39 protein-coding genes (2 of these 39 running past the window's edge) are annotated in these 57,671 nt (G+C 44.2%); 25 read left to right on the top strand and 14 right to left on the bottom strand.

Features of this window, described 5'->3' with window-relative positions:
* From ACRD7A_RS06190 to ACRD7A_RS06170, 5 genes are all read left to right on the top strand, one after another.
* Window positions 1-1,867: the 3' portion of a DUF3858 domain-containing protein gene (locus tag ACRD7A_RS06190; protein WP_430810267.1), read on the top strand. The gene continues 281 nt to the left of window position 1, outside the view; 1,867 of the gene's 2,148 nt are visible here — the last part of the coding sequence; its start codon lies beyond the left edge, outside the window; its stop codon occupies window positions 1,865-1,867.
* Between the two features lie 174 nt (window positions 1,868-2,041).
* A complete protein-coding gene (locus ACRD7A_RS06185) occupies window positions 2,042-4,843 on the top strand; it encodes a T9SS type A sorting domain-containing protein (RefSeq protein WP_430810266.1) in 2,802 nt (933 codons plus the stop codon).
* 347 nt (window positions 4,844-5,190) lie between these two features.
* Window positions 5,191-5,691 carry a hypothetical protein gene (locus ACRD7A_RS06180; protein WP_430810265.1) on the top strand — a complete coding sequence of 167 codons (501 nt, stop codon included), beginning with the start codon at window positions 5,191-5,193 and terminating at the stop codon, window positions 5,689-5,691.
* A gap of 103 nt (window positions 5,692-5,794) precedes the next feature.
* The gene (locus ACRD7A_RS06175) at window positions 5,795-6,277 is read left to right on the top strand and encodes an outer membrane beta-barrel protein (RefSeq protein ID WP_430810264.1); all 483 of its coding nucleotides are present in this window, start codon (window positions 5,795-5,797) and stop codon (window positions 6,275-6,277) included.
* Between the two features lie 275 nt (window positions 6,278-6,552).
* Window positions 6,553-8,856, top strand: a complete 2,304-nt coding sequence (locus ACRD7A_RS06170) for a beta-N-acetylhexosaminidase (RefSeq protein WP_430810263.1) — start codon at window positions 6,553-6,555, stop codon at window positions 8,854-8,856.
* A 107-nt stretch (window positions 8,857-8,963) separates the two neighbouring features.
* On the opposite strand, the gene ACRD7A_RS06165 is transcribed toward ACRD7A_RS06170, so the two are convergent.
* A complete protein-coding gene (locus ACRD7A_RS06165; RefSeq protein ID WP_430810262.1) occupies window positions 8,964-14,345 on the bottom strand; it encodes an InlB B-repeat-containing protein in 5,382 nt (1,793 codons plus the stop codon).
* 250 nt (window positions 14,346-14,595) lie between these two features.
* Window positions 14,596-15,285 carry a sigma factor-like helix-turn-helix DNA-binding protein gene (locus ACRD7A_RS06160; protein ID WP_430810261.1) on the bottom strand — a complete coding sequence of 230 codons (690 nt, stop codon included), beginning with the start codon at window positions 15,283-15,285 and terminating at the stop codon, window positions 14,596-14,598.
* A gap of 248 nt (window positions 15,286-15,533) precedes the next feature.
* Here ACRD7A_RS06160 and asnA point away from each other — a divergent pair, with 248 nt between their 5' ends.
* Window positions 15,534-16,571, top strand: coding sequence for an aspartate--ammonia ligase (gene asnA, locus ACRD7A_RS06155; protein ID WP_430810260.1), 1,038 nt, complete (start codon window positions 15,534-15,536; stop codon window positions 16,569-16,571).
* 84 nt (window positions 16,572-16,655) lie between these two features.
* Here asnA and ACRD7A_RS06150 read toward each other — a convergent pair whose 3' ends face one another.
* On the bottom strand, window positions 16,656-17,126 hold the full coding sequence (locus tag ACRD7A_RS06150) for a hypothetical protein (protein WP_430810259.1): 471 nt from the start codon (window positions 17,124-17,126) through the stop codon (window positions 16,656-16,658).
* A gap of 89 nt (window positions 17,127-17,215) precedes the next feature.
* On the opposite strand from ACRD7A_RS06150, the gene ACRD7A_RS06145 reads away from it, so the two are divergent.
* Window positions 17,216-17,815 carry a hypothetical protein gene (locus ACRD7A_RS06145; RefSeq protein ID WP_430810258.1) on the top strand — a complete coding sequence of 200 codons (600 nt, stop codon included), beginning with the start codon at window positions 17,216-17,218 and terminating at the stop codon, window positions 17,813-17,815.
* A gap of 25 nt (window positions 17,816-17,840) precedes the next feature.
* Here the strand turns inward: ACRD7A_RS06145 and ACRD7A_RS06140 are convergent, their stop codons facing one another.
* Together ACRD7A_RS06140 and ACRD7A_RS06135 are read right to left on the bottom strand one after the other, a co-directional pair.
* Window positions 17,841-20,687 carry a triple tyrosine motif-containing protein gene (locus ACRD7A_RS06140; RefSeq protein WP_430810257.1) on the bottom strand — a complete coding sequence of 949 codons (2,847 nt, stop codon included), beginning with the start codon at window positions 20,685-20,687 and terminating at the stop codon, window positions 17,841-17,843.
* Between the two features lie 354 nt (window positions 20,688-21,041).
* Window positions 21,042-22,331, bottom strand: coding sequence for a T9SS type A sorting domain-containing protein (locus ACRD7A_RS06135; RefSeq protein WP_430810256.1), 1,290 nt, complete (start codon window positions 22,329-22,331; stop codon window positions 21,042-21,044).
* A 386-nt stretch (window positions 22,332-22,717) separates the two neighbouring features.
* Between ACRD7A_RS06135 and ACRD7A_RS06130 the strand changes: the two genes are divergently transcribed.
* Window positions 22,718-23,455 (top strand): GLPGLI family protein, encoded by a 738-nt coding sequence (locus ACRD7A_RS06130; protein ID WP_430810255.1) that lies wholly within the window; start codon window positions 22,718-22,720, stop codon window positions 23,453-23,455.
* A 132-nt stretch (window positions 23,456-23,587) separates the two neighbouring features.
* On the opposite strand, the gene ACRD7A_RS06125 is transcribed toward ACRD7A_RS06130, so the two are convergent.
* The 4 genes from ACRD7A_RS06125 to ACRD7A_RS06110 all read right to left on the bottom strand — a co-directional run bounded on the left by ACRD7A_RS06125 (window position 23,588) and on the right by ACRD7A_RS06110 (window position 31,270).
* Window positions 23,588-25,732 carry an efflux RND transporter periplasmic adaptor subunit gene (locus tag ACRD7A_RS06125; protein WP_430810254.1) on the bottom strand — a complete coding sequence of 715 codons (2,145 nt, stop codon included), beginning with the start codon at window positions 25,730-25,732 and terminating at the stop codon, window positions 23,588-23,590.
* Window positions 25,733-25,759: 27 nt separating this feature from the next.
* Complete coding sequence (locus tag ACRD7A_RS06120) at window positions 25,760-26,986, bottom strand: TolC family protein (RefSeq protein ID WP_430810253.1); 1,227 nt, start codon at window positions 26,984-26,986, stop codon at window positions 25,760-25,762.
* 12 nt (window positions 26,987-26,998) lie between these two features.
* On the bottom strand, window positions 26,999-30,796 hold the full coding sequence (locus tag ACRD7A_RS06115; protein WP_430810252.1) for an efflux RND transporter permease subunit: 3,798 nt from the start codon (window positions 30,794-30,796) through the stop codon (window positions 26,999-27,001).
* 93 nt (window positions 30,797-30,889) lie between these two features.
* Complete coding sequence (locus tag ACRD7A_RS06110; protein WP_430810251.1) at window positions 30,890-31,270, bottom strand: HYC_CC_PP family protein; 381 nt, start codon at window positions 31,268-31,270, stop codon at window positions 30,890-30,892.
* 182 nt (window positions 31,271-31,452) lie between these two features.
* Between ACRD7A_RS06110 and porE the strand changes: the two genes are divergently transcribed.
* Window positions 31,453-33,423, top strand: coding sequence for a PorE family type IX secretion system protein (gene porE / locus ACRD7A_RS06105; RefSeq protein ID WP_430810250.1), 1,971 nt, complete (start codon window positions 31,453-31,455; stop codon window positions 33,421-33,423).
* A gap of 134 nt (window positions 33,424-33,557) precedes the next feature.
* Here porE and ACRD7A_RS06100 read toward each other — a convergent pair whose 3' ends face one another.
* Window positions 33,558-33,998 carry a VTT domain-containing protein gene (locus tag ACRD7A_RS06100; protein ID WP_430810249.1) on the bottom strand — a complete coding sequence of 147 codons (441 nt, stop codon included), beginning with the start codon at window positions 33,996-33,998 and terminating at the stop codon, window positions 33,558-33,560.
* 119 nt (window positions 33,999-34,117) lie between these two features.
* Window positions 34,118-35,083 carry a bile acid:sodium symporter family protein gene (locus tag ACRD7A_RS06095; protein WP_430810248.1) on the bottom strand — a complete coding sequence of 322 codons (966 nt, stop codon included), beginning with the start codon at window positions 35,081-35,083 and terminating at the stop codon, window positions 34,118-34,120.
* Between the two features lie 185 nt (window positions 35,084-35,268).
* On the opposite strand from ACRD7A_RS06095, the gene ACRD7A_RS06090 reads away from it, so the two are divergent.
* From ACRD7A_RS06090 to ACRD7A_RS06045, 10 genes are all read left to right on the top strand, one after another.
* Window positions 35,269-36,438 (top strand): AIR synthase related protein, encoded by a 1,170-nt coding sequence (locus tag ACRD7A_RS06090; protein WP_430810247.1) that lies wholly within the window; start codon window positions 35,269-35,271, stop codon window positions 36,436-36,438.
* A 78-nt stretch (window positions 36,439-36,516) separates the two neighbouring features.
* Window positions 36,517-37,602: a peptide chain release factor 1 gene (prfA, locus tag ACRD7A_RS06085; RefSeq protein WP_430810246.1), complete on the top strand. Its 1,086-nt coding sequence runs from the start codon at window positions 36,517-36,519 to the stop codon at window positions 37,600-37,602.
* A gap of 76 nt (window positions 37,603-37,678) precedes the next feature.
* On the top strand, window positions 37,679-38,506 hold the full coding sequence (gene pyrF, locus ACRD7A_RS06080; protein WP_430810245.1) for an orotidine-5'-phosphate decarboxylase: 828 nt from the start codon (window positions 37,679-37,681) through the stop codon (window positions 38,504-38,506).
* 132 nt (window positions 38,507-38,638) lie between these two features.
* Entirely contained in the window at window positions 38,639-39,910 is a 1,272-nt protein-coding gene (locus ACRD7A_RS06075; RefSeq protein WP_430810244.1) for a DUF2851 family protein, read from the top strand.
* Window positions 39,898-40,953, top strand: a complete 1,056-nt coding sequence (locus ACRD7A_RS06070) for a potassium channel family protein (protein ID WP_430810243.1) — start codon at window positions 39,898-39,900, stop codon at window positions 40,951-40,953. The genes ACRD7A_RS06075 and ACRD7A_RS06070 overlap by 13 nt, the downstream gene beginning before the upstream one ends.
* Window positions 40,954-41,179: 226 nt before the next feature.
* Window positions 41,180-41,767 (top strand): hypothetical protein, encoded by a 588-nt coding sequence (locus tag ACRD7A_RS06065; protein ID WP_430810242.1) that lies wholly within the window; start codon window positions 41,180-41,182, stop codon window positions 41,765-41,767.
* A 148-nt stretch (window positions 41,768-41,915) separates the two neighbouring features.
* Window positions 41,916-42,185: a 30S ribosomal protein S15 gene (rpsO, locus tag ACRD7A_RS06060; protein ID WP_430810241.1), complete on the top strand. Its 270-nt coding sequence runs from the start codon at window positions 41,916-41,918 to the stop codon at window positions 42,183-42,185.
* Window positions 42,186-42,399: 214 nt separating this feature from the next.
* Window positions 42,400-44,547 carry a polyribonucleotide nucleotidyltransferase gene (gene pnp, locus ACRD7A_RS06055; protein WP_430810240.1) on the top strand — a complete coding sequence of 716 codons (2,148 nt, stop codon included), beginning with the start codon at window positions 42,400-42,402 and terminating at the stop codon, window positions 44,545-44,547.
* A gap of 109 nt (window positions 44,548-44,656) precedes the next feature.
* Window positions 44,657-45,136, top strand: coding sequence for a hypothetical protein (locus tag ACRD7A_RS06050; RefSeq protein ID WP_430810239.1), 480 nt, complete (start codon window positions 44,657-44,659; stop codon window positions 45,134-45,136).
* Between the two features lie 286 nt (window positions 45,137-45,422).
* Window positions 45,423-47,147 carry a tetratricopeptide repeat protein gene (locus ACRD7A_RS06045; protein ID WP_430810238.1) on the top strand — a complete coding sequence of 575 codons (1,725 nt, stop codon included), beginning with the start codon at window positions 45,423-45,425 and terminating at the stop codon, window positions 47,145-47,147.
* Window positions 47,148-47,226: 79 nt separating this feature from the next.
* Here ACRD7A_RS06045 and ACRD7A_RS06040 read toward each other — a convergent pair whose 3' ends face one another.
* Window positions 47,227-47,754 (bottom strand): RNA methyltransferase, encoded by a 528-nt coding sequence (locus ACRD7A_RS06040; protein ID WP_430810237.1) that lies wholly within the window; start codon window positions 47,752-47,754, stop codon window positions 47,227-47,229.
* 97 nt (window positions 47,755-47,851) lie between these two features.
* On the opposite strand from ACRD7A_RS06040, the gene sucC reads away from it, so the two are divergent.
* The gene (gene sucC, locus ACRD7A_RS06035; RefSeq protein ID WP_430810236.1) at window positions 47,852-49,042 is read left to right on the top strand and encodes an ADP-forming succinate--CoA ligase subunit beta; all 1,191 of its coding nucleotides are present in this window, start codon (window positions 47,852-47,854) and stop codon (window positions 49,040-49,042) included.
* 69 nt (window positions 49,043-49,111) lie between these two features.
* Here sucC and ACRD7A_RS06030 read toward each other — a convergent pair whose 3' ends face one another.
* Together ACRD7A_RS06030 and ACRD7A_RS06025 are read right to left on the bottom strand one after the other, a co-directional pair.
* Window positions 49,112-50,374 carry an arginine deiminase gene (locus tag ACRD7A_RS06030; protein WP_430810235.1) on the bottom strand — a complete coding sequence of 421 codons (1,263 nt, stop codon included), beginning with the start codon at window positions 50,372-50,374 and terminating at the stop codon, window positions 49,112-49,114.
* A 151-nt stretch (window positions 50,375-50,525) separates the two neighbouring features.
* Entirely contained in the window at window positions 50,526-51,743 is a 1,218-nt protein-coding gene (locus ACRD7A_RS06025; RefSeq protein ID WP_430810234.1) for an NAD(P)/FAD-dependent oxidoreductase, read from the bottom strand.
* 103 nt (window positions 51,744-51,846) lie between these two features.
* On the opposite strand from ACRD7A_RS06025, the gene ACRD7A_RS06020 reads away from it, so the two are divergent.
* The 5 genes from ACRD7A_RS06020 to ACRD7A_RS06000 form a co-directional block, all read left to right on the top strand.
* On the top strand, window positions 51,847-52,599 hold the full coding sequence (locus ACRD7A_RS06020; RefSeq protein ID WP_430810233.1) for a DUF2490 domain-containing protein: 753 nt from the start codon (window positions 51,847-51,849) through the stop codon (window positions 52,597-52,599).
* Window positions 52,600-52,644: 45 nt separating this feature from the next.
* Window positions 52,645-53,919 (top strand): cytochrome b N-terminal domain-containing protein, encoded by a 1,275-nt coding sequence (locus ACRD7A_RS06015; protein ID WP_430810232.1) that lies wholly within the window; start codon window positions 52,645-52,647, stop codon window positions 53,917-53,919.
* 16 nt (window positions 53,920-53,935) lie between these two features.
* Window positions 53,936-54,409 (top strand): QcrA and Rieske domain-containing protein, encoded by a 474-nt coding sequence (locus ACRD7A_RS06010; RefSeq protein WP_430810231.1) that lies wholly within the window; start codon window positions 53,936-53,938, stop codon window positions 54,407-54,409.
* Window positions 54,409-56,721 (top strand): cytochrome c3 family protein, encoded by a 2,313-nt coding sequence (locus ACRD7A_RS06005; RefSeq protein WP_430810230.1) that lies wholly within the window; start codon window positions 54,409-54,411, stop codon window positions 56,719-56,721. The genes ACRD7A_RS06010 and ACRD7A_RS06005 overlap by 1 nt, the downstream gene beginning before the upstream one ends.
* Window positions 56,722-56,935: 214 nt before the next feature.
* Window positions 56,936-57,671, top strand: partial view of a M16 family metallopeptidase gene (locus ACRD7A_RS06000; protein ID WP_430810229.1) — the 5' end (the start) only. 2,078 nt of this gene lie beyond the right edge of the window; 736 of the gene's 2,814 nt are visible here — the first part of the coding sequence; the start codon lies at window positions 56,936-56,938; its stop codon lies off the right edge, out of view.

Genomic DNA, 57,671 nt, shown 5'->3' with positions numbered 1-57,671 from the left:
AGAAATCAGTTTCCCTTCTGAGCGACGCGCCTTATCGGTTTATACGGGCTTTAAACTTGTAAAGCCGGACGGTCGTGAAATCATTATTGACCAATCGACGGCTGTTGAAATGGAAATGAACAAGGGTGGCTCAACCCGGGCCTATAAAAAACTGGCCATACCCAACCTTGAAGTAGGCGATATTCTTGATTATTACATTTGTGAGGAGGAAACTCTTCCGCTTAACTCCAACATGTACTATTTCCGCCCCGTACAATACGACCTGCCACAAGAATACCCTGTAGTTGAACAGCGCCTTGAGTTTAAAGCCCAACGCCGCTGTTTTATCTCAATGAATGCAGTTAACGGAGCACCCCAGTTGCAAAAACAGGTGGATGAGGAAACAGATGAGATCACCTACTACCTGGTTGATAAAAATCGAGAAGGCGTTAAAGCCACCAGATGGTTTTATCCTTACCGCGAATTACCTACTATCAAATTCAGGGCAGCTTATGCATCAGGCAAGGCAGTAAGGCAAAACGATGTTTTCTTAGGCGAACCAGGAGAAGTGAAAAGTCAAGTATCTGAAAAGGAACTTTTAGACTTCCTTAGCTACATCTTCATCAACGTATCAACTGACATCTCTAAGATGAGCAAGTATGTTAAGAAAAATGTGGATAAAAAGGCAAGCGGCATGGATAAGGCAAAAGCAGCCTTCTACTATCGCCGTAACGAGGAGCTTAACTGGGACGAAGTAAGAACCATTGCTGATAAAGATACATGGAATCAAAACCTGGCGATGTACAAAGACAATGCATTTCAGAGCTTCGATCGTTTTGCTACGTTTCTTGATGCTCAAGACATACCCCATGATATTGTAATTGCAGTACCAAGAGACATTGCATCAATTGATGACTTATTGTTGGAACAGGAACTGAAATTTTTATTCCGCATTAAAGAAAATGGTGAATATCTATACCTGTCGCCTGTCGATAATTATCGTATCCCTGGAGATTTTGATGCTGATTTGATGGGAACAGAAGCCTACATACTGGATGGCAATGCACTCTCAAAGGATTGGAAATTGGAGAAAATTTCCTTACCGGTAATAAGTAAGGATGATAATAAGGAAGTCAACACCTTAGATGTTACCCTAAGTGAAGATCTTAAGTCGGCCTCCATTAGTATGCACAGCACCTTAAACGGTTACCAAAAGAACTATGCGCAACATACACTTCTAGACATATACGATTATAAAGAAGAAGAAAGTTCGAAGTTTAAAATGCAACAGAATTTTGAGGGTACTCTTTGGTTGAAAAAGAAATTACTAGGGCTTCGTGAATCCTATCTTAAAACGAAGGAACAGTACCGCAATAAAACACTGAAATCAATCACTGACAATAGTTTCGATTTGAAAATTGATACTGTATCGAACTTTAAACTTATCCAGAGTGGCCGCTTTGATACCCTGCCTGAGATGAAATATCAATATACATTTCAAACCTCAGAATTGGTGAAAAAAGCCGGACGCAATTATATGGTAGAGATTGGAAAGTTGATTCAAAAGCAAACGAAAATCGAAAAAGAAGAATTAGACCGACAACAAGGCATCTACCAATACAGCCCTCGCGCCTATTCCTACACCATTCGGGTTACTATCCCCAAAGGCTATACTGTGCAAGGTATCGATCAGTTAAACACCAATATTGAGAACGCACAAGGGGGCTTTGTTAGCACTGCCAAGAAAGAAGGAGATCAACTCATTGTTACCTCCAATAAATATTACAATCATATTTACGACAATGCTGAAACATGGCCTAGCTATGTTGAATTCTTGAATGCTGCGGCAAATTTCAGCGAACGCAAAGTATTATTAAAAAAGCTGTAATCGATACTGATTACTCATTAATAAAAAGCAAATAATGTATAATATGTGCGGCTGCCGAATGATCGGTGGCCGTTTTTTTATCTGTTTTGAACGCTGTTTGTGAAAAGATTTTTTGACCGGTGTAACATTTATGCTGACAAAAGAGTATAAATCTTACACTCAAACACGTTAGTTATGAAATTATTTTACCCTAAAATGGCCAATAAGCTATGGGCATCTTGTTTCCTCTTAAGCATTATGCTTATGCCCCTTAAGGGACTATCACAAGACAACAAGGGAAAGTGTAACGATTGCTTCAATACAGAGATAGTTGAGTTAATCGAGGAGGATTTATGCCTGCACATCGAATTAAAGGTATCGGCACAGCAATGCGGACAGGCCCTCTCCCACTTGACCGTTGAAGCACCCTGCGGCACTGTTGCAGAAGCAACAAATTCTGAAAACTGGGCAATGAGCCTCAATAGTGCGGACCCCACCACCGGCATTTATGGGCTAAAGGTGGATGATATCCCTAACTTTGGCGAGGATGGGAAAGCCGATTCGTTTATTCTCAACTATACGATATGCAGCGATGATAAAGATTGTATGGAAGAGATAAAAAACAATTATTTTACTGTGGCCTACAAAACAGGTACATGCATCTTTACCGACAGCATTCTGATTGATTCACAAGCACTGGATGCTACCATCGAAGTGCATCCCATCACTTGCTATGGCGAGGATAATGGAAGCATTGATGTATCGGTTAGAGGCGGCATACCCCCCTATAGCTTCCTATGGAACAATGGCTTTACTACAGAGGATATCGCTAACTTACCCGCAGGCGAATATGAAGTGTACATCAGTGATGCCAATGGAGAAAACCTCACTTTGAGTGCTGCACTTACAGAGCCGGAAAGCATTAAAGTCAATTCTACAATCACAAATTCCAACTGTGGCTTTTCAGACGGAGCCATTCATATCGAAGTAACAGGTGGACTGCCGCCGTATAAATACAGCTGGAATACGGGACACACCACCGCCACTGTTGATAAGCTGAAGGGTGGCCTATACACCGTGACCGTTGAGGATGCACTGGCTTGTGCAAAAAGCTACGCATTCCGCGTTAAGGAAGAATCGGATCTCTCCATCAACATTGATAACGCAGTTTTGGAATGCCATGAGGAAGGTCAGGGAACCCTTACAGCCACTGTCAGTGGCGGCCTTGCTCCTTACACTTATCTTTGGAATAATGGTGATACAACAGCCACTGCAAACGACCTAAGCAGCGGCGGACACACGATAACCGTTACCGACGCCAATGGATGCGCTCAGTCCGAAAGGGCATATGTCACACTCAAAAAGCTGAATATCACTGCCGCAGTTAATAACCCATTATGCCATGGCGATAGTACGGGATCCATCAGTATCGAAATTAATAACGGAACACCGCCCTACGATATTCAATGGATTACCGGTGATACCACAAGCACTGTTACCAATCTGCCCCCCAACTACTATCCGGTAACCGTTACCGACAGCGTGGGCTGCTCCAACAAAAAGTATATCAGAATCAGTGAGCCCGAAGCGATTACACTGAATGCCGCTGTAAGACGCCAAAGCTGCGAATCAGAGGATTCTACAATGCTAATAATCATTAACGCCAATGGGGGAACACCTCCTTATGACATTTACTATAAGGGTGAGCTGCTGCCCGATGATCAACTGACTACTGATAAAGAAGGCGACTATGAGTTTACTGTAATCGATGCCAATGAATGTAGTATTACCCAAAATGTTACGATTGAGCGTCCCGATGCAGTTTTAAAAGCGAACATTGATATTGTTCAGCCCAACTGCGAGCAGCCGTACGGTTCTGTAACAATAACACCCTCTGAAGGCAATGAACCATATGTGGCCATTTGGTCCGATGGCTATACAGGTTTGGTGCGAAATAACCTTGAGCCGGGCGAGTATACTGTTAGTATTGAAGATGCAATTGCTTGTAACCTCACACAAACAGTTCAAATTGATTCCGTAAGGCAAGCATCGGTCAAAATAACGCCCCCAATTAATGCACCGCTATGTAATTCAACAGATAATGTACTGCAAGCCATTACAGAACATGCTGAAAGCTATCAATGGACTATCCAAACCGCTAACAATTGGCTGGTTCAAAATCAAACAGACAACCAGCTCTTGTATTCATCAGGCGAAGGAAATGCATCCATAAGCCTGGAGGTAACCAGTATAGATGGCTGTACTGCAAGTGATACTATTATTTTAAGCTGTACAAACGAGGACTCATCAGGTGAAGACGGCACGGAAGGTGAAACTCCAGATACTTCCACCTGTGAAAATAACTGCTTAGACATCATAGGAATAAACATGGAATTGACTAATGACGACTGCTATGTGTACACTGCAGAGGTAATTACCAATGGCAATTGTCAATACGATTTATCTCACTTAACAATCAGTATCGACGAGGGCTTTGTCAGCGAAGTAAGCAACTCCCAAAACTGGCCGGAGGAATTGAACTCAAGCGATCCAACCACCGGCCTTTATGGGTTTAAGATTGATAACATCGAAGGATTTGGCAAATATCCTGAATCATTTAGCTTGCAGTTTAAGCTGTGTACGCAAGCAAAACCTGCGCCCCAATCCTTTTTGGTAGCCTATAAAGCTGCCCAGTGCATCATGTTCGACACATTGAATATTAATGTTCAGCCAAAACTCGCTTCAAAGAGTTACCCCAACCCGTTTGTTGAACAAACAACCATTGAATTCACACCGGCGGAAGATGACTATGCTGTACTAAATATTTATGGTGCTAACGGTAAACTGCTGCAGTGCTTATACGAAGGTCCTGTTAGTGCCCAAACAAAATATACTTTCAAATTCAGGAGCCCGGTTGCCGGAAGCAACATCTACTTTTATCAACTAAAGTGCGGTAAACAATCTGCCAGTGGCAAGCTGATACAAACAGCATATTAAAAATAAAATTATCACCCCCTGAAAAGCGGTACTGTTGCCAGTACCGCTTTTTTTTGTTACTCATCCATCTCCCCTAATTACAATTTAGCGTTAATAATTTTATTTATTATCTAGTACAGACGAAACAAAAGCTATGGCTTCTCGTAATACTATCATAATTATTATAACAGCTAAGTACACGTTCTATTTTTAAATGAATATCTGACCCAACATTTTTCTTGCATAAGCGCAGCAGCTCACTTTTCGGTCACAAAATAGCCACCAAGGATAAGAGGCTATTAATCAATAATTTACCCGCAACTACTGCATGCTAATTACATATTATAAGACAACTAAAAGACAGACAAATGAAACACCTATTGAAAACAACACTAGTACTAAGCATTTTTTTAAGCCTGCTCAGTTGCAGCAAAGACGATGAAAGCCCCAGCTCAAATTCTTTAAAGGCAGATGGGGTACATTTCTCTATCAATGAGGCGAACATAATGGGTATATCAGCAGGCGATGGCGGTCATACTGTCATTAACTTGAGTGGCGGCAATGCCAGTGGGGTTCAAAACCTGGCGATCGATATAGATGCCTATACGCGAGAAACCATCCCAGGCAGTTATTCCTATCCCACCATGGAAGGCGACAAAGCACTCAACGACTGGCTCACTAACTACATGTACACCGATAGTGACATAACCAATATAACCACATCGAACCTCAAAAGCGGCCAGGTTACGATTACTCATAATGGAGGGAATAATTACACGCTCGACATGAACCTGACAATGGTGGATGGCGCAACATTCACCGGTATCTACACGGGCGATTTTTCAGTCATGTTCAGTGTAAATAACTAAAAACAGTGAGAACCAGAATACTGTAAAATGATTTAATTATCTATATTTGGAAAGATTATAAATAAACCTCAACAAAATTGATTATCATGAAAAGAATTTAGTATTGTTTGTTGCCTTGCTCCTTTCTTGCAACCTGTTTGCACAATCGTTCGATTCTTCAAAAATAAGAGCTGGTGCCGGATTGGTATATGCAACTGAGATTGGTAACATTGGTATCAACCTTAACGGTGTTTATGCTTTTACCGACCAATGGGAAGGAGCCTTTGGCTACAGCCACATTTTCAAAAAAGATTATGTAACATTTAACATCTTTGATTTCGATGCCCACTATGTATTCCATCAGCAGGATGAAAAAATGAACTTTTATGGCATTGGCGGTTTAAACATTACTTCTGTAAAGCTTGATATACCAGACAACCCTTTTGGAATTGGCGGCTCAGCTTCTGACTCCAATGTTGGTTTAAACCTGGGGGTTGGTATGAACTATAAGCTAAGCGAGCAATTAAACTTAGCTCCGGAAGCACGCTTTACTATTATTGACGACACCTATTTCCGAATTGGAGCAAGTGTTCAATACCTCTTTTAAAAAAGAGAAAAGCATTGATAAAAACAAAACGACTACTTGTTATTGGGTAGTCGTTTTTTTTGGCTGTCATTTTCTCTCCATATTTTAGCCATTCGGCAACGATAATTGAACAATTATCCCCCTTGCCGATCAAAGAAATCCAGCTGATTTACGCTATTTTAGCTACCTACAAACAAATACAATTGTGAAGCGAGCCATATGACGTTCTTTCTCATGCTGAGAATTGACATAAATAGCGAGTTCCATGTGGCAATTGAAAAACAAATGTTAGACACATGAAAAAGTTGAAAACAATTTTACCGTACATCATTATCCTATTACTAACTGCCTGTCAGGCCAAACAGCCTGGTAATGTATCCATTATTCCGGAGCCCTTACAGGTGGTTATGCATGACACAGGAGCCTTTAATTTTAACGCTTCAACGCCGGTGATTATCGAAGACTCGAGTATGCTGCCGGCCATCTCCCTACTTGGCGAGGTCTGCCAAATGGATTTCCAAACCACTTGGAAAGCACAGAATGCAGCGGCGCAACCGGCTTTTATTTTTGCTTACGACAATCAGCTGGATTCCTTGAGCAACGAAGGCTATGTGCTAAATATTACCGATGAAGCAGTCAGCATTAAAGCTGCCGGCCCACAAGGCTTATTCTATGCAGTGGAAACCATCAGACAGTTATTACCGGCTGACATAACAAGCACGTACAATAACCTTACGCTACCGGCAGGCACCATCACCGACCGCCCCCGCTTCGAGTGGCGAGGCATGCACCTGGATGTGTCGCGCCATTTTATGCCTAAGGAGTTTATAAAAAAATACATCGACTATCTGGCCATGCACAAGTTAAACGTGTTTCACTGGCACCTGGTTGATGGCATTGGCTGGCGCATCGAAATCAAATCGCATCCTGAACTGACGGATATTGGTGCCTGGCGCAAAGTAAAGCCCCACCTAATGCCCTGGCAAGAGTTTGAAGTGTGGCGCGAAGGCGATAAAGAAGAAAAGTATGGAGGCTTTTACACGCAGGAGGAAGTGCGTGAGATAGTGGCCTATGCCGCCGAACGCTTCATTACAGTGGTGCCCGAAATAGAATTGCCCGGCCACTCCGAGGTGGTGTTTCAATGTTACCCCCACTTAACCTGTAAAGATGCCCGCGGCCGTTATGTTAAAGGAAGTGGCGTGTATTGCGCCAGCAACCCTTCGGCCTATAAGCTGCTTGAAGATGTAATAGATGAGATCATCGGCCTCTTCCCTTCTGAATACATACACATTGGAGGCGACGAAGTGAATAAAACCAACTGGAACAATTGCCCTGATTGCCAGAAGCTGATGCGACGCAAAGGCTATGATGCCTTTGAGCTGCAGAGTCATTTTATCAACCATTTTGACACTTACCTGAAAAATAAAGGGCGTCGCTTAATCGGCTGGCACGAAATTATGGAAGGAGAGCTCTCACCAACAGCCACCGTGATGTATTGGGGAGCCGAATCGGGGGCAGCCGACTGTTTAAAAGAAGGACACCCAACGGTTTTAACCACCGGCTCGCATCTGTATTTCGACCACTACCAAAGCCTCAGCCCACAAGAACCCAAAGCCTTTGGAGGCTATGCGCCACTAAAGAAAGTGTATGATTACGAACCCGTTCCTGACGGAGTAGAGCAAAAATACATTGACCAGCTACTGGGTGTTCAAGCCAATATCTGGACCGAATACATGCCCAACGAAAAGCATGTGGAATACATGTTGTTTCCGCGCATTGCTGCCCTGTCGGAAATTGCCTGGCAGGCACCCAACACAAAAAACTGGCTGCACTTCAGACAAAAAATGAACCAGATGCTGAAGCATTACGAGGCCATGGACATTAACTATGCCTACAGTGCCTTGCGCCCCAGTGTTCAGATTGAATTGCTACGGGAACAAAAGCAGTTAAAAGTGAGCCTAACCACTGAGTTAGATGCTGATATCTATTACACAACCGATGGCTCTGAACCCAATCCTGAAAATGCCACTTTATACGAGCAGCCCTTTCTGCTTAACGAGTCGGCTACCATTAAAACCATTGCCACAAAAGATGGACAGGTAACCGGTAAAACAGAAGTAAAGGAAGCGATTCTTCATAAAGCAGCCGGCGCTACCGTCACCCTGCACTCAGCTCCCGAAGACAAATACGCTTCGAGCGGTGCAGCAACCCTTACCGATACGCAATTCGGAGGCGATAAGTGGGGCAATGGCAAATGGCTTGGCATATTGAATAAAGATTTTGAGGCCGACATTGAACTAAGTGAAGTACAAGCAATCAGCTCGCTTAAATTAAGCTGCATTGAAGAAAATGGGGCCGGTATATTTTACCCTGCCTCCGTTGAAGTATTCGTGTCGGACAACGGTAAAGATTATCAACCGGTGGGTGTGTGGGAAAACTCAGTACGTTATCAGCCACCATGGTCGTCAACCGTTAATAATACGCATATTCCGGTGAATTTTGAACCCGTAAAAACACAGTTTATCAAGGTAAAAGCTAAGTACCCGAAGCTAAAAGAAATGGGCGTATTCCTGTTTATCGATGAAATTGTAGTGGAATAAAGACACGGAGCTGTCAGGAATAGTTAAAAGTAAAGGAAGGTGCCTCACGGATGAGACACCTTCCTTCTTTTTAAGGGCTTAGGTTAAATTTTATTCAGTCATTACGACTATTTCACTAAAAGACGGATATGCTCATCGCCCAAACGCACAATGTAGAGCCCCGGTTTTAAATCGGCAATACTAATGACCTCCGCACCGCCAAGCGCTACTACTTGCTTCACAAGCTGACCCGATACATTGTAGAATACCACCAGTGTATTGGCTTCTGCTTCTATATTAACACTTCCCGAAGCCGGATTAGGATATAATTTACTTGTCTCCTCTAGCTCGCTGACAGATGTAGACAGCTCCCATTTCGCAAACAACACCCTATCGCCCGTGCTGCCCTGTGGAATGGTGGTCACCTCTTCCCCTGTAAAATCAGCATTATTGTACCAACCTTTAAAAACATAGCCATCGCGGGTAGCCGGCTGTAGGCTCAGCGGTTCATCTTCAATGGTATAATTCATCACACTCCCATCTGCATTAACACCGCCATTGAGGTGGTAGGTAATGCCGTAGCTTATCAGCTCCCATTTTGCATAGAGGGAGTAATGACCTGTACTTCCCTGCGGAATAGTTGTTACCTGCTCACCTGTGAATTCAGCATTACCGAACCAACCTTTAAAAGCATAGCCATCGCGCGTAGCTGGCTGTAAACTAATAGACCCATCAACAATGGTATACATTATTGGATTACCCTCAGCATTTACCCCGCCGTTTGGTTGATAAATGATGATATAAGCGATGGGCTCCCACTTAGCAAACAGCTCCATATCGCCAGTGCTGCCTTGAGAAATGGTGGTAATCACTTCGCTGGTGAAATCAGGATTGGCATACCAACCCATAAATTCATAAGCCGCACGTGCTGCAGGAGGCAACACCGTCCACGTTGCATCTTCAACCGTATAAGTAAGCGGATTACCCATAGAGTTGGTACCACCATTTAGCTGGTAAGTGATGCTGTAGGTAATAAGCTCCCATTTTGCATAAAGTGAGAAATCACCAGTCCTCCCCTGCGGAATAGTTGTCACCTGCTCATATCTGAATTCAGCATTACAGTACCAACCTTTAAAGACATAGCCTGCGCGCGTAGCTGGCAGTAGGCTTAACGTTTCATCTTCAATGGTGTAGCTCATCACATTCTCATCAGCATTAACACCGCCATTGAGGTGATAGGTAATGTCATAGCTTATAAGCTCCCATTTTGCATAGAGTGAGTAATCGCCAGTACTTCCCTGCGGAATAGTTGTCACCTGCTCACCTGTGAATTCAGCATTATTATACCAACCTTTAAAGGCATAACCTGCGCGGGTAGCTGGCTGTAGGCTCAGCGTTTCATCTTCAATGGTGTAGTTCATCATATTCCCATCTGCATTAACACCGCCATTGAGCTGGTAGGTAATGCCGTAGCTTATCAGCTCCCATTTTGCATAGAGTGCATAATGACCTGTACTTCCCTGCGGAATAGTTGTTACCTGCTCACCTGTGAATTCAGCATTACTGAACCAACCTCTGAAGGCATAGCCTGCGCGCGTAGCCGGCTGTAGGCTTAACGTTTCATCTTCAATGGTGTAGCTCATCGCATTCCCATCAGCATTAACACCGCCGTTGAGGTGATAGGTAATGTCATAGCTTATAAGCTCCCATTTTGCATAGAGTGAGTAATCGCCAGTACTTCCCTGCGGAATAGTTGCCACCTGCTCACCTGTGAATTCAGCATTATTATACCAACCTTTAAAGACATAACCTGCGCGGGTAGCTGGCTGTAGGCTCATCGTTTTATCTTCAATGGTGTAGCTAGCCACATTCCCTTCTGCATTAACACCACCGTTTAACTGGTAGGTGATGGTGTATTCCACAGGCATCAGGTTTAAGGCAAAGCTTGCCTCCGTGGCCGATACAGCAAATGTTTTTTCCATAGCGGGATAACCGTTAGCGCTTATGGTGGCACGATAGTCTCCGGCATGTAATTCCAACTGTACTTTGCCCTGCTCATCCGTTGTAAATTGGCCAACCGATGGAATATTGAGCTGAACACCGGCCAAAGGTTGCTGCCGGCCTCCATCGACCTGGATGGATACGGGTATTAAACCAGGCAACTGGTAGCGCAGACGTGGTGACCTGATGCCATTATCATCGGTCCACATTACCCACACATCCTTAAAATCCCAGCCAATAAATTTAGCTTGCTGTGCAAAGTCTGCTGCTGCCAATGCCGTTCCATAGGTATTATTTACCCCTCCAACTCCTTCTTTACGATAAGAACTAACTATGTCGTTGGGGTCAGACATATATCCTACCAATCCTCCAGTTTCATCAGTATTAATTCCGGTTACATCAACCAATGCGTAGCAATTGATAATTGCTGAATAATAATAATGATTGCCAATGCATCCTCCTATGTTCTCTTTTCCCTTAACTTTTCCAAATACAAAACTGTTTTCTAGATTACCTCTGTTCGTTCCTACCAGACCTCCAACTCCATTTACTCCATTCACCTGTGCAAAAGCAGCAGCTTTTTGAATCTTATCTTGATTAAGACCAGCCACACCTCCAACATAGATATTCCCCGTAACAGATACCTCAACCCGCACCTGCTCAGTATCATTTGAACTACCGGTAGCAGGATAACTGGTTAGGTCTTTCCCCCAAACACCTCCCACATAATTTCTGCCCTGTACACTGCCAGAACACTCTATATTTGTCAGTTTGGAATCATATTTACACCCTGCCAGCATGCCCACATTATTATACCCTTTTAAATCTCCATTCAGCAAGGCTATATTGTAAATCTGACTCCTGTGGATGTTCGCAAACAATCCAATATCAGACTCTTCAGACCTGTTGATATACAGGTTCCTTATGGCATTACCATTACCAGCTAGTGTGCCGCTAAAATAATTGATAGTGGGATGCAAATTAGCTGATCCTATCGGCTTAAAACCAAGCGGGAATTGATAAGTACTCATGTCGATATCCTGAGTAAGAACAAAATGCTTATCCCACAGCAAGGGATCATAAGCCAAACGCAACAGCTGAGTTAACTCCCCAAGCTGATAAGGGGCCTCCGGCGTTCCCTGTCCGCTGCCTAAGGGATATATCTCTGGCTCAAACACGGCATTAATGGTAGCGCCACCGCTTTCAAGGGTATAAATAAACGGGTTTTGGTTCGATAGCTTTACTCCATCTTGTTCCCAATGGCTAAAAGCATAAGCGCCCGTGGCCCAAAGTTCCACTTTTGTGCCTGCTTTATAATGGCCGGCGCCGATTAGCTCCACTTCTTTACAGTTGGGAATAATCGTTAACCTTTCAAGGCCCGTTTGCCAGAGAAAAGCAGGGTACATCTGTTGCCCACTTGTACTATTTCGCGCTACAAAAGTCCATGTTTGTTGAAAATCCCACCCCGGAAATGAAGTTGCCAAAGCAAAGGCGTCTTCCGCCAGTGGCTGACCAATGCCATTATTCAGAGCGCACTCAAGATAATATGAGTGGTGTATTGCAGCGCCGTAAGGATTACTTCCCACCAAAGCTCCTGCCTTACCAGTTCCTGTAACAGCCCCGCTTGCATATGTCATCCCCACCTGTTGTAAGTAATTTTTTCCAATTAATCCTCCCACACAATCATATCCAATAACTTCGCCATGCGCATAGGCATTATCTATCTCACCCCCATTAGAACCTATAAGGCCTCCTACTGAATTCTTACCATTTACCTGCACATCGGCATATGAGTTCTTTAAAAAGGAATTAGAACCTTTTTGCACTCCAATAAGTCCACCCAATTCATCCTCCCCCGTAACAATTCCTGTAGCATAGCAGTTAAGCACAAGCGTATTCACTGCCTCACCCACTAAAGCACCTGTTTGAGATTGACCATTAACAGTAGCATTCTCAAGTCCAATATTCCGGATAAGCGATGCATCAACCTTACCAAATAATCCAATTTTAGAAAAATCAGGTCGGTTCACTATCAGGTTACTGATTGTTTTAAAGTTCCCGTTTACCTGTCCTTTAAATACCTTTCTTGAGAAAAATAGCACCCCATTTCCAATGGGTAAAAATCCTTTACTAAAAGTTAAAGGCGTCATATCAATATCAGCCGTTAACTCATAGTGACAGCCTTTTTCCCAATCAGCCATATTATAGGATAACAGCAGCAGGTGGGTATAATCATCTATTTGAAAAGGGTTACCGGATGTGCCATCGCCACCGCCATAGCTGTACATGGCCTCTCCAAAAACGGCTTTTACCGGCATGGGCTCATGGCCAAATGTAAAACGATAGGTAGGCTCGGTAGATAGCACCTCTCCCTTACACTCCCAGTGCAAAAAAGGGTAGGCGCCTGCAGCCGACAAGGTCACCTGATCGCCCAGGCCATAGTGCCCATCACCTGTTACTTCCACTTCGGCCTGGTTAGCTACTATTGACAGCTCGTGCTTACCCAGCTGCCAGTTGAAATACGGCAAGGTTTGCCCCGGAGCTAATTCATCCAAGACCGCCATGCCCCAAACACCAGTAAAATCCCAGCCCTCAAATTGTTGCTGATCGGCCATCTGTTCGGGCGATAACCCGGTAGCTCCTTCATCTACCCCTTCTCCAACAAAATAGGAATCAATTATTGTAGCCCTACTTAAATCTGAACCAAAACCAACACTTGGTGTGGTTGAGTAGCAATGTTTTATCTGGCCGTTATAATCCGCCAAACCAACAAATCCACCAACCTTATCATTAGGGCCATAAACGTCGCCTTGCGTAAAACAGTTCTGCACCAAAGCCCAACTTGTTATGCGACCTGAAAAACCACCTATAGCAAACTCGCCTGTAACCTCAACTTTTGCATAACACCACTCCACGCAAGCATTAAGTGTACTACCTAATAAGCCGCCCACATAGTTCTTGCCTGTAACCTTGCCACTAGCACTGCACTGCTTCAGTTTTGTCATTTCTGTATACATACCAAAAGAACCAGCCAAAGCTCCCACGTATTCTCCACCTGATATATCAACGGATTCTAAAACAAGTCCTTTCAGAGTCGCATCAGATACTTGCGAAAATAAGCCCACATACGGTTCATCTGGTCTATTAATATACAGGTTACTGATGGTATGGCCATTGCCCATAAACCGGCCTTCAAACCAATCAATTGGTTGAAAGCCCTTAGCCCCATTCCAGGTCTTTGTTTCGGCAGCATCAATATTGGCTAGCAGTGTGTAGCTTTGTTTCCTCTGCTTTGCTGAGGTCTCTTCGGACAGCCACCTGAGGTGGGCCAGTTTTTCGATGTGCCAGGGATTTTCCGTGCTACCATCACCTATAGTGGGCTTCACGGCCTGGGTTTCTGTGGTGCTTTGAGCATCAATCGTAGAATGTGTAAAAAAGATACTTAGCAATACCAGCATACCGCATTTTGCTAAGCTTCGACCTTTTCTCTTCAGGTGTGATGTTTTCATAATTTGAATCAATTAAGGTTGATGAAGTACATTGACACTTGTAATAAAAAAGGGAAAACAGTAGGAGCTCTCCGTGTTGGGTGTTGAGTGAGTCAATGCCTGTGGCCACGAAAGTATTGAGGCTGCTCAGAAACAGCAAAAACAAGATGGGGACAAAATGGGGTCAATTGATCAAGGGAACACTGCTACCAACATTAAAGGCACAGCTGCTCGAGGTAAAACGAGAAAAGCAGTAAGTTGATCTGCTGGCTTAGTCAATAATACTTATCAGGTAATGATAGAGGTTGGTTTCCACTGGCAGGCTTAACTTTTTGCGGATGCGTTTACGCTGCTTATAGGCCGATGCCAGTGTAATGTTAAGTTGTTCGGCTATTTCTTTAGTGGATAGGCCATTTGTAAGCAGGGAACAAAACAAGAGGTCGCCCTGTGTAAATGGTATCTGAAGGCGACAAGCCGCTTTTACCAGGCGCTGATCAATTAAGGCCTGAATCTTCGATTGACTCACCTGCCGCTTTAGTCGCAGCACTTCGCACTTTAGCAGATCAGCCGTTTGTCGGTACCGAAGGGCTTTAATAGGCTCATCAGCGGCCTCATTCAACCGGATAAAACACTCAATTAACTGCAAATCACCCACTCGCACCCGTTGCGTCTTAACCAGGGTGGGTATGAGCTCGCCATCCGCACAAACATTCACACGCTCTAAAAACTGCCCATTGGTTAAATGTTCCTCTGTAATTTCTTCGGGAAGGTGGCTGGCAAACTCTTCGGGCACAAGGTCGTTAAGGTGCCGCCCCACCAATTGAGTGGATGAAGCAAACTTAAGCAGTTGGGCACCATAGCCATTACACACCAGAATAACCCCTTGCAAGGACAGCAGAAAATGACCAGTAGTATTGGAGGCAGATTTTTCAATGGAATGCATTAATTCAGTAAGCTTCATATTCACATAGTAGATTCAGATTTTAAGGCATGCCGAAAATACTAAAAAATCGTTCATTTCTTAACAATTAATTGGCCGCTTACACTTCAGAGCTTGAAGAAGCATCTCCCTAAAATAATATAGATGAAATTTTAATTTAATACTCAATCGAGGTTAATTCATGACATTTTATATTTTTATCGCTTATTTTTGTTTCATATTGAAACTTGTTATTATATTTGCGCTATCAATCAACAAATATTAATACAATGGCGAAACTATTTATACCTAAAGATTACGATCCGCTGCTGGATTTGAAACAAACCGAGCACGCTATTAAAACCATCAAAGATCATTTTCAGGCCGCTTTATCGGCTGAGTTAAGGCTGCGCCGCGTAACAGCTCCCCTATTTGTTATGAAAGGTACCGGCATTAACGATGACCTTAACGGCACTGAACGCCCCGTAGCCTTTCCGGTAAAAGAATTTAACGATCAGCAGGCCGAGGTGGTACATTCGCTGGCCAAATGGAAGCGCCTGATGCTGGCCGATTATGAAATTGAAAAGGGCTTTGGCCTATACACCGATATGAATGCCATCCGCCCCGATGAGGAGCTGGATAATATCCATTCGTTGTATGTAGATCAGTGGGATTGGGAACGACACATTGCCAAGGAAGAATACAACCTTGATTACCTAAAACATATAGTAACGAAAATTTACGAAGTGATGAAGCGAACCGAGTTCGTGGTGTATGAACGCTATCCTGCCATACGCCCCATACTACCCGATGCCATCACATTTATCCATGCCCAGGATCTGCTTGACCAGTACCCTGATTTATCATCCAAAGAACGTGAAGATGCCGCCGCAAAAAAGCACGGCGCTATTTTCATCATCGGTATTGGCAGCACACTATCCAACGGCGAAAAACACGATGGCCGCGCACCCGACTATGACGATTGGAGTACGCCAACGGTGAATGGGTATCGAGGCTTAAACGGCGACATCATTGTTTGGAACCCGGTGCTGGAACAATCTTTTGAGCTTTCGTCCATGGGTATCAGGGTGAGTCCGCAAGTATTGGAGCAACAGCTGGAACAGGAAGGATGCCCCGAGCGGAGGACGCTTGATTTTCATAAACGACTGCTTGAAGGTGAGTTACCCCTATCCATTGGTGGTGGCATAGGTCAGTCGCGACTGTGTATGTTCTTCCTGCGCAAGGCACACATCGGAGAGATACAGTCGAGCATTTGGCCGCAGGACATGCGCAAAGAGTGCAAGGCCAACAAAATTATACTGGTATAAACGATTCTTTAGTCCAAAATCAGCCAAGCCGGATGGATTCCATCGCAAGAAAATACTTGTGATTGCAAACCGATCCGGCTTTGTTTATTCCTTCTTACTTATTAGCCCAAGACGCTCCGACATCACGCTCAACTGCCCTTCCTCATCACTGCCCTCTTTCAGCGCCATCAGGTCGCAAACCTTCCTTCCCTGCTCATCGTAAAGACGAATCACATTGTTTTTCTGAACAATATCGAGCACCCGATTACCACGACTGTAATTGCGATATAATTTATCGGAATGAAACACTTGCAAATACATTCCGGTCCTCAATTTTTGCCATCGCCCGTTGACAAATAATCCGAAAAGCTTATCGCCCGAACGCACCCGTTTTAAATCAAAATCGATGTGCGTACACGAACGGGTAAAACTTATAAAAGTCCCTAAAGGTATAAGAACACCCCCTACCCAAGCACCCTGAGCAAGGGAAATTAAACCCGCCAGCAACAAAACCAAACCGGAAAATGAGGCCACCGGGCCAAAGCTCTTTCCCAGACAATGCATCTGTGTCTTCATATACTTGATGTTCTGATTTTATATTCACCCAAACGGTCAATCGTCCGGCGTAAGTCATTATTTTTGCTCCTATAAATATATTTCATCGCATGCACACATTCGACTACCACAACCAGGAACACCTGGCGCTGCTGTTGCTACTGATCATCATTATCATCCTTATGCTTTTTATAATTAAGTACAAGGTAAATAATTATTGGCAGGAGCGCAAAGTACGCAAGCGCTTTGAGCGGGGCAACAAACTGGAACTACAAGCCCGTAACTTCCTAAAGAGCAAAGGCTACACCATAGTTGATTATCAGGGCAACTACGAACACCATTATATTGAAAATGGCGAACGGCACACAGCAAGTATTCAACCCGACTACATTGTTAAAAAAAATGGCCGGAAATATATTGTGGAAGTAAAAAGCGGTTTTCAGGCCATTAGCGCCCGCAATAAAAACACACGACGTCAACTACTTGAATATGATTACGTGGTGGAGAACGATGGCGTTTTTCTGCTGGACATGGAGAACCATCAAATGAAACTGGTTCAGTTTAAATCCAAGATGGAAAGACGCTCGGGCCGACTGCTTAAAGCGATTATTATAACTGCCCTTGTAGGTATGGCCATTCCCTACTGGCAGATTAAAGTGGGGATAGCGCTAATCCTACTCATCGTATTTTTTATGGAGAGGAGGTTATAACATAGAAATCGGGTATAAACATCAGCTATCGACTCATTAACCAATCAGTTAGATTGACTGATGAGTCTAAACCCAGCCGTTTCCGCACCCGATACCGTGCATTCTCAACACCCCTAACAGACATATTGAGTAGTTGTGCTATTTCCTTGCTGCTCAAATTCATCTTTAGATAAGCACATATTTTCAGGTCATGAGGCGTGAGCGCAGCAAATTCTTCCTTTAATTTCTTGATATAATTATTATGCGCTAAATCAAAGCGCAATTCAAAATCATCCCAATCATCATTAGAAATCTCACGTTCAATAAAACCCAGCAAATCGCATAGTTTTTGCTCAAGCTGCTTGGTGGCGTCTTCTTTAATGGCGATGATGCGAGCCTGTAAATCAACCAGCTTTTCATTTTTACAAATCGTTTTCATAGCAATGGCTGCCAGCTCTTTGTTTTTACTTTGGAGTTCATTTCTTAATTTTTCCTCCTGATAGGCCGCCTGCTCTATTTTTCGAATACGTTCTTGCTTTTCAATATAGCGCTGTTTCTCAACCCTGGCTCGTCTGTCTCTTACCTTCATTACCATGTAAAAGATGGATATAAAAAGCACAGTATATCCCGCATAGGCATAAATAGTTCGGTGCCAGGGAGGCAATATGCTAAAACGGCAGATGATGTCGTCCGTTTCGGCGCCATAAATATTAATGGCCTTCAAACGAAACACGTAATCACCTTCTTTTAGGTTTGTATACTCCTTGTATCTGATATCCTCCCATTCAGACCAGTCGCTGTCATACCCTTGCAGGTAATACTTAAATCGGATGTTTTTAGTATTTTCATAATAACCGGCAGAGAAACTAAAGGTCAGACTATTGTTTTTAACTTCCTTATACAAGAGTTGTATATCCTGCCCCATAAGGGTATCGCACAGAAATTCAATATTATCGTCGTACAGTACATTTTCACCACTCCCATTTTTCACCGAACGCAATAAACATTTGAAATTGGCCGGCTTATTTACTTCTAATGCCGCATCATAAACAATAACACCATCTTTAGTGCCAATGTAAACCTTTTGCTTATCTGAGAAGTAGATGTTTTCAAATCCCGGAATATAATATTCATTTAACTTGTTAAAGGGATTGCTTGTCACCGTTTGGCTACCATCGGGGTGCTTTTCAATAACACCTGATTTATTGCCCGATACAAACCATACATTTCCCTTAGGATCCTCTTTTACCAAACGCCCTTGCTCATACCCTATCCAATCAGTCAGTTCTTTATTCATTATCATTGAATCGGCTGATGCATCGTAGTGATAGAAACCCACCAGCGTGCCAAACACCAAGGCTTGATTAAGCTTAAAAACGGTGTTAAACATGTGCGACGGCAATCCTTTTGAATGGTCATAAAACGACCGCTGTGCAATCGCATTCAATGAACTATTCAGCACCAACCTGTATATTCCACGATAGCCATGAGCGACCCATATTTCGCCATTATCAGCTATTTCCACTACTCTGCTTGATTCATTAAACCCTTTGATCCTGTTAACGAAGCGCAGTTGCTCACCTTCCTTTTTAAGCAACACAAGCCCTTGATACGTGCCTCCGATAAAATAACCCGGATGTTGTGGCAAAGCCTTAATCAGCCAGCAACCTTCGCCGCCATAAATCGAAATAAGCTCCCCATTAAGCAGTTGCGAAAATCCTTTGGCATGCGCCAATACAACAATATCCTCCCATTTGCTCAGGCTCCAGTTAATGTCAATACTGCCCTTAACTCTCTTAAATGACTGATCGGATCCTGACACCAGCGATTGCTTTAACAGCCCTTCGTGGGTGGCATAATACCTATAGCCTTCATGTTCTAAAATTGAATAAACACCTATTGGCTCCTCGGTATTGGGCTTTATTTGGCACAAAGGTGTTGATAGCTCAACCATATCAATCCCTGTTTTGTGGGTTACCCACAGGTTATTGTGGATATCGGTATATAAACCCCGAATCGCATTGTTTTGCAGACCTTCCGCTTTGGTTAATTGTGTTTCAACGGAACCTTTATTATTCAGAATGTAAACACCGGCTTTATGGGTACCGATAACAAAATCGCCATTTTTACGCACATGACCTGTGGATAAGCCAATGCTTTTAAAATCAATTTGTGGTTCTGTGTGGAATGGCTGTAAATTATGATTGGCCAATAAAAATAAGCCACCGGCAAGTGTAGCTACTAAGAGATCATTTTCATTTATTGGCAGGATAAACCTAAGCTCTTCATTACTTAAGGGCGTTGATCCTGACAGCCTTTCAAAACCGTTATTAGTTTTACGGTGTAAACCAAATTCATCGTGCATCAACACCTGATCTCTGACCTTAAAAAGGCCTTTGATCTTATGGCCCGTTTTTATTACAGTAATATCATCGCCACTATACTTATAGATAGCCCGCCATGTGTGAAAATACACTTCATTATTATGCAACACAATATTCCACACATCATTGAAGTCACGGTATTCTACCGGCACTAAATCAAGCAGCGAACGAAAGACCAGTCCATTATCCTTCTGATAATCAACGTATCCAAAATCGCCCTGTGCACCGGCATATATTCGGTTGTTTTTGGTAATGGCCAGTGACTTGATATTGGAATGATTTGATACTGCTGTAACAATGTTCCAGTCACTACCATCAAACTCCAGAATACCGTACTCATTGGCAAAGTACAGCAGTCCTCTGTTATCCTGAATAATACCATAATTGACAGTGGATACCTTCAAATCCTTCTCAGAATAATTAGTGATAAATGGGATTCCACCAGTGAAGGTTTGCGCTGACAACATCAAGTTTCCGAATACCAATACCAAGGAGATGATTCCTTTCATACGATATGAACGATTTACAGGTTAAGTGATGCGTTTCGTTTTCAAAGGCTAATCTACTTAAAGCCTATTATGTTTTCGCTTTTGCATTAAATATATAAAAATATAACAGAAGCCCATAAGTATTATACTCATGAACTTCTGTTATAAACACAATGCGGCATGATAAATCCGGGCGATTGCCTATATATCAATCAATATACAGCCACACCACCAATGAGAAACTAAAAGGGATGGCTCATTCATGACTTTTCAATCTTATGAATTCGCCTTCCCCCTTGTTGCTAAAAGTATTTCACCAGCCCAGACGATTGGACGGTTTGCATGAGATGGTGAAACATAAACTAAATCAGCAAATTACTTTTTAATAATTTTAATGGTTTGATTAGCGGCTTTAATAAAGTACACGCCTTTGTTTAGCTCTGCCACAGAGATGGAGCCTCCTGTAACAGGTACACTCTTGAGTAAACTCCCTGTTACACTATACAACTCAACCAATGTAGAGTCAGCAAGCCCCTCTATATGAAGCACATCTTCAACGGGATTTGGAAAAGCTCTCAGCTTGCTTTGCTGATGGCCATCAATAGCGGTGGCTGTTGACTTATAGAAATAGATATTGTCAATATAAAAAGTACCCAAGTTAAACGGCTCACCGCCGGTAAGCTGTGAGTCAAATTTTAATTGATCAACAGCGGCCAAGCTAAAGGCAGGGTTGGCATCTGTAAAATGACTCAAAGGGATATCAATACTCATCCATGTTTCGAGCGCTAATGTTCCAAAATTATAAGCCGCTTCCTGTCCTACTGAGGTATTTATCGGCGATACTCTTAACAAAGTTCCATCCGGTGTCCATACATCAAGGTGCAGGTAGTCCATACCTGATACATCCATAGCATCAAAGGTATTGCCCTGATAGGTTAACCCCTCATATTTAATGGTTTGATTACCATCAATATCAACAAACGACATGGCAGTTGCTTGTCCCCATCCCGGGTTATAGTTAGGATTACCCGGTGCTGCATACGCATCGCTGTAAATCGCCTTCACATTAGCCTGATCGTATGTAGGATTAGCTGCCGCCACTGATGGCGCGTTTAATGGACCGGCAACAACACCATCGGGCACCTGAATATTATCAATAAAAATCTCATTATCTGTACTTCTCGTATCAAAATCAGGAATAATAACCAATTTATTGAAGGTTTTACCAATCTCACTTGAGAAATCAAATGTTAGCTCCACCCATTTACTAGCAGAATTTTCAGGATAAGTAAGCCGTATTTCTTTTGCACTTCCCCCTTCAATCTTAAAGGCAACATCATAAGAACTTGCCTTGTAAACCATCATTTTTACTATAGCATTGTTGGCATCAATGGTAAACTCCCCGTTGTCAGAAGTAAAGAAAAGTGCCCATGCATTTCCGCTTTGTTTTGCAGTAAATTTGGCAACAGTAGCCGATGTATTAATACCGGAAGCATCCGGATTCGTAACAAATTCAAGCGCGGGATTATCTCCATTTTCGGTTACTACCCAATTCCAATCGGCACCAATTCCGTCAGGTTCGAAATCGATAGTGTGTGTACTCTGAGCCGACGCCATTGAGGCAGCGAACATTGAAATTACAAAAAAAGTGTAAAGCTTGTTCATGTCTTGTAGTTTTAGGATTAAACTGATTTTATTAGTGACTTAATTGTCGGCATCAAAACTACAGATGGTGTTCGGCAATGGGTAAAAAAGAAGTACTTCATCACCTACTTGCCACCTCACTTTAACTACGTTGACTTAATGTAAAGAGCTCATTAAATGGACAATACACAACAACGGCCATAATTAACATATATAAATAAAACCTGACTACAACTAAACGAACTTGACATACGCAAGCCACTAATAATAAATACCCTTGAAATCAGTAATTTATTTTTTCTCCTTTTTAGCGTAACATTTTTACTTCATTGCGTATTAATTACAGAAAGCCAACCTTCCTAAAGAAGCATTACTTTTATGTTACATGAATAACTCTTTTCGCACTAATGAAGTCACTATTTACATCGCTCATCATCCTTCTGCCCCTGCTCCTGAATGCCCAACACAAAGAGCTGAAAATCTGCTATGACTACATCAATCATGCAAAGCCCAATACCTACGACATGGAGCTGATTGCCAACAACAAGCAGGTATTAAGCTATACCATCCGCTTGACCAAAAGTGGCTCTGCACGCAATATCCGCTACAAAGCCACTACGGATTCAACCCTGCTATTTAAGGATTACAACAAAGGCACAATGGTTTATGATGAAAGCCTTGGGCGTGATATTTACATCATTGAAGAAGGCCTTGACCTTTTTAACTGGCACACAACCGAGGAGTGCGACACCCTACTGGATTACCCCTGCAAAACAGCCTTTGCCGAGTTCAGGGGGCGCGAATACAAAGCCTACTACACCACTGATCTGCCCTTTACGGCAGCCCCCTGGAAATTCCATGGCCTGCCCGGCGTCATCCTTAAGGTTGCTTCAGTAGATGATGTGCTGCTCTATCAGGCCAAATCCCTTGAGATATACGAAACAGAGAAAGCCTTGTACAATCCTTTTGAGCATAATGAAGCTGGCAGCTATAATGCCTTTTGTAAAGACTATAAGGCCTACCGCAAAGAGGTAATTAAAATTCGCAACAAAAGAGCCAAACAGCAAAATCGCCCCGCTCCAAAAAACAACAAAGCACCACGGGTGGAGGTAATCATTCCCGAAAACCGCTTTATCCTTAATTAAGGATAAAGGACAGGCTGAATTATATTTAGCCGCATAAAACCTAATAATACCAGGCACGCTTTGAGCTTATCTATAACAATTAAGCTTTGCGTACCTGGCGTTAATCTCAATTTTTAACAGCTATATTTTTTTCTAAAAGCGCTCGTACTGACAGCAACTGTGCAGGTTGTCGTACACCTCATCATCGGCTTTGTGGTGCTCTGTATCGTGCCCCACGGCTGCAATGGCTTTTTCAACCGCATCCACTGTGGCTTGGCCACCATAGTTCAGGTGAAGCATTTTAGTAGCCTTGTCCCATTTGGCTGACGTCACGCCCTCTACTGAAATTGCTGCCCCTTCAATGCGCTCCTGACACATGCCACAGTTACCCGCCACCTTAAACATGGCGTGCTTGGCCGCTTTCGATTGGTTGGTTGATGACTTTATAACAGCCTGCTGATCCAGCCGTTCATATTGACAACAGCCAGGCAAGTTATCATACACCTCATCAGCAGCCTTATGATTCTCTGTATCGTGCCCCACAGCTGCAATGGCTTTTTCAACCGCATCCACTGTGGCTTGGCCACCATAGTTCAGGTGCAGCATTTTAGTAGCCTTATCCCATTTGGCTGATGTCACGCCTTCAACCGACAGGGCGGCCTTTTCAATACGCTCCTGACACATGCCACAGTTACCCGCTACTTTCACCATGGCATGCTTAGCTTCTTTCGATGGGCTGGTGGATGACTTGACTACTGCTTGCTGATCCAACCGCTCGTACAGGCAACAACTGTGTAAGGATTCATAAACGGCATCATCAGCTTTATATTTTTCAGTATCGTGACCCACCTGCGCAATGGCCTTTTGAATGGCATCCACATCGGTATGTTCTGAGTCAAATACTACTTCCACCTGCTGGGCATCGGCCGACCACTGGGCACTTACCACGCCAAACAAAGACAGGGCTGCATTTTCGATCCGTTCCTTACACATATCGCAATTACCGGCTACCTTAAAACTGGCCGTCTGCTTATTTTGGGTATCCGGCGCATTCATCATGCTCTTCAAGCCCATGAGCTGCGCCGATGCATCAATTTTAAACACACCGTTGGTAGCAATTTCCTCGCCTACCGCTAAGCCCTCTTTAACGACATAAAACTCACCGGCATCAGGTCCAAGGATAATTTCCCTGAACAAAAAGGTAGGGGTTTCGCGCTCCTTAACCTTGGTGTAAACCACCGCGCGCTTACCGGTCCATAGCACTGCTGATTTGGGTATTACCATCATATCCTCATCAGACAGGCGCGTTTCTAAAACCGCATTGGCAAACATCTCCGGCTTTAACTGCAAACGGCTATTATCCACCTCAACGCGCACTTTAGCCACGCGTGTTGTTGCATCAATCATTGGATCCACATAGCTCACTTTAGCCGTAAACGTTTCTCCCGGCAACGCTTCGAGGGTAAACCTTACCTTATCCCCTTTATTTACCCATGGCAAATCAGATTCATAGGCATCAAACAGTGCCCATACGCGTCTGAGGTCCACCACCTGAAATAAGGGTACGCCTTCTTTCACATAGTCGCCCAACGCAACATTACGCGCCATCACCGTGCCTGATATGGGTGATAAAATGTCGAAATAGACCTGCGGCTCGCCACTTTTTTCGATGGTGGCAATTTGCGCTTCGGTTAAATCCCAGGAGCGCAGTTTAGCTTTCGAGGCCTGGTATAAGGAAGGATTACTTTCCTTCACATAAAAAGCCTCAATCAATTCCCGCTGGGCGCTAACCAGATCGGGTGAATAGATGGTGGCCAGCTTCTGTCCTTTTCGCACATTCTGCCCTGTAAAATTGATGTCGAGCTTTTCAATACGCCCGCCAAAACGAGCCGTTAATTCAGCAATACGGCGCTCATCCACGCTTATCTTTCCTTGCAAATAGGTTTCCTTCACCGGCTTCCCTTTTTTCACAACGCTGGTTTGCACCTCGGCCAGTTTAGCCGCCGCTTCGGTCATCACCACTTCATTGGGGTCGGCGCCTTCTGCCGCCTCCATACCTTCCAGAGGAATCAGGTCCATGGCGCAAATAGGACACAAACCCGGTTCATTCTGTTTAATTTGTGGGTGCATAGAGCAGGTCCATACCGTTTCTTTTTCGTGCTGATGCGCCTCATGAGCATCGCCCTGAGTGCTGCTGTTTCCTGATGGTGCGATGGCCCATCCTACCAACAAACCGATAAGCAGGGTTATGAGTACCGGCTTGTAATTATCTTTTATATATTGAATGATTGTATTCATCTTATCCATTATTTAACTATTAACAAACTATTTACCCATCAGATAGCTGATAAAGGCGATGGCCGCCTGCTTATCTGTTTTTGCCTTTTCCAACTCCAGCTGATACTGCAATAAACGACGCTCAATCCGCAGTATTTCTTCAAAATTTTTATTGGCATAGGCATACTCTGTCTCCAACAGCTTCATGGCCTTTTGAGCCAAGCCTAGCTGAACCTGAAATAGCTCAATCCGCCGGCGCGCATCGCTGTAATCTTTCCAGGTATTTTCAAAGATAACCTCCAGGGCATTGATCTTATCAACCCGCTCAAAGTCTTTGGCTTTTTCGAGATATAGCACCTCTTGCACCATGCTCTTGTATTTTTTTCGATACAAAGGAATGCTGATGCCCACTTTAGGAAAAGCAATGGCATCTTTGCCAGACATGTTATTGGCCCCTTTACCGATGGATACATAATCAATACCCAAACTAAAAGACGGTGCTCCCTCCTTTTTAGCAATCTGCTTTCTTAGCACCAGGGATTCTATTTGCCGGTCAATACTTAACAGCTGATGGTTATTGGTCTTGATTGAATCAAACGCCGCTGTTTTATTCAAATAAAAGTCGGTTGTCCACAAGCTATCGGGCCATGTGAGGGTAATGGGTTCCTGCACATTCAGCAGTTTATTAAACGCCAACTCAAGCACTGTTTGCTTATCGCGCAAATCAGCCAGTTGATTCTCCAAATCATTTATTTCCATCTCAATACGATACTGATCCACCGCCGACACCTTTCCGGCCTCTACTTTAACAGTCGCCAGTTTTTTAAATGTGTTGAGAATATCAATGTTTTCCAAAGTGATGGCCACTGCCTTATTGTTAAAATACAGGTTGTACCAACTGGCTTTGACCTCATTAAACAGTTTGGACCGCTTATCATTAAACATGCCATATTGAGCCATGGCCTGTTTAAATGTGGCTGTTTCTTTGGCTTTTAAGGTGCCAAACCATGGAAACATTTGAGTAGCCGAAATCTTAAATTCCTGCGGACCGTTGCGCGTTTCCACCGGCTGAATAAAATAGCCGAAAGCCAACTGTGGATCGGGTAAAGCCCCAACCTGAGGCGCTTTTTCAAGTGCTGACAGGTAGTTGTTAAAAGCGGCCCTTAGCCCCGGGTTATTCTCCGCTGCAATGGTGAGGTACTTATTCAGCTCCTCCTGCCCTGCAGCCAACACCGGTAACAACATCGTCAGAATATATATTATTGTTCGTTTCATCACCTAAGTTGTTTATTGTTTTAACTTACGTTTAATTATCGTCTCCTGCCACAAACTATAGAGAACGGGCACCACAAACATGGTCATCACAGCAATGGTCATTCCCCCAAATACCGGTATAGCCATAGGCACCATGATATCAGACCCTTTTCCGGTTGATGTTAAAACCGGTAACAGCGCAATAATGGTGGTGGCAGTTGTCATTACGGCCGGACGCACCCGTTTGCTCCCTGCTTCAATCACCAGCGCACGCACCTGGCCCACCGTTTGTGGATTGCGTTTATCCTGCAATTGTTTGATGTAGGTGCTGATGAGCACGCCATCGTCGGTTGCTACGCCAAACAAGGCAATAAAGCCCACCCAAACGGCCACACTGAGGTTGATATTACTCACCTGGAAAAGGGTTCGCAAGTTCATGCCGGCCAAAGTACCATCCATAAACCAGGGCTGAGCATAAAGCCACAGCATGATAAATCCACCTGAAAAGGCCACCAGTATCCCGGTAAAGATCAGACTAGTAGAGATAACCGAACGGAACTGAAAATATAAAATCAGGAAAATAATGATGAGTGATATCGGAATAACAATCATCAGGCGCTTGGTGGCCCGTATCTGATTTTCGTAGTTACCCGTAAACTTATAGCTCACGCCCGGAGGCAACACCAGTTTTCCTTCGTCCAACTGCTTATTGAGATAAGCCTGTGCTTTTTCCACCACATCGACCTCAGCATAGTCCGCCTGCTTATCAAAAATAACGTAGCCAACCAGGAAGGTATCTTCACTCTTAATCATTTGCGAACCGCGCTTGTACTGAATCTCCACCAACTGGCCCAAAGGCACTTGTGCCCCTGTCGGCGTCGGAATCAGAATCTTCTTCAAATCTTCAGGGTTATCCCTGAACTCGCGTGCATAGCGCAAACGTACTGGATAGCGCTCGCGGCCTTCCACGGTAGTGGTGAGCGGCATACCCCCTATGGCACTACCAATAACCGCCTGCAGGCTCTGCACATCCAGTCCATAGCGGGCAATGGCATCGCGGTCGATGTCCAACTCGAGGTAGGGCTTACCCACCACACGATCGGCAAATACCGACATAGCATTAACACCTTCCACATGTTTCAGCTCTTGCTCCAGCTTAAAGCCAGCCTGCTCAATACTTTCCAAATCGGGTCCATACACTTTCAAGCCCATTGGCGCTCGCATACCGGTTTGCAGCATGACCAAACGCGTTGAAATAGGCTGGAGCTTGGGGGCCGATGTTAAGCCCGGAATCGAACTCTTCTCCAGTATTTCGTCCCAGATATCATCAGGCGATTGAATCTCCTTACGCCACTGCCGGAAATATTCCCCGTTTTTATCTTCTACCAACAAGTTTTTGTCAATCAATCGGAACCCGTCCTTTTTAGGATGATACACACTTCCGTCTTTCAGTTTATAGGCACCATCGCGATTTACCTCGAAACGCATACGGTGTCCTTTATCGTTAAGGATGTATTCGGGCTTGTAATTAATGACGTTCTCATACATGGAAACCGGTGCCGGGTCCAATGCCGAATTCACACGCCCCCATTTACCCACCACCGACTCGACTTCGGGGATGGCATTCACCCGTTTATCGAGGATACGAATCACTTCCAAGTTCTCTTCAATACCAGAATGTGGCATGGTAGTCGGCATTAACAAGAATGAACCTTCATCGAGCGAAGGCATAAACTCCTTGCCGATACCCGGCAGTTTTTTATGCAGATAAGCATAGGTATCACTATTTTTTACGAACTGTGGCATAAAACCAAAAAGCTTGTCGAAACCCTGCCAGCTGGTAATACCGAACAGCACTACCAAAGCTGGAAAAAACAGAAACTGCCATTTGTGGCTGAGGCACCAACTCAAAATCCGTTGATAAAAAACGACCACCAGCGATAGACCACCCAACACTACAGTCACCACTGCAATAACGAATAAGAAATTAGCCAACAAGGAATTCTGCGCCCCCAGCGGCATCCAGGCCTTTGTTAGGAAAAAGACCACCACCACAATGGTAATCGCCACATTAATAAAGTTAACCCATTGCTTCTTTGCCTCGGGCCACTGGTGAGCCACAAGCCCATTGATACCAAATGCCGTAATCGCTAAGGCGATATAATTACCACTTGCTACTGACAGAACGATACCTGCCACAACAAGAATGATATTCCTTAGTCGCTGGTAGCGGCGTTTGTCAATTTTTATGGAAAACACCAGATGCGACAAGGTCGGAATAATGATTAAACCTATCAGCAAGGCCGACATCATGGTAAAGGTCTTGGTGAATGCCAAGGGCTTGAATAATTTACCTTCGGCCGCTTCCATGGCAAATACCGGCAAGAAACTGATGATGGTGGTTGACAAGGCAGTGACAACCGCTCCTGCCACCTCGGTAGTGGCGGTGTAAACCACCTGAAGCAGTTCTTTACCCCTTGCTCCTTTATTCTCGGGGAGCTCTATGTGCCGGATGATATTTTCAACAAACACCACGCCCACATCCACCATCACCCCAATGGCAATGGCAATACCCGAAAGGGCCACTATATTGGCATCAACGCCAAACTGCCGCATGGTAATGAATGTGATGAGCACCCCAATGGGCAATAGACTTGATATCAGGAAAGAGGCGCGCAGGTTAAACACCAAGACAATCACCACCAAAATACTGATTAGCAATTCAAGTGAAATAGCCTCTTCCAAAGTACCTAAGGTTTCTTTAATCAGTCCGGTACGGTCATAAAAGGGTACGATGGTCACCTTCGACACCGTGCCATCTGCCAATGTTTTGGTGGGCAAACCGGGGGCAATCTCTGCAATCTTAGCCTTCATATTCTCAATGGCCTTTAAAGGGTTGGTGCCATAGCGGGCCACCACAACGCCTCCAACCGCTTCGGCACCTCCTTTATCAAGTCCTCCCCTGCGAGCGGCCGGACCAAATGTAACTTTGGCCACATCTTTGATGCGAATCGGCACATTGTCCTTAACTGTCACCACACTTTTTTCTATATCCTCCAGGTTCTTTATGTAACCCAAAGCCCTTACCAGATATTCCACACGGTTAAACTCAATGGTACGTGCACCAATATCGAGGTTACTGTTTTTAATCGCCTTCATTATCTGTGCCACCGTTACACCATGGGCCTTCATGGCGTTCGGGTTAATATCTATCTGGTATTCTTTTACAAAACCCCCTATAGAAGCCACTTCAGCCACTCCCTCTGCCGCTGTTAAGGCATAGCGTATCTGAAAATCCTGTATGCTGCGTAACTCATGCGGATCCCAACCACCTGTTGGGTTTCCATCCCTATCACGTCCTTCCAGGGTGTACCAATAAATTTGCCCCAGAGCAGTCGCATCGGGTCCCAGTGCCGGGCTCACATCAGATGGTAGCGTACCGGCCGGCAGCGAGTTGAGCTTCTCCAGGATACGCGTGCGGCTCCAGTAGAACTCTATATCTTCGTCAAAAATGACATAGATGCTGGACAGACCAAAGATGGAGTTACTACGAATAGTTTTCACACCCGGAATTCCCAATAAGGATGTTGTTAGCGGATACGATATCTGATCTTCAATATCCTGAGGTGAGCGACCAGGCCACTCCGTATACACGATCTGCTGATTCTCGCCAATATCCGGTATGGCATCAACAGGCACCGGGTCGCTTGGTAACACACCCGTATCCCACCCAAATGGCGAATTAATAATGCCCCAACTGATAAATATTATAAGTACCAGAAAGGTGACTAATTTGTTTTCGAGAAAAAAACGAATCAATGAATTAATCATTCTTTAATATAATTAGATAATACATGCTTTTCATTCACATACCTAAACAGACTTGTAATAATAAGTCCATGAGTACATTATGTCAAGCAATATCTAACAAAGAAATGATTGCAATAAAGAAAGGCGCTCACTCACCGTAACCGGCGGCGACAAGGTGTCCTGAAACGACTTCTTTATTGGAAGGGTGAAAGTAAAATCAAAAGCTGCCTCGTAATAAATGAGGGCAATAAATAAATCCAATTCTACAGCAGGTGCCACGTCTGTAGTTGCCGGACTGGTAAAGTCCTCTTCCACTTCATAATGAATATTCTTGTTTTCACAACAGCCACATCCATCGTCGCAGCACGTATCCATCTCTACATATAAACTGGTCGACACGTGCTTACCCCCGCAATAATGCATAGAAAAAGTGACACCCGTGGTAGATACCAGCAGGAGCATTGTTAGGATAATATGTAAGAATCTTCTTTGCATCGCTAACAAAGAAACGATTTGCCGGCCAAATAGTTTTTACTTAGTAAAGGTGTTAACATGATTTTAACAGATCCCTGCGATAGAATGAATCACTTGCTCAATTACAATAAATACCTATTCAAAGCGTTTTTTATGTGTCTATTAATTATTTATTTTTGGTTCTTTAATAAATTTCGAACCTGATGCCAAATATACAAGCCAACAGTAAAACCATAATATTTCTTCTTGTCAAGCTTATACTCGTGTCCGGCTGTGGTGTTAGTAATAAAATGGGTAATGCCAATAAGGCCTATCTTATCGGCGAGTACGATCGGGCTGCCGACCAGTTTAAAAAGGCTTATCGAAAAGAAAAAAACAAATACACTAAAGGCGAGATTTCCTTCTACATGGGAGAGTGTTTCCGAAAAACCAACCGCCCAAGCAAGGCGCGCATGCATTATGCACGCGCTGTGCGCTACAACTACGAGATTGCAGAGGCTGGCTTGTATTTGGGCGACTGCAACTTGGCGGCTCAGAAATACGAGGATGCCCTGGAGGCTTATACCGCTTATTTGGAGAAAAAGCCCCTCGATAAAAGAGCACAGAATGGCATAGCTGCCTGCAAAATAGCCATGAAGGACACCGTTGAAACCCGCTATATCATTGAGAAAATAAAGGACATTAACACTACGCGATACAGCGATTTCTCACCCGGCTATGCCAGTGCCGATTACGATCACATCTATTTCTCATCTATGCGCACTGAGAAGAAGAAACGCAAGAAAAGCCGCATTACAGGTCAGGGGGGTGCCAATATCTACATGGCAAAGATTGATGCAAAAGGGGAATGGACAGATCCGGTACTACTCGATGAGAGCATTAACACCCAGTTTGACGAAGGCAGCGCTACCATGTCGGCCGATGGCAAAGCCATGTATTTTACGCGTTGCCGCTACGATAACGAACAAGCACGCAGCGCCGAGGTATTTATGGTCAGTCGATCGGGTGGTAAATGGGGCGAGCCGTCACTGATTGAAATCATGGATAGTGTGATGATCGCTCACCCAGCCATATCACCCGATGGCGAAACACTCTATTTTGTGAGTGACATGCCGGGCGGACAAGGTGGTAAAGACATATGGAAAGTAAATAAGGGTGGTGAAGGAGGTTGGAGTGAACCCATCAATATGGGCAATGTGATCAATACAGCAGGCGATGAGATGTTTCCTTACATTCACATGGATGGCACTTTGTACTTCAGCTCCAACGCACACATCGGCTTCGGAGGCCTTGATATTTACCGTGCCCATTTCGACGAAGAGAAACAATACTGGAAGGTAATTAATCTTGGACGCCCCATCAATAGTGAGGGCGATGATTTTGGCATCGCCTTTAAGGGCATGGAGCAAGCCGGTCTTTTCAGCTCATCGCGCGGGAGTTCCAAAGGGGTAGATAACATCTATGCCTTTAGCCTGCCCAGACTCGAGTTTAGCCTTAAAGGACAAGTTTACAGCGAGAAAACAGATGAACCCATCAGCAATGCCTACATGCGCTTGATTGGTACTGATGGCACCAATGTAAAGCTCACCATCCGCAATGATGGTTCTTTTGGGGCGAAGCTGGCACCTCAAACCGACTATGTTTTTATGGTGGCCGCAGAGGGATATTTCAACCACAAGCACAAGCTATCAACGGTGGGACTTGGAAATAATAAAGATTTTGACGTTGAAGTGGGAATGATGCCCATGGAAGATGCCATTATTCTGAAAGACATAGGTTTTGACAAAAAGGATCATACTTTAAATACCATTGCCAGACAAGAGCTGAACCGTTTGGTCACTATCCTGGGCATGAATCAGGCGGTTGTGCTTGAGATTGTGGCTCATGCGTCGGGCGAGGGCTCCTCATCGGAGGCTATTGCCTTGTCGCAAAAGCGTGCGCAGGAAGTTATGGATTACCTAATGCGCAAAGGTATACCCACCGAACGTCTATCAGCCAAGGGAGTAGGCAATACCGAGCCGGCCACAGTGAGCAAGCGCCAGGCACGTAAGTATAAGTTCCTTAATGAAGGAGATGTGCTTTCCCAACGTTTTATCAATCAAATACGCGGCAATGTCAACAAGGAGGCAGCCCACAAGCTGAACCGCCGTATTGAGTTTAAAATTAAAGAGTAACAAAAATCGCTTGATAAATTGATGATGCGCTATATTGGCTGAGCTAAACAGAAAACTTTAATGTTCGACTTATTAAGGATGAGAAAAACGCTACCGATTATAAAGTTGTGAAAAATAGTTAATTAACGAACATATTAAAAAGCACCCTTAAGCAACTGAACAACAGGCTCGGATAAGTAGGTCAGACCAAAAGACCAAAGGACAATGCCCAAAAGCAAAAAGAATAGGAATTTACGAGTCTCATCCAACAAGGCCATACCTATAATCAGGGCGATAAATGGCCCGAGTAAACCCGTCACCATCAAACCTAGTCCCGGTACGCCATAGCGCTCCATCCAACGCGAGAATTTTGCCTTTTTCTGCTCAAGACTCTTGGATGCATACTTATTCATTAACCACTTACGAAAGGGCTCACCCGAAAAGTAAACCAACAAAGTTGATGAAGTAGCGCCCAAAGTCACTAATAACGACGTAATAAAAGGTTTCAAGCCCAGGGCAATACCTACCGGCACTCCTTTATAAATACCGATTGCCCCGGCCAGATAAACGGCCAAATATGTCCCAGTTTCTTCCATCCTGCTTTTCTAAAAATAGCTGCAATGATAATATTTTTGAGGCACATAGATTTAGTCATAAGGCAATAGTTTATTCACAAATACATGATCCACCGCATCATCATTGTCACTCCTGCTGGCTACACGGCTTGCTCTCGCCCTTTTCTCCGGGCGATAAAACTAACAATGATCAACTGATAAGCGTGATACAACATTACCGGCACCAGAAACAGACCCTGACCGGCCACATTCTCAAAAAGCACTTTTGAGAATACGGTGCCATGTACCAATGATTTTTTTGAGCCGCAGAACAAGGCAGCAATGCGATCAGCACGATTAAAATTAAGCAGACTACAGATACCGCTAATAAGGCCATACACGGCAGCAAATAAGGCCAGGGTAGATACACTCAACAACACAATTGCCAAGGGACTTATGCTGTCGAAAAGACCGGTGGTAAACGACTTGCTGAAACTCTTGTACACAATTAGTAAAATAACTGTTTTATCAAAGCGAGCCAATACTTTAAGATGCCTTTTTACAAAAGCACCTAAAAAGCGATGTAAAGACAGTCCGAGCACAACGGGTAACAATATTTTAATCAGCAAATCAATGATGATAGCTGAAAAGTCAAAGGTGGCACCTTCCACACTCCAGAATAAACCCATCCAAAGCGGCGTTAACACAATACCAATCAAGCCCGATATGCTGGCGTTAAATATTGCGCCAGCCACATTACCCTGTGCCATTACCACCATCACCACCGAGGAAGATACTGTTGAGGGCAACACGGCTAGAAAGAACATGGCCAGCCAAAGCAAATGTTGCTCTTCAGGTACCAAGGGCTTGAAAGCGATGAGTAAAGCAGGAAATAACAGGTAAGTAGCCAGCTGTATGGTCAGGTGCAGGCGATAGTTACGCAAGCCTTCGCGCATCTGTTGCGGACTCAGCTTCAAACCGTAAAAGAAAAAAATAAGAGAGATGCCAATGTCGGTGATCTGCTCCAGGTTACCTGTACCTTTATAAATACCGGGCTGCGGAAACAACCAAGCCATCAATATCATACCAATCAAACCAACTATAAAACCGTCTATTTTTTTAAGCATCTTCTTTTCGCCTTAATGTTAAATGGAGGCATAAAAGTAAGTAATCTTAACAGCACTTCCACATGGCACGGTGCCTCTGGCTCATCGAACACCCCGCACTAAGCCTTACAATTTTTTGACGATGCCGAAAGATTGTGCTATTTTTGCACTCCAAATTAGGGTAAAAAACTGATAAATTTATACTTGTGAGCTCAGATTCGAGATACAACCTACGCGGCGTTTCCGCTTCGAAAGAAGACGTCCACAACGCCATTAAAAACATTGATAAAGGTATTTTTCCACAAGCTTTTTGCAAAATTGTACCGGATATTCTAGGTGGCGACGATGACTATTGTAACATTATGCATGCCGATGGCGCCGGCACAAAATCATCACTGGCGTACATGTACTGGAAAGAAACCGGTGATTTATCAGTTTGGAAAGGCATTGCCCAGGATGCCATCATTATGAATGTTGATGACCTGCTATGCGTAGGTGCTACTGAAAACATCCTGGTGTCGTCCACCATAGGACGTAACAAAAACCTGATTCCCGGCGAAGTTATCTCAGCCATCATTAACGGCACCGACGAACTGCTGGCCGAACTGCGCGAAATGGGTATCAGCATTTATCCCACTGGAGGTGAGACTGCCGATGTGGGTGATTTGGTGAAGACCATTATCGTAGACAGCACAGTGACCTGTCGCATGAAGCGCAGCGATGTGATCTCCAACCATACCATACAGGCAGGTGATGTTATAGTTGGCTTATCCTCATCAGGACAGGCAACCTACGAGAAAGAATACAACGGTGGCATGGGCAGCAATGGCCTCACTTCGGCTCGTCATGATGTATTTGCCAAGTATCTGGCTGGCAAGTATCCTGAGAGTTACGACAGCTCGGTACCGGAGGATTTGGTTTACTCGGGCAACTACCAATTGACCGACAGCGTAAAAGACGCCCCTCTCAACGCCGGAAAGCTGGTGCTTTCACCAACAAGAACCTACGCCCCAGTAATTAAGAAAGTGCTGGACGAAATGCGCAACGACATCCATGGTATGGTACACTGCTCGGGGGGAGCACAAACCAAGGTGTTGCACTTTGTTGATCAAGTACACGTTATTAAAGACAACCTGTTTGATGTACCGCCGCTGTTCAAAGCCATCCACCAAGAGTCAGGAACCGACTGGAAAGAGATGTACAAGGTGTTCAACATGGGACATCGTTACGAAATGTACCTGTCGCCCGACAAGGCAGAACGGATTATCGAAATTGCCAAATCCTTTAACATCGATGCCCAGGTAGTGGGTCGCGTTGAAGCCCATGAAGGCAAGAAACTGACCATCGAAAGTGAGTTTGGCACTTTCGAATACTAGGCATAGACGATGCCTTTATACCGATAGAATTAATTATTAACTTCTATCAATTGTTTAATGATTGTCAACGACTAAGATATGGCACAACACGATTTACTGGAAAAACTGGAGGGTTTGCGCTTACGCTTCCTGGAGGTATCGGAGCAGATTACCAACCCGGAAGTGATTGCAGACACCAAACGATACGTTAAGCTCAATAAGGAATATGCCGAGCTTGAAAAAGTTGTGGAGGTACGCAACGAATTTGAGAATACCCTTAAAAACATCGAATCAACAAAGGAGATGCTTAAGGAAGAGACTGATCCGGAGATGAAAGAAATGGCGAAAATGGAGCTCGACGAGCTGGAAGCCAAGTTACCGGTGATGGAAGAAGAAATTAAGGTACTGCTAATACCTGCCGACCCGCAGGACAGTAAAAATGCAGTACTGGAGATAAGAGCCGGTACAGGCGGTGACGAAGCTAGTATCTTTGCCGGTGAATTGGCACGCATGTACACCAAATACTGTCAGGATAAAGGCTGGCGCGTTGAAATTACCAACAGTAACGAAGGCACCTCAGGCGGATTCAAAGAAGTGGTGATGAATGTTACCGGAACCGGTGTGTATGGTATTCTGAAATATGAATCGGGTGTACACCGCGTGCAGCGTGTTCCACAAACCGAAACACAGGGTCGTGTGCACACCTCGGCAGCCACCGTGGCCGTATTGCCCGAAGCAGAAGAATTCGACATTGAATTGAAAACAGAGGATATTCGTAAAGATACCTACTGTGCATCCGGCCCCGGAGGACAGTCGGTGAACACCACCTACTCAGCCATCCGCCTAACCCACATACCATCGGGCATTGTGGTAACCTGTCAGGATCAGAAATCACAGCTTAAAAACCTGGACAAGGCCATGGCCGAGCTGCGTACACGACTTTACAACCTGGAGTATCAGAAATATCTGGACGAAATATCTTCGCAGCGTAAGACCATGGTATCGTCGGGCGACCGGTCGGCCAAGATACGCACCTACAATTACCCGCAAGGGCGTGTTACCGATCACCGCATTAACCTGACGCTATACAACCTGCCGGCAATCATGGATGGCGATATTCAGCAGATTATTGATAAACTAATTGTTGAAGAGAACGCCGAGCGATTAAAAGCAAGCGAAATGTAATAGGCTGATAGCTTTTAAATAATTCCAATAATAAAATCGCTAGCTGCTAACAGCTAGCAGCTAACAGATAAATAAAATGACATCACAAGAGCTTTTTGAAAATATAAAAAAGAAAAAGAGTTTTTTATGTGTTGGCCTGGATACCGACATTAATAAAATACCCCGCCATTTACTGGACACTACCGATCCAATTTTTGCCTTCAACAAGCAAATAGTTGATGCAACCCACGATGTGGCTATCGCCTATAAGCCTAATCTGGCCTTTTACGAAAGCCTGGGCGTAAATGGCTGGAACTCGTTGGAGAAAACAGTTAATTACATCCGCTATAACTACCCCGATATTTTTATCATTGCGGATGCCAAGCGCGGTGACATTGGCAATACATCGGCCATGTATGCCACTGCCTTCTTCGACCACATGGAGTTCGATGCAGTTACAGTGGCTCCTTATATGGGCGAAGATTCGGTTAAACCCTTCCTAACACATGTTGACAAGTGGGTTATTCTTTTAGCATTAACCTCCAACAAGGGCGCTTTCGATTTTCAGTTTATGGAGCAGGACAACGAAAAGCTTTACGAGAAAGTAATTAAAACCAGTGCTCAATGGGGCTCTGACGAGAACCTGATGTACGTGGTAGGCGCCACCAAAGCTGAAATGCTGGCCGACATACGCAAAATAATTCCCAACCACTTTTTGCTTGTACCGGGCGTAGGAGCACAAGGTGGTAGCCTCGAAGAAGTAGCTAAAAACGGAATGAACAGCAAATGTGGCCTGTTGGTAAACTCAAGCCGGGGCATTATTTATGCCGACAACACCGAAGCGTTCGCCTCCAAGGCCCGCGAAAATGCACTTGCCGTGCAACAGGATATGTCCAAACTACTGTCAGAACATGGTTTGATCTAACAGTAAAATAACAAATACAATAGCGGGCTTGTCTCAACAGTGTATTATTCACTATTAAGACGAGCCCGTTTTCTTTATTCCCCTTGACTCTTTTAGCAATTAAAATTACATTCATAGTTTAAACAAATAGCTATGAATGAAGAATTTCTACAATTCATCTGGCAACAAAAAGCCTATCGCCCCAACTTGGTTTCAACCGACAATGAAACGATCGAAGTCATTCATCCCGGCATCAAAAACACCGATGGCGGCCCAGACTTCTTCAATGCCAAAGTAAAAATTAATGACACCCTATGGGCCGGCAATGTGGAAATTCATATCAACGAGAAGGAATGGTATGAACACAAGCACCACCTCGACCCTACTTATGATAATGTTATCCTCCATGTAGTGCAACAACCCGCTAAGCAAACACTTAACTCCAAAAACAGACCCATTGTTGTTTGCCAGCTTCACATAAGCAATCATCTTATCCACGACTACCAAAAGCTTTATTTTAACGAGCAGTGGATACCCTGCGCCCACGCCATAAATAAAGTAGATCCTTTCAAACGCGACCAATGGCTTAACAGAATGCTGATTGAACGACTGGAGGAGAAAAGCAGACTTATTGACAAACTTCTTAAGGCTACAAATAACAACTGGGATCAGGTATTTTTTATTTTACTGGCACGCAGCTTTGGCTTTGGCACCAATGGTCTGCCTTTTGAAATGATGGCACAACAAACACCCCTCAGCCTCCTACTTAAGCATGCAGGCCAACTTTTTCAGATCGAAGCCATACTATTTGGGCAGGCCGGCTTTCTTGATGCGCCCCGCCACAGCGATGATTACACAAAGACACTTCAACGCGAATATGGCTTTTTGAAAAACAAATACAAGCTACAAGGCATTCAGCAACATCTATGGAAATTTATGCGTCTTCGCCCGATGAATTTTCCTACGGTGCGCATCGCACAACTAGCCAAGCTTATATACCTAACCCGCGGAAGTTTCGACAAGCTACTAACACTTACAAACAATACTGACCCCTTTCAAAAACTAAGTATCGATACCTCTGACTATTGGCTCACTCACTATCAGCTAGGCATTCCTGGTAAAAAGCGTTCAACAAAAATCCTTGGCGAACAATCGACTAAGCGAATAACATACAACACCATTGTGCCTTACATGTTTCTTTATGCGGCAAAACATAAGCAAGAAGAACAAAAAGAAAAAATCATTGACTATCTTTACCAACAGCCCACTGAGAAAAATAGAACACTCGAAAACTGGGCCAACATTGGTGTCATTTCGGAAAATGAAGCGCATGCACAAGCCTTATTGTACCTAAAGAACACCTATTGTGATCACAAAAAGTGTTTAAATTGCCATATCGGACACCAGGTCTTATGCAAAAAGTAGAAAACGACACCGTTTATAACGATACAATAAAAGCCCTGTTCATTGCAGGCGGCCTGCTAATACTCACCATTGCCCTGGGCTCGGCAGGTTATATGACCATTGAAGGGTATGATTTTGTGGATGCCGTTTACATGACGGTAATTACCATGGCCACGGTGGGGTTTCGCGAAGTAATCCCTTTATCGGCAGGCGGTAAAATATTTACAGTTTTTCTTATTATTTTTAGCTTAGGAATTTTCGGTTATGTGATTACACAAATCACACGTATCATTTTCGAAGGTGTTTTACATCAATCATATAAAGCGTACCAATTGAGAAAAAAAATTGTCAAATTAGAAGATCATGTCATCGTGTGCGGCTTTGGGCGCAATGGTTATCAGGCCTGTGTTGAACTTACTGAGCACGGCGAGAAGTTCGTCATCGTTGAAAAGCGTGACCATGTGATTACACGCATTGTTGAAAACCCTGACTTACTCTATGTACAAGGCGATGCCAGCTCCGAAGAAGTATTGGAAGCTGCACAGATACGCAAGGCCAGGGCACTGATTACTGCTTTGCCCAACGATGCTGATAATATGTTTGTGGTACTGACTGCCGCCGAGATGAATCCGGGCTTGAAAATCATAAGCCGTGCCAGCGATTTTCGTTCCGACACCAAACTTCGACGTGCAGGTGCCACCAATGTTATTATGCCCGATCGCATTGGCGGACAACGAATGGCCAAACTGGTAACCCAACCCGATGTGGTGGAGTTCATCGAATACATACTGCTTCAACGATCGAAAGATGTGCAATTGATGGAAATCAACTGCAAGCAGCTGGCTCCTGAAAACCATAAAAAAACCATTCGTGAACTGCGGCTGCGGGAAAAATCCGGTGCCAACCTGGTAGGCATCAAAACGCCAGAAGGAGCCTACATCTACAATCCATCGCCCGACATTGAAATCACACCCGCTGACAAGTTATTTGTACTGGGTTCACCCCAGCAAATCACAGCCTTTGAAGAAATATTACGTGGCCAAATACAAACTATAAGCCCCTGATTGCCTATTTAAGGCCTCACTAATTGATGTCAATACGAAACTTTTTGCAGCCAACACAGTATATAGCCACTTACAATAGTGTTAAATGTTAAGCGCTGTTAATATTTTGGTTCGCTTTTTGATAAGCTTTGGTAGCTTACGACCATTTTACCACCCTAAAATGGCAAAAAAGAGACAATAAGATACGGAAGCTAAAAAACAATAGAAACACCAATACATGTAAATTATGAGCACGAAAAAATTATTTGGATTCGCCGTTCTAAGCCTTATTATTATGCTTGGACTTAACAGTTGTAAGTCGAAAGAAAAGGTATCGACCAACAGCGAAATAGGAACTATCCTGGAAGATATGCCTTGTGAAGACGCCGGTCGCTCCGACAAAAAATTCTTCCGCGCAAGTGCCATGGCCACCAGCTCCGATTTAAGCCTGGCCCAGGAAAAAGCACTACTCAATGCCAAGCAACGTCTGGTAACCCTTATTAGCTCCAATACCAAATCGGTAACTGACCGCTATGTAAATGAGCGTGAATTTGGCGATGCTTCTGAGTTTGAGCAAAAGTTTGAAAACCTCACACGCGAAGTGGCCGATGAAACCATATCGAATGTAGTAGTGGCCTGTCAGAAAAGAAGTGTATTACCCAATGGCAAATACAGAGGTTTTATTGCTGTAGAAGTTAGTAAAGAAGATGTGTTAAACGGTATCAACAACAAAATTTCGAACAACCAGAAATTACAGGTTGATTACGACAAAGCTAAATTTGAAGAAATCTTCAATCAGGAAATGGAGAAAATGGCTGAAGAACGCGGTTTCTAAGCCATTTCAATAATAAATTGAAGCATAAAAGGCAGGTGGGCGTGTGCCTGCTTGTCTTTTTTTGTGTAAAAAACTAGTTTTCATCCGCTTGTCACTTGCAAATAATTACTTATCTTTGCACCCGCTAAATATATTTAAACGAAGTATTATGTACTTAACAAAAGAGAAAAAGCAAGAAATCTTCGAGAAGTACGGGAAGTCGAATACTGATACTGGTTCTACTGAAGGCCAGATTGCATTATTTTCATACCGTATCTCTCATTTGACTGAACACTTAAAGTCAAATCGCAAAGATTATAGCACGCAACACGCATTGATTAAGCTGGTAGGTAAGCGTCGTAGCTTACTTGACTACTTAAAGAAAAAAGATATCGCACGATATCGTACTTTAATTGCTGAATTGGGTATCCGTAAGTAAGCAATTGCAGAAAAAGCATTCAGAAGGCAATTACCACATGGTAGTTGCCTTCTTTGCTTTATAGAAATCTCCTTTCGATCCTACTAAAAAAATATTTTCGTCTAATTTATTAGGGGCTAGCGAAAACAATCCCTATCATTTTTATCGTAATCAAAGTTTAATACATATCTTTGACGGTGATAATAGAAGGATAAAAAAAAGATAAAAAATTGTCATGATTAAACCATTTGAAAAAGTTATTGAACTGGGTGATGGCAGAACAATTACCATTGAAACAGGTAAGTTAGCCAAGCAGGCTGACGGATCGGTAGTTGTAAAAATGGGTAATACCTATTTGTTAGCGACAGTTGTTTCTGCAAAGGAAGCAAAACCAGATGTAGATTTTATGCCGCTAACGGTTGAGTACAAAGAGAAATACGCAGCTGTTGGACGCTTCCCCGGGGGATTCCAAAAAAGAGAAGCGCGTCCATCGGATTATGAAATACTCGTTTCACGTCTTATCGACCGTGCCTTACGTCCACTTTTCCCCGATGATTACCACGCCGACACATTTGTGACGGTAAACCTTATTTCAGCTGATGAAGAAGTGCTACCTGATCAACTGGCAGGTCTGGCTGCTTCTGCATGTTTGGCAGTATCTGATGTGCCCTTTAACGGGCCTATCTCAGAAGTGAGAGTTGCCCGCGTAAATGGTGAACTGCTGGTAAACCCAACTACAACGCAACTGCAGGATGCCGATATGGACATTATTGTGGCCGCTACCCTCGAAAACATTATGATGGTAGAAGGTGAGATGTCGGAAGTATCAGAAGCCGAGCTACTGGAAGCCATGAAGGTGGCACATGATGCGATTAAAGTTCAGTGCCAGGCTCAAATTGAAATGATGGAAGCCCTGGGTAAAACAGAAAAGCGCGAATACTGTCACGAGGAAAACGACGCTGAACTGGAGAAAAAAGTATGGGAAGCCACCTACGATAAAGCCTATGAAGTAGCCAAGTCGGCCAATCCGAATAAGCACGAGCGCATCGATGCTTTTGCGGCTATCTGCGATGAGTTTATCGAAGCCAACTATCCTGAAGATGCCGAAGAAGAGGCACCCGTTGGCCTGATCAAAAAATATTTCCACGACGTGGAGAAGGAAGCCGTTCGTAAAGTTGTATTGGACGAGAAATTCCGTCTCGATGGCCGTAAGACCGATGAGATTCGTCCTATCTGGAGCGAGATAGACTACCTTCCAGGTGCTCATGGATCAGCAGTATTTACCCGTGGTGAAACACAATCGCTTACTACAGTTACACTGGGTACCAAGCTGGATGAGAAGTTAATTGATGATGTGATGAACAAGAGCTACGAGCGTTTCTTACTTCACTACAACTTCCCTCCCTTCTCTACCGGTGACGCACGTCCCGCACGTGGCATCAGCCGTCGTGAGATCGGACACGGTAACCTGGCTTTCCGTGCCCTAAAACGCATGTTACCCGAAGATTATGAGTACACAGTGCGTATCGTATCTGATATTCTTGAGTCAAACGGCTCATCATCAATGGCTACCGTGTGCGCCGGAACACTTGCCTTAATGGATGCCGGTGTACCCATCAAGAAAGCCGTTTCAGGTATTGCCATGGGATTAATTTCCGATAGCAAAACCGGACAATTTGCCGTTCTATCCGACATCTTAGGTGACGAAGACCACCTGGGAGATATGGACTTTAAAGTAACCGGTACACGCGATGGTATCACTGCCACTCAGATGGATATTAAGGTGGATGGTCTGTCATACGAAGTATTGGAACAAGCCCTAAATCAGGCCAAGGCCGGTCGTATGCACATCCTTGACAAGCTGGAAGAGACCATTACCGAGCCACGCGAAGACTACAAACCTCATGCTCCCCGAATTGTTAAATTTGACATTCCAAAGGACATGATTGGTTCAGTAATCGGACCGGGTGGTAAGATCATTCAGGAGATTCAGGCAACCACCGATACAGTAATCACCATCGAAGAAGAAGGTAACTTTGGTAAAGTAGCCATCTCGGCTTCCAACAAAGATGCAATTGATGCAGGTGTAGCCAAGGTAAAAGCCATTGTAGCAGTACCGGAAGTGGGTGAGGTTTACAAAGGTAAAGTTAAGTCAATTGTACCCTTCGGTGCATTTGTTGAAATCATACCCGGAAAAGATGGACTATTACACATCTCTGAAATTGAGTGGAAGCGCCTCGAGAAGGTGGAGGACGCCCTTAAGGAAGGTGATGAAGTAGAGGTTAAGCTCATCGAGGTAGATCAACGCTCTGGCAAATTAAAGCTGTCGCGCAAGGTATTATTACCACGTCCCGACCGCAAGCCAAAGCCTAAAAACGACTAAAAATAAGCTACCATATTTTTAATAAGGCCTGCTCGTTGAGCGGGCCTTTTTTGACTGGTAGTTGATTTTTTGTTATTTTTCAATCTGGAAAACATCATAACAAAGAGATATGAAGCAAGAGGAAGCATTTGACCAACTCAATGCCCAGCTAAAAGACATTCCGAAAGTTGAGATACGCACCTTAAGCCTCGCTGTGTTACCCCGCTTGATGGGTGTGCTTGATAGCCATAGCCACCAATGCAGTCACTGCCGTAAGTATAGCAACGACGGGGCTGCCTTTGTAAGCAATATACGCCCTCTGTTTCAGCAGGATGCCAACATCAACAAACGCTTCGAACAATGGGTTGAGGAAACTCAGAAGCACCTTAAAGCAACACACAAGCAACATGTTAAAGGACGCACAACAGCCACCTACACCACCCTGGGCATGATTAGCGGAAGCTGCTTAGGAGCTTTGATTTCGCTGATGATCGCAAGCGGGCACCTAATGGCAGGCGTAAGTATTGGCTGGGCGATCGGCGTACTCATTGGTTACATCGGCGGTAAGCTGAAAGAGCAAAAACTAAACCAAAAGCAACTACTCTATTAAACGTAAAAACTAACAGTACAAAATCATAAAATTGCATTTCGAAAAACTGGCTTCAAAAGATGTTTTTATCAACCAGAAGCCCCTGTTCGATTTGATGAAAAAGGCAGACTGCAAAGATTAAACTTATGTTTTTGATGATTAAACTGTATATTTTACGTTATTTCTTTATCTTTATTGTTTGATAAGTCTAAATAATGACTTATCTCTATTTTATTTTTTAAAAACATTTTTAATTTTGCAGGAACACTGTAGAATAAAGTCAAAAACAAATAATTGGGTAAACATTATGAAAAGAATTAGAATTTCTCTAATTGCATCTCTGGCCGTTGCAGCTTTGTTAGCAAGCTGTTCTGGTTTAGACAAGATGAACAAAGGTGCGAAGGACGTTAGTTATTCAGTTAATCCTCCCGTATTGGAAGCACACGCTGGTAAGGTTAACTTAGACGTAACAGTTCAGTTCCCCGAAAAATACTTCGACAAAAATGTGACCTTCGAGGCCACTCCTGTTTTGGTTTATGAAGGAGGCGAAACAGCTTTTCCATCATACCGCGTACAAGGTGAAAACGTTGATGGTAATGATAAGGTAATTTCAAACGCTACAGGTGGTTCGTACACTTATAGCGAGTCTGTACCCTATAACGAAAACATGCGTGTATCTGATCTTGTGGTTCGCATCAAGGCAACTAAAGGGTCAACAACCAAAGAATTTGAAGATTATAAAATTGCCGATGGTGTAATTTCTACTTCTGAGTTGGTGGCTAGCCAAGGCGCTCAAGCTGCAATAGGTGAGGATGCTTTCCAACGCATCATTGCTCAATCAAAAGCCGCTGACATCTTCTTCTTAATCCAGCAGGCAAACATCCGCGGTTCGGAATTAAGAAAAGATGAAATCGCAGCTATCAAAGCTTACATGAAAGAGATTAAAGCTACTGATAACATCAACTTCAAAGGCATTGACATCTCAGCTTACGCTTCACCAGACGGTCCTACTGACCTTAACAGCAAATTAGCTACTCGTCGTGAAAAAGTAGCCAAAGACTATCTTGCCCGTGAGATGAGAAAAGCGAAAGTAGAAGGTGGTACTGATGAGGCTAACTACACTTTGAAGAACACACCAGAAGACTGGGAAGGATTCAAAGCACAGATGGAAGCTTCTAACATTCAGGACAAAGAATTAATCCTTCGCGTTCTTTCAATGTACAGCGATCCTGAGGTACGTGAGCGTGAAATCAAGAATATGTCAGAAACTTTCAGCGTAATCGCTGACGAGATTCTACCTAAGCTGCGTCGTTCTAAAATTTCTGTTAACGCAGAAGTTATTGGTAAGAGCGATGAGGAAATTGCTGAGTTAGCTGCAAGCAACCCAAGCGCACTGAACATTGAGGAAATTCTTTATGCTGCTACCCTCACTGAAGATGTAGATGAGCAATTGAAGATTTACAATGACGCTGCTGCTAACTTCCCTAAGTGCTGGAGAGCACAGAACAATATTGGTGTAAGCAAGTACATCAAAGGTGACCTTGCCGGTGCTAAGGCGGCTTTCACAAAAGCCAACAGCATCAAAGGTGGTGTTGCTGAAATCAATAACAACCTGGGTGTTATCGCACTTCGCGAAGGTGATGTAGCCAAAGCTGAAGAGCACTTTGGTGCTGCTGCAGGTGCTGGCGCTGAGCTGGACAACAACTTAGGTATCATCTCTATTTACAAAGGCGATTACGATGCAGCTATCCGTTACTTCGGTAACAGCACAAACTGCAACGCTGCTTTGGCTAAAATCTTAGCCGGTAAATACGATGCTGCTTTATCAACCATCAATGCCAACACAGTGGAAGTAGGTTTCAAATACTACCTGAAAGCCATTGTAGGTGCTAGAACAGCTGAAAGCGACATGATGTTTGACAGCTTGCGTAAGGCTTGTGAACTGGATGCTAAATTCAAAGCTGCTGCCGCTACTGACATGGAGTTTGGCAAGTACTTCGAAGATGCAACATTCAAATCTATCATTCAGTAATTAAAGCAACTGAGATATAACAAAGGGGTGAATTAATATTCACCCCTTTCTTTTTGTCTTTATCGCAAGTACTTAACAGTTATTGCAACTTGCGAAATAACTCCCAAAGCACAATGCCGCAACTCACGGATACATTGAACGAATGCTTGGTGCCATATTGCGGTATTTCAATGCACACATCACTCATGTTCACCACCTTTTGTTGAACACCCTTCACCTCATTACCCAGCACAAGGGCATATTTAGCATTGGCCTGCGGTTCAAAATCCAATAATGAGGTGCTGTTTTCAACCTGTTCAAGACTACAAATAGTCCACCCCTCAGCCTTAAGCTGATCAATGGCACTTGTTGTTTCTTCTACATACTGCCAGTCCACAGCGTCTTCAGCTCCCAGTGCCGTTTTATGGATTTCTTTATTGGGGGGCGTGGCCGTGATGCCACACAGGATAATTTTCTCAACCTTCAGTGCATCACTCGTCCGAAACACCGAACCCACATTATTTAAGCTCCTAATATTATCCATTACAATAGCAATGGGCATCTTTGTAATTTCTTTATACTCCTCAACGCTTAAGCGCTTTAACTCGCTCGTTCTTAATTTTCTCATTCATCATTATTTTGACAACAAAAATAGCACTATTCCTGTTTCTAAGATAATTAATAATAAATGTACCCTTTTGTAGAAATACTAAATCCCGCTAATTATGAATATTCATGAGTACCAAGGAAAAGAAATACTAAAATCATTTGGTGTAGCCATACAGGAAGGCATTGTAGCCGACACACCAGAGAAAGCAGTTGAGGCCGCTAAGCGGCTGCAAGCCGAAACGGGAACCAGCTGGTGGGTAGTGAAAGCACAGATACACGCGGGCGGACGCGGGAAAGGCGGTGGTGTAAAATTAGCCAAGTCGCTCGATGAAGTAAAGCAACTATCGAAACAGATTATTGGTATGAACCTAATTACCCATCAAACGGGATCTGATGGTAAGAAGGTTAACAAGGTACTGATTGCCCAGGATGTATATTACCCTGGTGAAAATCCAACGGCCGAATTTTATATGAGTGTATTACTCAACCGAAGTAGCGGTAAAAATATCATCATGTACTCCACCGAAGGAGGTATGGACATAGAAGAGGTAGCCGACAAAACCCCCCACCTTATCCATAAAGAAGAAATAGATCCCGGCCTTGGTCTTCAAGCCTTCCAGACCCGTAAAATCGCCTTTAACCTAGGGCTGTCAGGTGCCGCCATGAAGTCCATGACCCAATTTGTATCTGCCTTATACAAGGCCTACGAAGCCACCGACTCATCCATGTTTGAAATCAATCCGGTACTAAAAACATCGGATGATAAAATACTGGCGGTAGATGCTAAAGTAAATCTTGATGATAACGCTCTGTTCCGTCATCCAGACTATGCTGCCTTGCGTGACCTCTCGGAGGAAGATCCTGCCGAGACCGAAGCCGCTAAAAGCAACCTTAACTTTGTAAAACTTGATGGCAATGTGGGCTGTATGGTAAATGGCGCAGGCCTTGCCATGGCCACAATGGATATCATTAAGCTGTCGGGCGGCGATCCTGCTAACTTCCTGGATGTGGGGGGTGGTGCTAATGCCAGTACTGTAGAAGCGGGTCTCAAAATTATTTTGGATGACCCCAATGTAAAAGCCATACTCATTAACATTTTTGGAGGGATTGTACGCTGCGACCGCGTTGCCAATGGTGTTGTTGAAGCCTATAAAAACATTGGTGAAATAAACATCCCCATCATTGTACGCCTACAAGGTACCAATGCCGAGGGAGGTAAAAAAATCATAGATGAATCGGGACTTAAAGTGTACTCCGCCATCACCCTGCAGGAAGCAGCTGATCGCGTGCAAGAAATTGTGAATTAGGAAGCCACAGTTTTAAAAAGCGGGATGACCACTCAGTGATTTTCCCGCTTTTATATTTTCAGCATAGTACTACCAGCTAACCGGCTTACGGCGCACCGGCATACTCATGCATCGGGCACCACCTCCTCCACGCGATAATTCTGATCCGCCAATCGTAACCACACACTTGTCATAATCGGCTACTTTTACTTCACCGCTGATTACATCATTGGCCTTAAGAATCTCAAAACCATGCTTATTCATCTCTTCCATGGTATGCACATTACGAGCATAGCCCAACACCTTACCCGGTGCCATCGCAAAGAAGTTAGCACCACTATGCCACTGCTCCCGCTCCTGTGTCCATATATCACCCGATCCACCGCAGTAAATAGGCTTCATATCCATTCCCAACTCTTTCAGGCAGCTCACCAGGTTAGACTTCTTCTCTATGGAGGCCACTTCTCCATTATCCACCGTAATTAATATGGTACTGTAACGACTGTCTTTCATAATCAGGGGCTCATACACCATGCAAGCATCTCTATCCAGAAAGGTAAAAACCATATCAAGGTGTATGAATGACTCGGGCTGGGAGGGCAACTGTTGCACCACAACATACTGCCGCTCCTTACGCTGCTTCAATTGATTGACAATGAAGTCAATACCCTGCGACGATGTACGGGCACTATTACCGATCACCAACACATCTTCGCGCGCAATGTGCACATCACCACCCTCGATCATCGATTCGACACCCACATTATAAAAATTAAGGGGATTTACCGTTTGCGTTCTAAAACGATCGGAATGATTAAAGATGGCTTCCATTACCATGGCCTCGCGTTCGCGCACCTTATTGGCCATTTTTGAAATAAGCACTTTATCGTACATGCTTACACTGGCATCGCGGGTAAAAAAGAAATTATGAAGCGGCCGCAACGAATAACGATCGTCTGACAAAAAGGTAGTCAGTGAATCCGTCTTTTGGCTCACACCCTCAATAAGCTGGCGTGCCAGCTCTGGGGCAGGTAAGGCCAACAAATCTTCTTTGATATTTAACACCTGCTCATAAGTACATATTTTCTCTATCAGGCTTAGCTTTATTTTAGGCTGCTCCAATATCTCAGCCAGCAAATCTTTGACCTGATAGGTCGGTGTCACTGTTTCGAGCACACCAGCAAACTGCCGGTACTCCTCCACGGCTACCGATAAATTCAGAATATCACTATACAGGGCTCGCTCAGCATTGGATGGGGTCATGTTTTCCACTTCCTTCCCCGGCGTGTGCAAAATAACACCTTCCAGCTCTCCTATCTCAGAGAAGACACCGGTATCAATGGTTTTTATCATGGACAATTGGTTTAAAATTTTAGGTTCTTCGTGTCGCAAATTTAAAAACCATGATCCATTAAAAAAATGATTGAATGCACTTCTTTAATAAGTTTATAACGAGGCATTAATATACATCTTCATGGCATAAATATACAGTTAATATGCCCATTTACGAGAGCGAAAACAAAAAACTCATCTTTGGTGGTAAGGGCAACTCATGCGCCACCCTTTTCTTATCCCAGCGCTCAAATAGAGCTTGTTGATACAGCTTAGCCCGATCACCATCATTCGCAAAAACAACCGCCTTCAGTTTTCCTTCTGAAAAATACATGATACGCAGTATATTACCATGCCTTTGCTCCTGCACCTCATCAACATCAGGAATAACCGCCTCGTAACCGCCTGAAAAAAGATATAAACCAAACACATTTGTTTTTAACCGGAAGGGAGGCAGGGTATGAGCACTAGGCTTATCCAACAGATTTAAAGCTGCCAGCTGCCCCTGATGCTCGGCAGCATGCCACAGTCCCGTAACCACCCCGTTCTTATGCTGAGCCACATCGCCCGCTGCCAGAATATCCTTATCAGAGGTTTGCAAATATTCGTCCACAATAATACCTTGCCCTACCTTAAGGCCTGCTTTACGCCCCAGCTCCACATTGGGCAAGGCACCAGTACAGGCGATCACAGCATCAAACTCAAGGTTTTCACCATTCAGACGGGTATGATACACGCCATCGACCTCAGTGATGCTATTGACCGACACGCCCTTAAAGAGCCTTACCCCGTGCGCTTCCATCCGCTCCTCGAGCAATCGGGTAATCGTTTCAGGAAATAATTTTTGCAAGGGTAATTGCATACGATTGGCCACAATCACCTGCTTACCTTTACGCACAAGCTGATCAGCCGTTTCGATGCCTTCAACACCGGCTCCAATAATCAGGAAGCGTTGCTTATTATTACATGCCGCCAATACCCTATCTACATCAGCAGCATTTTGAACACTGTGTATTTGCTGGCTATCAAGACCACTAATAACAGGCACTACTGAGATGGCACCGGTGGCCAGCAATAGTTTGCCATAACTAAAAACCTTCCCGCTTTTCGTACTGATCATCCGTTCATTACTATCTATATTAATCACCCGATCGTACAGCAGAGTAACATTCTGATCGGAATACCACTGCGGGTCCGCCATCTTAAAATCATCTTTACCAAAGCCACGCACCATATTTTTGTTAATCTTGGTACGTTTATAGGGTAGGCGATCTTCGCCATGTATTAACAAGACAGGACGCTGATCGTTGTGCTTGCGCAAAGTGCGGATAAAGCTTATGGCGGCAATGCTCGCACCAACGGCTATTATGGGATAAGTGTTTGAACTCATATCTTAGTTTTTATGGACAAATACCAGATGATAATTGATATCTTTGTCACCTTTACTGTTAATAACAATCCGAAAGTATTTGGGTTGAATAGGGTGTGAAAGAATGAAACCAATTACAATACTTATACTTTTTATTATTACGCCACTCTTTTATGGCAAGGCACAGCAAAATATTGACTTTCGCATATTTAATAATGCAGGAGAACTGCGATCCATTTACGTGCAACAACACCGCCTCGGCACCAAATACAGACTGAACCTTGATGCAGGCTCATACCTGGGGCTGGGCGATAATACATGGACGCGTTGGGGCTTTCGGGGTAGCCTTCAGACCATTGTTTCTCACCTTATTAAAGTAGACGCCGGATTGATGTATAACCGGGTATTTACTTTGCATACCAACCCGGGATCAGAGAAGGAAAGCAAAAACATACGCCATGAATACCGGCCCCACCAATCCCTGAACGCGTCCTATCCACGCTTTAAAAGCTCAGCACTACAACATCGTTTCCGTTTGGAAGAGCGTATTTTCCGCAGTTCTGATGATAAATATTTTAAGATGCGCCTACGCTACCGCATTTCGCATCAAGGGCGTTTCGACGGTAAAGCCATCGCTCCCAAGTCACTCTTCTACAGTGCCTCGGCCGAACTCTACTTTAATGTATACGAAGAGGCTGATGATGTTTTTTTAACACAGGGACGTTATGGTCTGGGGCTGGGCTACCAGATCAGTTCGAAACTAAGTGCCGACATTAACCATTATCTGCAACATAGCAAGAGCAGTCATGAAAGGCCTGCATCAACCAGCTCCATATTTCAAATCACCCTGCGTCAGAAATTTTATTGGATGAATTAATAAATTACGAGTAATGCTGTTATTTTAGCACCAAAACACCAAGAAATGAATAATCCGGCAACACAAAAAGCAATTACCAAATTTCTGTTACACCTGCATCCGCCAAGGGTTAACAAACAAGCTATAAAATACACCCGCACCTTTGGCTTAGGAGGCATTGCCGCCTTACTGTTTATCTTACTCTTTATTAGTGGCATGCTGCTTCGCTTTGTCTATGTGCCTTCTGTCAAAGGTGCATATGACTCCATTCAATACCTGCAACAGGAAGTATTTTTTGGTCAGCTGCTTCGTAATATGCATTATTGGTGTGGCATGCTGCTGGTTATTGTTTCTTTCTTACACCTCATCCGGGTATTTTACAGCAACTCCATTTATCACGAACGACGTAAAAACTGGTTGTACGGCTTATTATTAATGTTTTTAGTCATTATGTCGAACTTCACAGGCTACCTACTTCCATGGGATCAACTGGCCTATTGGGCGGTAACCATTATGACCAACATGCTCAGCTATATACCCCTGATTGGCGATGCCCTTGCCTCATTGGTGCGGGGTGGCAGCGAGGTGAATGAGGGCACCCTTTTGCGCTTTTATCATTTCCACACAGGCTTGTTGCCTTTGTTAATGGTTTTTGTAATGAGTATCCACTTCTGGCTGGTGCGTAAAGCCAAGGGAGTGACAGTGGCTGACAGCACTAAGACAGAAATGGTAAAGACGCATCCGGAACTTCTCTACAAGGAAATTGTAGTAGCCCTGGGACTTCTGCTGGCCATCCTCCTTTCTTCTATGCTGGTAAACGCCCCTTTACTTGACAAGGCCAACCCTTTGGAGAGTCCTAACCCCAGCAAGGCCCCCTGGTATTTTATGGGCTTTCAGGAGCTGCTACTGCACCTGCATCCGGGCATTGGTATCTTTATCGTGCCGCTTCTTGTCATCGCTCTGTTTGTTTACATTCCATATATAAAAGGATTAGAGGTAAATGTAGGCGTTTGGTTTAATAGCCCCAAGGGCAAAGCCATCACCGTATATTCAATTATTTATGCCCTGTTCATTACTTTACTCATCATACCGGGTACCGAATACTTTCTTAAATTCCAAGCCTGGTGGCCCGAAGCACCCATACTACTTACCACCGGACTTTTACCCTTACTACTATACATGGTTCCGGGCGCTGCTTTTATTGCCATTGTAAAAATAAAACTCAAAGCCAATGCGCTAGAGCTGATAATGAGCGTAGTAAGCATATTATTAACGTCTTACCTGGTAATGACCTTGGTGGGCAGCCTGCTGCGGGGAGAGGGAATGCATTTATTTGCCTAACGATTAAAAACAACTGATGAGTTTTATAGAAAAAATAACACGACGACGCTTTATTAAAAGAGCCATACTAACCATTGTATCACTCGAATTGGTGTATGTATTTGTTAAGCTCCTGAAGAAAGGAGGTGAGCAGCCGCAACCCACCGGCCTGTTCGATGCCGGTGAAGTAGCGCTGTTTGATAAGGGCAAGGTTTACCCATTCAGCAGCGAGCGTTTTTACCTGTCGCGCCTAAAGGATGGTGGCTTTCTGGCTTTATCTACCAAGTGTACCCACCTGGGCTGCGCTGTTCAGTATAAACAAAAAGACGATAAATTTCTGTGCCCCTGTCATGCTTCAGCCTTCAACCGAAGAGGCGAAGTGCTGGCTCCCCCGGCCACAAGGGCACTAGATGTCCTACCCATTACCATTGCCAATGGTCGGGTGTGGGTGAACACTAATAAACCCATCAAACGTTCAAAGCACAACCGTTCACAAATAAGCTATGCGTAATGATTAATACCCAACGATATAACAACCTAATGCTGGTACTGGCCGGTGCTTTAATTTTACTATTTCCCGCCTACCTGCTCATACAGACCTACCGCCCGGCACAAACAGGCATAACAGATCAAACACCCCAATTTGTAGGACGCGAGACCTGTATCGAATGCCATCTGCCCGAATACAACGATTGGTTAGGGTCTCATCACGACCGTGCCATGGATATCGCCACTGACTCAACGGTGCTGGCCAACTTTAACAATGTGAGCATAGAAGGCAATGGCATGACACACCGCGCCTTTAAAAAAGACGGTAAGTTTATGGTGAATACCGATGGCCCCGATGGTACCCTACAGGATTTTGAGGTAAAATACGTGTTTGGCTTTACCCCGTTACAGCAATTCCTGGTTGAATTTGAAGGTGGTCGCCTGCAAACGCTCCCCCTCACTTGGAACACCTTGGACAGTGTATGGTATCACATGGTGGACTCCATCTACACCAACGAAGATATACATCATGACAACTGGCTGCACTGGACCAATCAGGCACAAAACTGGAACAGCATGTGTGCCGATTGCCACTCCACCAACCTGCAGAAGAACTATGATCACATTAACGATACTTACCACACCACCTGGTCGGAGATTGATGTAAGCTGCGAGGCCTGCCATGGCCCCTCGTCGAACCACCTCAAGTGGGCCGCTTTGCCTGAGTATGCCCGTGACGAATATGAAAACTATGGCTTACCCATAAAAACCAGCGGCATCAGCAACGAGCAGTATGTTGATAACTGTGCCCGCTGCCATTCGCGCCGCAGTGCACTCAGCGATTTCGATTATAGCACCCACAACATTCATAACCATATTATCCCCAACCTGCCCGATGTACCGACCTGGCACCTCGATGGTCAGATACTGGAGGAAGATTATGTGTATGCTTCCTTCATCCAAAGTAAAATGTACACCAAGGAACGTGAGGTACAGTGCAACGATTGTCACAATGTGCACAGCGGAAAGTTGCTGTTCGGAACCGACTATAACAAACTGTGTTTGCAATGCCACACTGGCGACATATATGACACACCCGACCACCATTTTCATAAAACCGAAGGGATGGAGGGTGATGCTGTCATCTCCGATTCGGGCGTGAAGTTTGAGGTGGGTTCCGGTGCTCTGTGCATCAATTGCCACATGCATGGGCAATATTATATGGGCGTTGATTACCGGCGCGACCATAGCTTCCGCATCCCGCGCCCCGATCTATCCATCAAATATGGAGTACCCAACGCATGTAATCAATGCCATGCTGATAAAAGCAATCAGTGGTCGGAAAACTATATTACCAAGTGGTATGGCGAAAATCGAAATTTTCATTTCGCCCAGGCCTTTGATGCCGCACGACAAGGTAAGCCTGAAGGACTACAACGCTTAAAAGGCATTATCAACGACGACCTCTACCCACACAGTATCCGAAGCCTGTCCATTCAATACATGGGTAACTATTTTCAGGATACCCTGAAACAAGAGGTAGAAAACTACCTGTCCAGCCTCTATCCGGATATGCGCCTTGCTGCCCTAAGAGCCATTCAAATGACCAGCGAGGCTGACGCCGATCGGCTGTTTGCAATGCTACGCGACGACACCAAGGCGGTGCGAACCGAAGCAGCACGTATGCTGTCAACAATGGGCGATGCTCAAATACCCGCGCAACATCGCAAGGCCTATGATATAGCCATAAAAGAGTATGAAGATATTTTGATTTACAACGCCGATTTCCCCATTGGCAAATTTAACCTGGGCAATTTCTACTATAACCGGGGGGCATACAACGATGCTGAACGATTCTACCTGAAAGCGCTGGAGCAAGATGAAGAGTTACACTTTGTAAAGCTCAACCTGGCCTATCTCTACAACCGCATGCAAAAAAATGCTGCGGCAAAGCCTCTGTTCGAGGCCTACCTGAAGGAGGAGCCCGAAGATGCTGCCGCGCTCTATTCCTTCGGTCTGTTGCTGTCAGAAATGCAGCAGTATGATGCCTCGCTTAAAAACTTGATAAAGGCATACTCTTTAGATCCGGATCGCCCCAGGGTGGCTCATAACATTGCTATGATGTTCGATTTCATAGGTGATAAAATAAAAGCTGAGCAATACCTGAAAAAGGAAATTAAGCTCGTCGATTCGTACAACAGCAATGCCGAGCTCCTGCGTTTTTACTTAAATAACCGGATGAACAAAAAGGCGCGCACACTGGCTGAAAGCATGTTAGTTAAATACCCTGATGCCGAAGAGCTGAAGCAAGTGGTAACACAGCTAAGTCAATAAAAAGCCAACACCGGAGGTAGCCAAAACAACGCTGCCTCCGGTGCTTTTATAAACCTTTGTGCAAAGAGTCATGTTCTCCATAAAAGCAAAAATAATATATTTGCTTTGTCGGACGCACCCCTATCTCATACCCAGGCCTTATCCCAGGCAATACAATAAAAATGATAATTGAATACACTCGCTACACAAATAATGAAAAATAAAAACTGACCAAATGAAACAATTATTTTCACTTGCCCTCGCACTATTTTTAGTGTTAGGCAACACCAGTGCACAGTTCGATTTGAACGCACCTGTGCCCATCGACCCAGAGATTAGGACGGGCGTACTTGACAATGGACTGACCTATTACATTCGTCATAATAAAGAACCCAAAGAACGCGCCAGCTTTTACATCATACAAAATGTGGGTGGTATTCTGGAAGATGACTCACAAGACGGACTGGCCCACTTCCTGGAACACATGGCCTTTAACGGCACCAAGCATTTCCCCGGCAAAGGAGTGATCTCCTCACTGGAGAAACACGGAATTGCCTTTGGCCGTAACATCAATGCCTACACAGCGCAGGATGAAACTGTGTATAATATTTCCAACGTGCCGGTAGCTCCCAATGGACTGATGGATACTTGCCTGCTTATCCTGCACGATTGGTCGAACTATCTCTTGCTGGAAGAAGAAGAGATTGATGCCGAGCGCGGGGTTATATCAGAGGAGTGGCGTACACGCCGCGATGCTAGTTTCCGGACACGTGCCAAAATGATGCCTGCTTTAATGAATAACTCCAAATATGCAGAACGCGACGTGATTGGAGAGCTGGACGTGATTAAAGGCTTTGACTACGATGAGTTGCGCCGTTTCTACCACGACTGGTACCGCACCGACCTACAAGCCGTTGCTGTGGTAGGAGATTTTGATGCAGCCGAAATGGAGCAAAAAGTAATTAAACTCT

Source organism: Carboxylicivirga longa (assembly GCF_050589825.1).
In the GTDB taxonomy this organism is placed as follows: Bacteria; Bacteroidota; Bacteroidia; order Bacteroidales; family Marinilabiliaceae; genus Carboxylicivirga; species Carboxylicivirga longa.
The sequence above is the reverse complement of the archived record's forward strand: the minus strand, read 5'-3'. Positions and strand labels throughout refer to the sequence as shown.

What these genes read in the sequence shown, in the direction of transcription:
- ACRD7A_RS06160 (WP_430810261.1), bottom strand. Translation starts at nt 15,285, where the DNA reads ATGAAGCTTACTGAATTAATGCATTCCATTGAAAAATCTGCCTCCAAT.
- ACRD7A_RS06065 (WP_430810242.1), top strand. Translation starts at nt 41,180, where the DNA reads ATGAGCACGAAAAAATTATTTGGATTCGCCGTTCTAAGCCTTATTATT.
- pnp (WP_430810240.1), top strand. Translation starts at nt 42,400, where the DNA reads ATGATTAAACCATTTGAAAAAGTTATTGAACTGGGTGATGGCAGAACA.
- ACRD7A_RS06110 (WP_430810251.1), bottom strand. Translation starts at nt 31,270, where the DNA reads ATGCAAAGAAGATTCTTACATATTATCCTAACAATGCTCCTGCTGGTA.
- ACRD7A_RS06025 (WP_430810234.1), bottom strand. Translation starts at nt 51,743, where the DNA reads ATGAGTTCAAACACTTATCCCATAATAGCCGTTGGTGCGAGCATTGCC.
- ACRD7A_RS06180 (WP_430810265.1), top strand. Translation starts at nt 5,191, where the DNA reads ATGAAACACCTATTGAAAACAACACTAGTACTAAGCATTTTTTTAAGC.
- ACRD7A_RS06005 (WP_430810230.1), top strand. Translation starts at nt 54,409, where the DNA reads ATGATTAATACCCAACGATATAACAACCTAATGCTGGTACTGGCCGGT.
- ACRD7A_RS06185 (WP_430810266.1), top strand. Translation starts at nt 2,042, where the DNA reads ATGAAATTATTTTACCCTAAAATGGCCAATAAGCTATGGGCATCTTGT.
- ACRD7A_RS06130 (WP_430810255.1), top strand. Translation starts at nt 22,718, where the DNA reads ATGAAGTCACTATTTACATCGCTCATCATCCTTCTGCCCCTGCTCCTG.
- ACRD7A_RS06170 (WP_430810263.1), top strand. Translation starts at nt 6,553, where the DNA reads ATGAAAAAGTTGAAAACAATTTTACCGTACATCATTATCCTATTACTA.
- ACRD7A_RS06125 (WP_430810254.1), bottom strand. Translation starts at nt 25,732, where the DNA reads ATGAATACAATCATTCAATATATAAAAGATAATTACAAGCCGGTACTC.
- pyrF (WP_430810245.1), top strand. Translation starts at nt 37,679, where the DNA reads ATGACATCACAAGAGCTTTTTGAAAATATAAAAAAGAAAAAGAGTTTT.
- sucC (WP_430810236.1), top strand. Translation starts at nt 47,852, where the DNA reads ATGAATATTCATGAGTACCAAGGAAAAGAAATACTAAAATCATTTGGT.
- ACRD7A_RS06135 (WP_430810256.1), bottom strand. Translation starts at nt 22,331, where the DNA reads ATGAACAAGCTTTACACTTTTTTTGTAATTTCAATGTTCGCTGCCTCA.
- ACRD7A_RS06100 (WP_430810249.1), bottom strand. Translation starts at nt 33,998, where the DNA reads ATGGAAGAAACTGGGACATATTTGGCCGTTTATCTGGCCGGGGCAATC.
- ACRD7A_RS06145 (WP_430810258.1), top strand. Translation starts at nt 17,216, where the DNA reads ATGCACACATTCGACTACCACAACCAGGAACACCTGGCGCTGCTGTTG.
- prfA (WP_430810246.1), top strand. Translation starts at nt 36,517, where the DNA reads ATGGCACAACACGATTTACTGGAAAAACTGGAGGGTTTGCGCTTACGC.
- ACRD7A_RS06115 (WP_430810252.1), bottom strand. Translation starts at nt 30,796, where the DNA reads ATGATTAATTCATTGATTCGTTTTTTTCTCGAAAACAAATTAGTCACC.
- ACRD7A_RS06070 (WP_430810243.1), top strand. Translation starts at nt 39,898, where the DNA reads ATGCAAAAAGTAGAAAACGACACCGTTTATAACGATACAATAAAAGCC.
- ACRD7A_RS06095 (WP_430810248.1), bottom strand. Translation starts at nt 35,083, where the DNA reads ATGCTTAAAAAAATAGACGGTTTTATAGTTGGTTTGATTGGTATGATA.
- ACRD7A_RS06120 (WP_430810253.1), bottom strand. Translation starts at nt 26,986, where the DNA reads ATGAAACGAACAATAATATATATTCTGACGATGTTGTTACCGGTGTTG.
- ACRD7A_RS06030 (WP_430810235.1), bottom strand. Translation starts at nt 50,374, where the DNA reads ATGATAAAAACCATTGATACCGGTGTCTTCTCTGAGATAGGAGAGCTG.
- ACRD7A_RS06150 (WP_430810259.1), bottom strand. Translation starts at nt 17,126, where the DNA reads ATGAAGACACAGATGCATTGTCTGGGAAAGAGCTTTGGCCCGGTGGCC.
- ACRD7A_RS06015 (WP_430810232.1), top strand. Translation starts at nt 52,645, where the DNA reads ATGAATAATCCGGCAACACAAAAAGCAATTACCAAATTTCTGTTACAC.
- ACRD7A_RS06045 (WP_430810238.1), top strand. Translation starts at nt 45,423, where the DNA reads ATGAAAAGAATTAGAATTTCTCTAATTGCATCTCTGGCCGTTGCAGCT.
- porE (WP_430810250.1), top strand. Translation starts at nt 31,453, where the DNA reads ATGCCAAATATACAAGCCAACAGTAAAACCATAATATTTCTTCTTGTC.
- ACRD7A_RS06140 (WP_430810257.1), bottom strand. Translation starts at nt 20,687, where the DNA reads ATGAAAGGAATCATCTCCTTGGTATTGGTATTCGGAAACTTGATGTTG.
- ACRD7A_RS06075 (WP_430810244.1), top strand. Translation starts at nt 38,639, where the DNA reads ATGAATGAAGAATTTCTACAATTCATCTGGCAACAAAAAGCCTATCGC.
- ACRD7A_RS06020 (WP_430810233.1), top strand. Translation starts at nt 51,847, where the DNA reads ATGAAACCAATTACAATACTTATACTTTTTATTATTACGCCACTCTTT.
- asnA (WP_430810260.1), top strand. Translation starts at nt 15,534, where the DNA reads ATGGCGAAACTATTTATACCTAAAGATTACGATCCGCTGCTGGATTTG.
- ACRD7A_RS06050 (WP_430810239.1), top strand. Translation starts at nt 44,657, where the DNA reads ATGAAGCAAGAGGAAGCATTTGACCAACTCAATGCCCAGCTAAAAGAC.
- ACRD7A_RS06010 (WP_430810231.1), top strand. Translation starts at nt 53,936, where the DNA reads ATGAGTTTTATAGAAAAAATAACACGACGACGCTTTATTAAAAGAGCC.
- ACRD7A_RS06165 (WP_430810262.1), bottom strand. Translation starts at nt 14,345, where the DNA reads ATGAAAACATCACACCTGAAGAGAAAAGGTCGAAGCTTAGCAAAATGC.
- ACRD7A_RS06040 (WP_430810237.1), bottom strand. Translation starts at nt 47,754, where the DNA reads ATGAGAAAATTAAGAACGAGCGAGTTAAAGCGCTTAAGCGTTGAGGAG.
- rpsO (WP_430810241.1), top strand. Translation starts at nt 41,916, where the DNA reads ATGTACTTAACAAAAGAGAAAAAGCAAGAAATCTTCGAGAAGTACGGG.